General features: G+C 71.8%; 45 protein-coding genes (1 of these 45 cut by a window edge). 28 read left to right on the top strand and 17 right to left on the bottom strand.

The genetic code is table 11. The features are described from left to right. Together EFL26_RS24745 and EFL26_RS13935 are read left to right on the top strand one after the other, a co-directional pair. On the top strand, positions 1–279 hold a 279-nt coding region (locus EFL26_RS24745; protein WP_246000186.1), incomplete at its 5' end, for a helix-turn-helix domain-containing protein. Between the two features lie 109 nt (positions 280–388). Then, the gene (locus tag EFL26_RS13935; RefSeq protein WP_123223443.1) at positions 389–835 is read left to right on the top strand and encodes a hypothetical protein; all 447 of its coding nucleotides are present in this window, start codon (positions 389–391) and stop codon (positions 833–835) included. Between the two features lie 78 nt (positions 836–913). Here EFL26_RS13935 and EFL26_RS13930 read toward each other — a convergent pair whose 3' ends face one another. Next, a complete protein-coding gene (locus EFL26_RS13930) occupies positions 914–1,237 on the bottom strand; it encodes a hypothetical protein (RefSeq protein ID WP_123223442.1) in 324 nt (107 codons plus the stop codon). A 361-nt stretch (positions 1,238–1,598) separates the two neighbouring features. On the opposite strand from EFL26_RS13930, the gene EFL26_RS13925 reads away from it, so the two are divergent. Further along, a complete protein-coding gene (locus EFL26_RS13925) occupies positions 1,599–2,303 on the top strand; it encodes a GAF and ANTAR domain-containing protein (protein ID WP_123223441.1) in 705 nt (234 codons plus the stop codon). 342 nt (positions 2,304–2,645) lie between these two features. On the opposite strand, the gene EFL26_RS13920 is transcribed toward EFL26_RS13925, so the two are convergent. Further along, entirely contained in the window at positions 2,646–3,341 is a 696-nt protein-coding gene (locus EFL26_RS13920; protein WP_123223440.1) for a response regulator transcription factor, read from the bottom strand. Positions 3,342–3,486: 145 nt separating this feature from the next. Continuing rightward, a complete protein-coding gene (locus EFL26_RS13915) occupies positions 3,487–3,684 on the bottom strand; it encodes an ANTAR domain-containing protein (protein WP_123223439.1) in 198 nt (65 codons plus the stop codon). A 287-nt stretch (positions 3,685–3,971) separates the two neighbouring features. Between EFL26_RS13915 and EFL26_RS13910 the strand changes: the two genes are divergently transcribed. From EFL26_RS13910 to EFL26_RS13890, 5 genes are all read left to right on the top strand, one after another. Next, positions 3,972–4,250 (top strand): hypothetical protein, encoded by a 279-nt coding sequence (locus EFL26_RS13910; protein ID WP_123223438.1) that lies wholly within the window; start codon positions 3,972–3,974, stop codon positions 4,248–4,250. A gap of 343 nt (positions 4,251–4,593) precedes the next feature. Further along, on the top strand, positions 4,594–5,739 hold the full coding sequence (locus EFL26_RS13905; RefSeq protein WP_123223437.1) for an acyltransferase family protein: 1,146 nt from the start codon (positions 4,594–4,596) through the stop codon (positions 5,737–5,739). A 119-nt stretch (positions 5,740–5,858) separates the two neighbouring features. After that, positions 5,859–7,586 carry a DEAD/DEAH box helicase gene (locus tag EFL26_RS13900; protein ID WP_123223436.1) on the top strand — a complete coding sequence of 576 codons (1,728 nt, stop codon included), beginning with the start codon at positions 5,859–5,861 and terminating at the stop codon, positions 7,584–7,586. Positions 7,587–7,756: 170 nt separating this feature from the next. Next, a complete protein-coding gene (locus EFL26_RS13895) occupies positions 7,757–8,290 on the top strand; it encodes a maltokinase N-terminal cap-like domain-containing protein (RefSeq protein ID WP_123223435.1) in 534 nt (177 codons plus the stop codon). Between the two features lie 231 nt (positions 8,291–8,521). Beyond that, entirely contained in the window at positions 8,522–10,096 is a 1,575-nt protein-coding gene (locus tag EFL26_RS13890; protein WP_123223434.1) for a Na+/H+ antiporter, read from the top strand. A gap of 25 nt (positions 10,097–10,121) precedes the next feature. On the opposite strand, the gene EFL26_RS13885 is transcribed toward EFL26_RS13890, so the two are convergent. Then, on the bottom strand, positions 10,122–11,732 hold the full coding sequence (locus EFL26_RS13885; RefSeq protein ID WP_221176952.1) for an amidohydrolase: 1,611 nt from the start codon (positions 11,730–11,732) through the stop codon (positions 10,122–10,124). A gap of 194 nt (positions 11,733–11,926) precedes the next feature. Here EFL26_RS13885 and EFL26_RS13880 point away from each other — a divergent pair, with 194 nt between their 5' ends. Continuing rightward, entirely contained in the window at positions 11,927–13,603 is a 1,677-nt protein-coding gene (locus tag EFL26_RS13880; RefSeq protein WP_123223432.1) for an APC family permease, read from the top strand. A gap of 70 nt (positions 13,604–13,673) precedes the next feature. After that, entirely contained in the window at positions 13,674–15,272 is a 1,599-nt protein-coding gene (locus EFL26_RS13875) for an AMP-binding protein (protein WP_123223431.1), read from the top strand. Positions 15,273–15,287: 15 nt separating this feature from the next. Here EFL26_RS13875 and EFL26_RS13870 read toward each other — a convergent pair whose 3' ends face one another. After that, on the bottom strand, positions 15,288–16,463 hold the full coding sequence (locus tag EFL26_RS13870; protein WP_221176951.1) for an endonuclease/exonuclease/phosphatase family protein: 1,176 nt from the start codon (positions 16,461–16,463) through the stop codon (positions 15,288–15,290). Between the two features lie 100 nt (positions 16,464–16,563). Here EFL26_RS13870 and EFL26_RS13865 point away from each other — a divergent pair, with 100 nt between their 5' ends. Continuing rightward, complete coding sequence (locus EFL26_RS13865) at positions 16,564–16,779, top strand: hypothetical protein (RefSeq protein ID WP_123223429.1); 216 nt, start codon at positions 16,564–16,566, stop codon at positions 16,777–16,779. A gap of 10 nt (positions 16,780–16,789) precedes the next feature. On the opposite strand, the gene EFL26_RS13860 is transcribed toward EFL26_RS13865, so the two are convergent. Continuing rightward, on the bottom strand, positions 16,790–17,809 hold the full coding sequence (locus EFL26_RS13860; protein WP_246000185.1) for a patatin-like phospholipase family protein: 1,020 nt from the start codon (positions 17,807–17,809) through the stop codon (positions 16,790–16,792). 130 nt (positions 17,810–17,939) lie between these two features. Here EFL26_RS13860 and EFL26_RS13855 point away from each other — a divergent pair, with 130 nt between their 5' ends. The 9 genes from EFL26_RS13855 (at position 17,940) to EFL26_RS13815 (ending at position 30,861) form a co-directional block, all read left to right on the top strand. Then, the gene (locus EFL26_RS13855) at positions 17,940–19,448 is read left to right on the top strand and encodes a sensor histidine kinase (protein WP_123223428.1); all 1,509 of its coding nucleotides are present in this window, start codon (positions 17,940–17,942) and stop codon (positions 19,446–19,448) included. Between the two features lie 283 nt (positions 19,449–19,731). Next, positions 19,732–21,873, top strand: coding sequence for an ATP-binding protein (locus tag EFL26_RS13850; protein ID WP_123223427.1), 2,142 nt, complete (start codon positions 19,732–19,734; stop codon positions 21,871–21,873). Beyond that, entirely contained in the window at positions 21,860–23,893 is a 2,034-nt protein-coding gene (locus tag EFL26_RS13845; protein WP_123223426.1) for an ATP-binding protein, read from the top strand. The genes EFL26_RS13850 and EFL26_RS13845 overlap by 14 nt, the downstream gene beginning before the upstream one ends. A 69-nt stretch (positions 23,894–23,962) precedes the next feature. Continuing rightward, a complete protein-coding gene (locus tag EFL26_RS13840) occupies positions 23,963–25,363 on the top strand; it encodes a pyridoxal phosphate-dependent decarboxylase family protein (RefSeq protein WP_123223425.1) in 1,401 nt (466 codons plus the stop codon). A gap of 9 nt (positions 25,364–25,372) precedes the next feature. Beyond that, on the top strand, positions 25,373–26,941 hold the full coding sequence (locus tag EFL26_RS13835; RefSeq protein ID WP_123223424.1) for a xylulokinase: 1,569 nt from the start codon (positions 25,373–25,375) through the stop codon (positions 26,939–26,941). Positions 26,942–27,257: 316 nt separating this feature from the next. Continuing rightward, complete coding sequence (locus EFL26_RS13830; protein WP_183408182.1) at positions 27,258–27,776, top strand: CAP domain-containing protein; 519 nt, start codon at positions 27,258–27,260, stop codon at positions 27,774–27,776. A gap of 74 nt (positions 27,777–27,850) precedes the next feature. Further along, the gene (locus EFL26_RS13825; RefSeq protein ID WP_123223422.1) at positions 27,851–28,699 is read left to right on the top strand and encodes an LLM class F420-dependent oxidoreductase; all 849 of its coding nucleotides are present in this window, start codon (positions 27,851–27,853) and stop codon (positions 28,697–28,699) included. A 9-nt stretch (positions 28,700–28,708) separates the two neighbouring features. Next, complete coding sequence (locus EFL26_RS13820) at positions 28,709–29,320, top strand: TetR/AcrR family transcriptional regulator (RefSeq protein ID WP_123223421.1); 612 nt, start codon at positions 28,709–28,711, stop codon at positions 29,318–29,320. A 29-nt stretch (positions 29,321–29,349) separates the two neighbouring features. Beyond that, entirely contained in the window at positions 29,350–30,861 is a 1,512-nt protein-coding gene (locus tag EFL26_RS13815) for an FAD-dependent oxidoreductase (protein WP_123223420.1), read from the top strand. 17 nt (positions 30,862–30,878) lie between these two features. On the opposite strand, the gene EFL26_RS13810 is transcribed toward EFL26_RS13815, so the two are convergent. The 5 genes from EFL26_RS13810 to EFL26_RS13790 form a co-directional block, all read right to left on the bottom strand. Further along, the gene (locus EFL26_RS13810) at positions 30,879–31,613 is read right to left on the bottom strand and encodes a hypothetical protein (protein WP_123223419.1); all 735 of its coding nucleotides are present in this window, start codon (positions 31,611–31,613) and stop codon (positions 30,879–30,881) included. After that, a complete protein-coding gene (locus EFL26_RS13805) occupies positions 31,610–32,242 on the bottom strand; it encodes a SatD family protein (protein ID WP_123223418.1) in 633 nt (210 codons plus the stop codon). The genes EFL26_RS13810 and EFL26_RS13805 overlap by 4 nt, the downstream gene beginning before the upstream one ends. A 63-nt stretch (positions 32,243–32,305) precedes the next feature. Next, positions 32,306–35,299 carry a bifunctional [glutamine synthetase] adenylyltransferase/[glutamine synthetase]-adenylyl-L-tyrosine phosphorylase gene (locus tag EFL26_RS13800; protein ID WP_123223417.1) on the bottom strand — a complete coding sequence of 998 codons (2,994 nt, stop codon included), beginning with the start codon at positions 35,297–35,299 and terminating at the stop codon, positions 32,306–32,308. Between the two features lie 21 nt (positions 35,300–35,320). Further along, the gene (locus tag EFL26_RS13795; protein WP_123223416.1) at positions 35,321–36,658 is read right to left on the bottom strand and encodes a glutamine synthetase family protein; all 1,338 of its coding nucleotides are present in this window, start codon (positions 36,656–36,658) and stop codon (positions 35,321–35,323) included. Positions 36,659–36,770: 112 nt separating this feature from the next. Next, on the bottom strand, positions 36,771–38,201 hold the full coding sequence (locus EFL26_RS13790) for an FAD-binding oxidoreductase (RefSeq protein WP_123223415.1): 1,431 nt from the start codon (positions 38,199–38,201) through the stop codon (positions 36,771–36,773). A gap of 163 nt (positions 38,202–38,364) precedes the next feature. Between EFL26_RS13790 and EFL26_RS13785 the strand changes: the two genes are divergently transcribed. After that, positions 38,365–39,504 carry a helix-turn-helix transcriptional regulator gene (locus EFL26_RS13785; protein WP_123223414.1) on the top strand — a complete coding sequence of 380 codons (1,140 nt, stop codon included), beginning with the start codon at positions 38,365–38,367 and terminating at the stop codon, positions 39,502–39,504. A 21-nt stretch (positions 39,505–39,525) separates the two neighbouring features. Here EFL26_RS13785 and EFL26_RS13780 read toward each other — a convergent pair whose 3' ends face one another. The 3 genes from EFL26_RS13780 to EFL26_RS13770 all read right to left on the bottom strand — a co-directional run bounded on the left by EFL26_RS13780 (position 39,526) and on the right by EFL26_RS13770 (position 44,297). Then, positions 39,526–40,245 (bottom strand): type 1 glutamine amidotransferase, encoded by a 720-nt coding sequence (locus EFL26_RS13780; protein WP_148046712.1) that lies wholly within the window; start codon positions 40,243–40,245, stop codon positions 39,526–39,528. Continuing rightward, a complete protein-coding gene (locus tag EFL26_RS13775) occupies positions 40,235–42,283 on the bottom strand; it encodes an NAD(+) synthase (protein ID WP_123223821.1) in 2,049 nt (682 codons plus the stop codon). Before EFL26_RS13775 ends, EFL26_RS13780 begins: the two co-directional genes overlap by 11 nt. A 94-nt stretch (positions 42,284–42,377) precedes the next feature. After that, positions 42,378–44,297 carry a carboxypeptidase regulatory-like domain-containing protein gene (locus EFL26_RS13770; RefSeq protein WP_123223412.1) on the bottom strand — a complete coding sequence of 640 codons (1,920 nt, stop codon included), beginning with the start codon at positions 44,295–44,297 and terminating at the stop codon, positions 42,378–42,380. Between the two features lie 160 nt (positions 44,298–44,457). Between EFL26_RS13770 and EFL26_RS13765 the strand changes: the two genes are divergently transcribed. The 4 genes from EFL26_RS13765 to EFL26_RS13750 all read left to right on the top strand — a co-directional run bounded on the left by EFL26_RS13765 (position 44,458) and on the right by EFL26_RS13750 (position 47,721). Beyond that, positions 44,458–44,829, top strand: a complete 372-nt coding sequence (locus EFL26_RS13765; protein ID WP_123223411.1) for an antibiotic biosynthesis monooxygenase family protein — start codon at positions 44,458–44,460, stop codon at positions 44,827–44,829. An 85-nt stretch (positions 44,830–44,914) separates the two neighbouring features. Further along, complete coding sequence (panB, locus tag EFL26_RS13760) at positions 44,915–45,772, top strand: 3-methyl-2-oxobutanoate hydroxymethyltransferase (protein ID WP_123223410.1); 858 nt, start codon at positions 44,915–44,917, stop codon at positions 45,770–45,772. Then, positions 45,772–46,449, top strand: coding sequence for a class I SAM-dependent methyltransferase (locus EFL26_RS13755; protein WP_123223409.1), 678 nt, complete (start codon positions 45,772–45,774; stop codon positions 46,447–46,449). Before panB ends, EFL26_RS13755 begins: the two co-directional genes overlap by 1 nt. Before the next feature lie 72 nt (positions 46,450–46,521). Further along, entirely contained in the window at positions 46,522–47,721 is a 1,200-nt protein-coding gene (locus EFL26_RS13750) for a PQQ-dependent sugar dehydrogenase (protein ID WP_123223408.1), read from the top strand. Positions 47,722–47,741: 20 nt separating this feature from the next. On the opposite strand, the gene EFL26_RS13745 is transcribed toward EFL26_RS13750, so the two are convergent. After that, entirely contained in the window at positions 47,742–48,014 is a 273-nt protein-coding gene (locus tag EFL26_RS13745) for a hypothetical protein (protein ID WP_123223407.1), read from the bottom strand. 13 nt (positions 48,015–48,027) lie between these two features. Then, the gene (locus tag EFL26_RS24250; RefSeq protein ID WP_183408181.1) at positions 48,028–48,201 is read right to left on the bottom strand and encodes a hypothetical protein; all 174 of its coding nucleotides are present in this window, start codon (positions 48,199–48,201) and stop codon (positions 48,028–48,030) included. A gap of 50 nt (positions 48,202–48,251) precedes the next feature. On the opposite strand from EFL26_RS24250, the gene map reads away from it, so the two are divergent. From map to EFL26_RS13730, 3 genes are read left to right on the top strand one after another with little or no spacing between them, the layout of a single operon-like run. After that, positions 48,252–49,100 carry a type I methionyl aminopeptidase gene (gene map, locus EFL26_RS13740; RefSeq protein ID WP_123223406.1) on the top strand — a complete coding sequence of 283 codons (849 nt, stop codon included), beginning with the start codon at positions 48,252–48,254 and terminating at the stop codon, positions 49,098–49,100. Positions 49,101–49,107: 7 nt separating this feature from the next. Beyond that, positions 49,108–50,088 carry a hypothetical protein gene (locus tag EFL26_RS13735; RefSeq protein ID WP_123223405.1) on the top strand — a complete coding sequence of 327 codons (981 nt, stop codon included), beginning with the start codon at positions 49,108–49,110 and terminating at the stop codon, positions 50,086–50,088. Positions 50,089–50,128: 40 nt separating this feature from the next. Further along, a complete protein-coding gene (locus EFL26_RS13730) occupies positions 50,129–50,599 on the top strand; it encodes a pyridoxamine 5'-phosphate oxidase family protein (RefSeq protein WP_123223404.1) in 471 nt (156 codons plus the stop codon). A 4-nt stretch (positions 50,600–50,603) separates the two neighbouring features. Here EFL26_RS13730 and EFL26_RS13725 read toward each other — a convergent pair whose 3' ends face one another. Further along, positions 50,604–50,825 carry the 3' portion of a tetratricopeptide repeat protein gene (locus EFL26_RS13725; protein ID WP_246000184.1) on the bottom strand. Its footprint extends 189 nt past the window's final position, so the window shows 222 of its 411 coding nt (coding positions 190–411); its start codon lies off the right edge, out of view — the gene reads right to left on this strand; it ends in the stop codon at positions 50,604–50,606.

Genomic DNA, 50,825 nt, shown 5'->3' with positions numbered 1-50,825 from the left:
CCGGCAGTCGCTCAGCGAGTCCTCGACTTCTTCGCCCACGGCGCTGCGCGGAGCGCGGAGACCTTCCCGCAGCTCAGCGACCGCGAACGCGAGGTCCTCGACCTCCTGGCTCACGGCGACTCCAACAGCAGGATCGCGACACGGCTGACGATCTCGGAGAAGACCGTCCGCAACCACGTCTCGAACATCTTCGCGAAACTGGCCGTCGCCGACCGGTCGCAGGCCATCGTCCGTGCGCGCGAGGCCGGGCTCGGCGTGCATCCGCCGTACGAGCGGTAGCTCTGGATCTCGGAACGATGTGTCCTGTTATTCGAACGTCAAGGCGCGTCTTTCCGCCGCCTTCGCGCGCTCCGCGGCATACCACAGCGACTCAGGTGAGAATGTGTGCATGCGCGACCACCGAGGCAACTGGGCCACATGGACGTTCATTTGGGATCAGGCAGTCCAACGACAGGCTGACCGCATCTTCGGCGCCGAGTTCGAAGATGCGCAAGTCGACGTGATGCTGTTCGCCGATGCACTGCGCAACGTCTTGCGGGGTGCCGAGCGCGTGCTCGGCAAAGGCAACACGGCGGTTCAGGTGTTTAAGGCGGACGTGCCCGACATCGAGCACGTCCGAAACATCTACGAGCACTTCGATGCCTACGTCGAGGGCATAGGCAATCGCCAACAGGATGGATCGATGGGACCGGATGACTGGAGGCCAGTCCACTCCAAAGTCGGTGATGACTTCTACATCGTGAACTTCGGCGCGTATCGCCTAGATGTCGGTCCGGCGAGAGATGCCTCCGCACGTCTCGTCGTTGCGACACTCGACGCGGCAGGCGAGCACTAGCCCGTTACGAGCGTCACTCCGCCGCGTTTCGGTGCGCTGCGTGTCAGCACGGATCGGCGAACTGGATCCGTGGCGCATTCAACGGTTGGCCTGCTCAGCTAGCACCGTGCGCATGAGCTTCTCCAAGCCTTCCTCCGCGCGCTGCAGGCTCCGCCCGTCCGGATCGACGTAGGTCACGGTCACCGTGACCGTTGGATCAGCGGGCCCGCGAGACGGCCCGACGTGCACTCTCGTACGGCCACCGAGGACACGCCCCGCTTGGTGAGCGGCCCACTGGAGGTCGACGAAGTGCTGCGCCGGCGAAGGATCGATTTCGGCGACGTACTGACCGTCGATCCACAATTTCGCGGCGATCTCGATAACCCGATCCCACTGAGGATCTGTCGATGTCGCTGACGTCATAGGCACCCCCGAGAATGGGTCATCCCTCAAGGACAGAGTCCCCGAAAACGGAATGCCCGAAACGTATACCGAGAGTCGAGGCCGGCGTACGTGCGCTGCGCGAGGAGGCATGACCGAGGACAGGACCCACTGCACGGCTGAGGTGACGGTCGTGGCTCGGGCACCGCCTGCGGGTACCGAGGGCGACAGATGAGACACGTACCTGCGTCATAGCCGCGGGTGGCGCGCGCCCGCTTATAGCCGTTGAGCGAACACTCCGTTCGACAGGCGTTCAGTCTCATTGGGATCCAGCGAATCGGCCAAAGATTCGTGGCACGGCGCGTATCGTGACCGGGGAGAGGGTCATACCTGAGAGGCCGCGATGTATGACCGCGAGCTCTTCCTCCAAACGCTGGCGAGTTCAACGTTGCAGCAGCTCGTCACGCCGTTCGACGCGCAGACGTCGCTCGACGAACTGGCCCTTCGGGTCACTGACGTGCTCGGGCTCAGCGGCAGCGCAGTGAGCCTTGTTCACGGCGACAGGCTGGTCCTTCAGACCGCGCACGACAGCGGGATCGCCTCGGTGGGGCGCGCTCAAGAGCAGAGCCAGTCAGGCCCCTGCGTCATGGCTTGGCGCAGCGGCGACGTGGTCACCGTCGCGGAGTTGGCTGAGGAGCGGAGCCGTTGGCCGGTCTACTGCGAGACGGCCGCCAAGGTAGGTATCACAGCCGTGGCGTCGGTCCCGATGAAGCTGGGTGCGGAGGCCATTGGGGTCCTCGGCCTGTACTCACGAGAGTCGCGGGACTGGCCCGATGAGGACCTGGCCGCCGCCTCGATGATGGCCGAGCTGACCACTGCTTTCCTGGTCCACGACGCGCACGTCCGCGAGCAGGTCGAACACATCGAGCAGCTTCAGCGGGCCTTGACCAGCCGAGTCTCCATCGAGCAGGGCAAGGGCTTTCTAGCAGGCAGCCGCGGTATCAGCATCGACGAGGCCTTCGAAACGTTGCGGCGCTATGCCCGGAGTCACCACACGACGCTCGCAGAAACAGCCGAGGCGGTCGTCCGCGGCCTTCTCGAACCGTAGGCTGCGGCACAGGTCGACCAGAGGTCGGCCGAGCCGGCCCCGTGGCGACGTGTCAGGGCTGCCGGGGCGACGCTTGTGACGCCATGGACCTTGCTACGACGTTGCGTGCGCCGATATGGGTCGGCCCACCACCCACCTGCTGGAGTGGACCGGTCTCGATCCTCATCCGGCTGAAGTCCGCACGAACATCGTGTCGAGCCGTTGCCCGGACCGCGATCCGCTTGGTCTCGAAGGTGCGTCACTCCGCCGCCTGTAGACGCGCTCCCATGCAGAGTCCCGGCGCCCCTCACGCTGCGCCGGTCCATCATCACGACGTGCTGACCAGGTTGGCTGACGCGTTGCCTATGACCTAGGAGGCTGGGAAGCCTGCGCTGGCGACGGCCGCTTCAGGAGGGCAGGGTCGACGGTGCGCAGGGTGTCGGGCTTGAAGCCGTTCGTTACTGCCCACAACACTGCTTGTGGGCGTCGTGTGACCCCGATCTTGCGGTAGGCGGAGCGGATGTAGGACTTCACCGTGTTGATGGTGACGAAGGCACGATCAGCGATCTCTTGATTGCTCAATCCTTGGGTGATCAACGCCAGCACTTCCGCCTCACGCGGAGAGAGCCCCTGGGCACGGCCAGGCCAGTCGCCCACCCCACCGACGCTCGTCTCGTTGTCACCGGTGATGACGACGACCTCGCCGCGCATGACCCGCTCAAGGGCGGCGACGATCTCGGGTCCGGTGAGCACCTTTGAAAGGTAACCACTGGCACCACCGGCCAACGCTTGGCTGATCATCTCCGGCTCAAGATTCCAACTGTAGATGACCACCTTCGCGCCGCTGTCGCGGACGAAGTCCTCCAGATCGATGCCGACACCTTGCACCTGACCGAACGTGTCATAAAGGACGATGTCGACGTCTGAGATGACAGCCGTCATCGCCCCGGTCTCCACCACGTCGATCCGCTCGGCCGCCAGGAACGAGGCGACTCCTGCAACGACTAGGGGATAGTCATCGACGATGGCCAGCCGCAGCGGGTTATTCACCTCCGCCATGCTTAGACACTCTAGCCCGCGGCGTACGCCCGGGAACTTGGCCTGTGCCGCGCTGTGACGTTGCCGCTGCCTGCGCGGCACGGGCGTGACCGCTGGTCGGCCCACTCTGGCAACAACAGGGGAGGCTGGAAGGTTGAGCGGGGATCTACTGTCCGGTCGCCCCGGCAACGATGCGCCCAGCGGTCTCGCGCACCTTGGCATTGGCTTCGCCCGACGCTCGGACCAGCAGGTCGATGGCGGCGTCTTCAGTGATGCCGTGCCTTGCCATGAGGATGTCGACCGCCTCGGCGATGGCTCCGATGGGACCTACGGTTTCCAGGTTCTGATCGCTGATGGCGGACATGCGTGGCCTTGGACTCCGGGTTTGATGGCACGCTCGGGGCTCGGGGGAACTCCTCGCCACGGGGGATGAGCGAGGAGTTCTCCCGCCAGGTCTCGGGGCTCGCGCCTCCAGACCTAGAAGCAGGCTGCACTTCACCTGACGAGGAGCGCTACACCCCTGCGGGTGGGGCACGCGGTAAGCCCACGAATCCGCTCATGCTGCGATCCGCGCAACCTGAACGCGCGTCACTCCGCCGCGTACAGGCGCACTCATGTCGATGAGCGGTACTCCGGATCTACGCTGCTGCCGTGACCGAGACTCTCGCGGAAGAGATGCGCTTACACATGGCCGAGCCGTTCCCCGACTCCGTCGAGAAGGGTCTGGAGTACGGAGAAGTGGACGCCGTCATGATCGGTGCCGACCTCTACGGCTGGGCGACCAGGGTCGGCTCGCTCTCCGGCCTGGACAGGTCTCGCTTGTCACAGGCCGCAGACGAGCTCCGGCGCTCTATCGGAGCATTCCCACCAGACGCTCAGCCGTACTACGAGCGAATCCTGCGAATCGCCGACCTCGCACTCACGCGCTAACCAGGCGTCTGCTCACGCCGTGACCGAACGCGCGCCGCGCGCGCGTCTTACCGCCGCGGGTGGGACCCACGGAACGATCGATGAGCTGACGATTCAATGCGGGCCGCTACATACAGCGCACACACTCTCGTGCCGGCGCGTCGCTGGAAGACGTCGATGTCCTCAAGCTCGAGCCGACAACCGACGTGACTCAGCAGAGCCGACGCACGTCGGCGGCGTCACTCCGGTGAGCCGAGGTGCACGTCAGCTCGCCTGACAACGACTGAACCGGGACCTCGGAACGTACGTCGAGAGGAGTAGGGGCGAGGCGTGAACGCGTCGCCGGGCCGCCGGAGGTGCCGTGATGGGGACAGCCGACGTCCTCCCGCGCAACCGCGGTCACCACCCGGGACTGGACGGCATCCGCGGCACGGCGATCCTCCTGGTCCTCGGCCAGCACGCCCCGACGAGGCCGCTGATCGATGGCTACGTCGGCGTGACCGTGTTCTTCTGTCTCTCGGGGTATCTCGTCACGACGATGCTGGTGCGCGAGCTCCAGGCCGGCACCATCGAGGTGCGGGCGTTCTTTCGTCGACGCGCGGCGCGCCTCTTCCCGGGCCTGCTCGCCGTCGTCGCCGCGACGATCGTGGTGCTCCTGATCGGGCGACCGGACCTGGGCGTCGCACAAGTTCTGGCACCCGCCGCTGCCTCGGTCACCTACACCACGAGCCTCTTCGACTGGACCGACCAGGCCTTCGCCACCAAGGACTACTTCAACTACACGTGGTCGCTCTCGATCGAGGAGCAGTTCTACCTGCTGTGGCCGTTCGTCCTGCTGTGGGCCTACCGTCGCAGTCCTCGGGCATGTGCCGCGCTCGTCGCCTTGTTCATCGGCGTCACGCTCGCCCTCGACCTTTACCTCGGCCTGAGCCGAAGCGTGAAGTACGACCAGCACGAGTACTTCGGGAGCGACACCAACGCGCTGCCGGTCCTGGTCGGCTCCTTGCTCGGGATCGTGGTCCTCAACGGCTGGCTGTCGCGCACGGTACGGCGCCTTGCGCCCGGCGCCCTCCTGGCCGTCCCCCTGCTGCCCGTGCTGGCCCACCGCAACGACACCTACCACCCTTCCCTGGTCATCGTCGCCGGCACGGGACTGGCGCTGGTCACCTTGATCGGGGTGGTGACGCAACCGCGAGCGGCGGCCGGGTGGCTGTTGTCGACGGCCCCCATGCGGTGGCTGGGCGAACGGTCGTACTCGATCTACCTGTGGAACGTCCTGGCCCGGATCGCGGCGCTCCACCTTCTCGGCCACACGGTGGCCGGCGATGTCGTCTGGATCGCCATGTTCGTCGTCCTCGCTGAGATGAGCTTCCGCTTCGTCGAGCGCCCCCTCCGCGCGAAGCTGGCGCCGCGGTCGGACGTGTCCGCCCCGGCTCCCTGCCCGGCGCCGGACGAGCCAACACCCTCCGAGCTGGGCTCGCGCGTCGGGTCGGGAAGGGCGTCGCTCTAACCTTTCAGCACGCCAGCGTTCCCGGCACCCCGTGTCACATCGCTGCGACAGCTTCGCGTCGCCCGCGGACGTGGGCGAGCCGGGGCTCCTCGAGAGGCAGACCCCGATAGCGTCCGGGGATGCCGAGTCGTCGCCCACCCAGCGCTCGTCGGCGCCGCGCGTCGCCGCGCCGGAGCGGGACGCGACAGCGGCCGTTGCCGGCCGCGGGGCCGGGCGAGCGGCTGTGGGTGCTCGACGTCCCCTACGGGACGCAGGTCGACGGCGCCACCTGGCACGCGGCCGTCAAGGCCCACCTGTTCGTCGGGCGCGCTCTGCCCGCGCACCTCGCGCCCTACGCCCCGGGGCCGTACACGCTCGGTCGGTTCATCGAGAACGCCCTCAACCCCGGCAGTCCGACGCCCAGCCCCGAGCCGACCGACGCGCTCGAGCCCCGGCGGACCCAGTTCGAAGCGGCCGATGCGATCGCGGCGCGCGCCGCGGCGGGCGGACGGTTGTTCCTGCTGGCCGACGAGCCCGGCGTCGGCAAGACGATCGCCGCGGTCCTCGGGGCGACGGCGGTGGGCGACCTCCGCGGCGCGCGACGGGTGCTCGTCGTGGCCGACCGGCCCGCCGCGATCACGATCGGCCACTGGTGCCGCACGATCACGGCCCTGGGCGACGGGGGTCTGGAATGGGTCGTGATCACCTGGGACCGGCTGGAGAAGGTCAAGGGCCACACCTGGGACGTGATCATCGCGGACGAGGCCCACGCGCTGCGACGTACGACGACGAAGCGGTGGAAGCACTGGGAGCGGATCTCCGGGCACGGGCGGCCACACGACCAGGCACCGTTCGTGATCGCCACGACCGCCACGCCCGGACACACGCCCCTGGAGCTGGCGTACCTCGCTCCGGCGTACGCGCAAGTCCTCGACGAGCCGATGCAGGCGTGGACATCGGCGGCGCAACCAGCGGCCGCGTTCACCACCGCCCTGGCACGCCACGGCGTCGGGGTGGAGCAGGGGCGCTACGGCGCGACCTGGACCACCGACGCGGCGCGACGCACCGCGGACCTCAAGCTGGTACGCGGTTGGCTCGCCGACGAGCGTCCCCCGGCGATGCTGCACCGCGCCGCGCCCTGGGGGCCGGTGCCGATCTCCGGCATGCCCGTGGCACTCACGCCGGCGGAGCGGACCGCGTACGAGGCCGAGTGGGGCGAGTTCTGTCGTGAGATGGACATCGCGCGACGTGGCCGCAGCGTCGCGAAGGGTCGGGCCGCGCTGCTGCGTTTCCGGCAGAAGGCCGGGCTGATCCGGGTCGACTCGACGGTCGAGTGGATCGCCCAGCAGGTCCAGGCCGAGCGGCAGGTGGCGTGCTCGGTCGAGTTCGTCGCGACTGCCGCCGACCCGATCGCCGATCGACTGCGTGACAGCGGCATCGAGGTCGCCTCGATCTACGGCCGCGACCGGTTCGACCCCGAGGCCGAGCGGCTCCGGTTCCAGACCGGTCAGGCGAAGGTCTGCGTGTTCACCGCGGTCGCCTCGATCAGCCTGCACGCCGGCGAGACCCTCGCCGACGGCCGCCGGGCCAGCACCGAGCCGCGCGTCGGCGTCTTCCACCAGGCCCGCTTCTCCGGAATTGCCGGCCGGCAGGTGACCGGCCGCACCCACCGCGACCACCAGGTCTCGCCGTGGCACATCGCATACGCCGAGGGCACGGTCGAGGAGCAGGTCGGCAGGGTGATGGTGGAGCGGATCGCCGCAGCCTCCGACACGGTGGGAAGTGACACCACCGGCCTCGCCGACCTCGCCCAGCTCCTCGGAGCCGACTGGCTGCCGCCCACGACCCTGACCGAGGACGGCACCTGACCGGGCCGGCTCGCGCGAGGGACATCAACGGTGTGGAGACAACCTGCAGCGGGAGGCCCTTCTCTCCGCCGCCAGATGGTCACATCGGTGAACAGACCATCAGCCGATGAGCATCCGGCGGGAACGCGCCGGGACGTCGGGCGGTCCTCTCCCTCGGTATCGTCGGCAGCATGGCGATCGTGCATGCGGCGGCAACGATTCGTCCGACCAAGCGCGAGCTGCTCGAGGCGGTGCTCGGTGGGTCGGTCGAGGTGCTCGGGTCGTACCGGTTCGACGACCCCGCGGGCGAAGTGGGGGTCGAGGGCTTCGTCGCACGACGCGGAGAGCAGATCCAGCACGTCGTGTTCACCTATCGCGGCGCTCCACTCGAGAGTGACGAAGCACGCCTGATGAGCACCATGCAGCACTCCGAGCTGGGGCAACGTTGGCTGTACGACGGGACCACCGACCCCGTCGCGCTCGGCTGCTTCCGTCGCGCGCTCCTGGATGAGCAGCACCAGGCCGTCCTCGAGATGTGGGAAGAAGGTCGTCTGGTCGGGACCAGGGAATCGTCCGTGCAGCTGAACGCGACGCCAGGGGCATCGATCGAAGGCGAGGCCGTGCACATCGCCCGTGACCTGGCCCACGGCGGCGCAGCTCGTGGCCCTGCACTCGTGGCGACCTGGGCTGGTGGCGAGGCTGTCGTCGCCTCGCTCGGCGATTGACCCTCACCAGGGCGGGAGACTCTCAAACGAGCGTGTGAAGTCAGGTCAGATCAGCTGGCAGCTGAGCGGCTGGCTCCCAGGCACACGTGCGTCTTTCCGCCTAAGAGCGCTGGTGCCGCGGCGTCGAAAACAACGAGCTCGCGGCATCCAAGCACAGCTCGTCCGACCCTGACCGGTTCCACCTGCCGGTCCGCCCTGGTCCCCGGGCAACGGGCTGGTCAGGATGTGTGCGTGCTTGGACTCGAGATGGTGGTCGTGCTCGGCGTCGCCCTGGTCGCGTGCGGTGCGCTCGCGCGGCGCTACCCGATCGCGCCGGCGATCTCGCTCGTGGTGGTCGGGGTGCTGGTCGGGTTCGTGCCGCACCTGCGGCAGGCCCAGCTGCCGCCGGAGGCGGTGCTGCTGCTGTTCCTGCCGGCGCTGCTCTACTGGGAGAGCCTGACCACCTCGCTCCGGGAGATCCGCAACAACCTCCGCGTCGTGGTGCTGACCAGCACCGTGCTGGTGGTCGCGACCGCCGGCGCGGTCGCCGCCGCTGCGCACGGGCTCGGGCTCGCGTGGGGGCCCGCCTGGGTGCTCGGGGCGGCGCTGGCGCCCACCGACGCGACGGCGGTAGGCGTGCTGGCCCGCGACCTGCCGCGGCGTACGGTCACCGTGCTCCGCGCGGAGAGCCTGATCAACGACGGCACGGCGCTGGTCCTCTACGGGTTGGCCGTGGGCGTGACGGTCGGCGAGGAGCACCTCACCGGCTGGCACGTGACCTGGCTGTTGGTCCTCGCGTACGGCGGAGGCGTGCTGGCCGGAGCCCTGATCGGACTGATCAGCTGGCGAGTGCGCCGCCGGATGGACGACCCGATGCTCGAGAGCATCGCGATGGTGGTGACGCCGTTCGCCGCGTTCCTGCTGGCCGACCTCGCCCATGCCTCCGGCGTGCTGGCCGTCGTGGTCTGCGGGCTGTTCATCAGCCAGGTGACCCCGCGGATCACCAATGCGGTGACGCGGCAGATCGTGATCCCGTTCTGGGCGCTGTCCACCACGATCCTCAGCAGCGCGCTGTTCGTCCTGGTCGGGCTGTCGGCCCAGGCGGCGTACCGCGGGCTCGACAGCGCCTCGATCGCGCGCGCAGGCGTCGACGTCCTCGCGATCACGGGCGTGGTGGTCGCCGTGCGGTGGCTGTGGCTCTTCACCACGCCGTACCTCATCCGGCTCCTCGATCGCCGTCCGGCGCAGCGGTTGCGCCGGGTGCCGGCGCGGCAGCGCACGGTGAGCGCGATGGCCGGGTTCCGCGGCGCTGTCTCGCTGGCCGCCGTGCTGGCCGTCCCCCACACGCTGAACTCGGGCGCGCCGTTCCCGAACCGCGACCTGATCGTGCTGATCACGTGCGGCGTGATCGTGCTGACCCTCCTCCAGGCGCTGCTGCTGCCGTCGGTCGTGCGGTTCGCGCGGCTGCCGGTCGACACCTCCGTCGACGAGGAGTTCCGCTTCGCCGACCAGTACACCCTCGACGCGGCCATCGACGCTCTGGACACCACCGCCCAGGAGCTCGGCTCCGGTCCGAAGGTGGTCGACCGCGTGCGCCACGAGCTGGGCAAGCAGCGCATGCTGGTGACGGCCGAGGGCGACGGCGACCCCGTGGTCCAGCACGACGACCAGTACACGAGCCTGTCCCTCGCGCTCATCGGCCTTCGGCGCGAGGCGCTCCTCGAGCTCCGCGACGAGCAGCGCATCGACGACATCGTGCTGCGCCAGGTGCAGGCTCGCCTCGACATCGAGGAGGTGCGGCTGCTGCGGGCGAGCCCCCTCGAGTGAGGCGAGCTCTTGCGGGACCGCGCCCTCAGGCCTGGTGCACGACCTCGCCGTCGACCCACGTGCTGACGACCTGCGCTGCACCGATCGAGTCGGGGGCGAGGAAGGGGTCGCGGTCCAGCACCACCAGGTCGGCCACGGCGCCCGGAGCGATCGTGCCGGCGTCGTCGCGGTGGTTCACCCACGACGACCCGCTGGTGTAGGCGGCGAAGGCCGCCTCGATCGGGAGGGCCTGCTCGGGCAGGAACGGCTCCATGCCGCCCCGTGCGAGGCCGCCGTGGTCGACGCGGTGCACGGCGACGTGGATCGCCTCCAGCGGGTTGGGCGTGCTGACCGGCCAGTCGCTCCCCGCGACCAGCCGCGCGCCGCTGCGGAGGAGATCGGCGAAGGGATACTGCCGACCCGCCCGCTCGGCGCCGAGGAACGGGATCGTCAGCTCGGTCATCTGCTCGTCGAGGCAGGCCCAGAGCGCCTGCAGGTTGGCGGCGACCCCGAGGGCGTGGAACCGCGGGATGTCGTCGGGCTCGATCAGCTGGAGGTGCGCGATGTGGTGCCGCCGCGCCGGGTCGGTGCCCTCGAAGGCGTCCAGCGCCTCGTGCACCCCACGGTCGCCGATGCCGTGGACGTGCACCTGGAAGCCGAGCCGGTCCAGCGCCGCGATGTACGCCGGCAGCTGCGCGGGGTCGACGAACGAGATGCCGGCGTTGTCGGTGTGGTGGCCGCACCGGTCGAGGTACGGCTCGGCGAGGCCGGCGGTGCCGTTCTCGATGATCCCGTCCTGCATGATCTTGACCGCGGTGGCCGAGAACCGCCCGTGGGACAGGGCGGAACGGCGCTCCACGAGGTCGGCGACCTGCTCGGCGCCGCGGTCGCGGTCCCACCAGAGGGCGCCGACGACGGTCCCGGAGATCAGGCCCTCCTGCGCGGCCCGGAGGTAGGTCGGGCCGTTGTCCTGCATCCCGGCGTACGCGCCGACGATGGCGTCCTGCCACGCGGTGACGCCGAAGGAGTGCAGGTAGGACTGCCCCTCGAGGAAGCCGGCCAGCATCGCGTCGTCGTCGACCACGGGCAGCACCTCGTCGACCCACCGCATCGCGCCCTCGTGCAGCATCCCGGTGGGGTTGCCGGCCTCGTCGCGCTCGAACCGGCCGTCCGGCGGGTCGGGCGTGCCGGCGTGGATGCCGGCGACCTCCAGGGCGCGGGTGTTGACCCACATGCCGTGGTGGTCGCGGTTCACCAGGGCGACGGGTCGGTCGGGTACGACGGCGTCGAGCGCCCGTGCGCTCGGCACGCCCCCGGGAAACGCTGCCATCGCCCAGCCGCCGCCGCGGATCCACGCGGTGTCGGGGTGGCTCGCGGCGTAGGAGCCGACGTGCGCCAGGTACGCCGCCTCGTCCACCGGTACGCCGCTGAGGTCGCATGCGAGTCGCTCGAGGCCGCCCTGGATCGCGTGGACGTGCGCGTCGACGAACCCGGGCGCGAGCAACCCTCCCCCGACGTCGACGACGGTCGCGCCGCTCGGCGTACCGCTCGCGCCGACCGTGACGATCCGGCCACCCTCGACGACGACGTCACCGACGTCGCCGCGGTAGCGGTGGCCGTCGAAGACGTGCGCGTTCTGGAAGACGGTGACGCTCACGCCACTCCCCTCGCTCGATGACAGACAGGTCTCCTCCCGAGGCCCGCAGGACGATCATGGCCGACGGCTCCGGTCCGCGAGGTCGGGGGTCCGAACCGGTCGGCGCTGGCTCCAGGGGACGCGGATGTTCTCCGAAGTGCTGGGTAAGGGCTCCGGTTGGAGACCGCCCGCGTCTCGGGACAGCGAGGGTAGACATGGCCACCACGACCGCTCCGGAAGAAGCCGCCGAGTCGGCACCGGACCTGAGGCGACACGTCGGCATCGTCGGCCTCCTCTTCGCCAGCGTCGGATCGATCATCGGCTCGGGCTGGTTGTTCGGCGCACTCAACGCCGCGAAGGAGGCCGGGCCCGCCGCGATCATCTCGTGGGCGCTCGGCGGCGTGCTGATCCTGCTGATCGCGCTGACGTACGCCGAGCTGGGCACGATGTTCCCGCTCTCCGGCGGCGTGGTGCGCTTCCCGCACATGGCGTTCGGCCACCTCGCCAGCTTCACCGCGGGCTGGATCACCTGGGTGGCCGTCGCAACCACGGCGCCGATCGAGGTCGAGGCCGCGCTGCAGTACGGCACGAAGTACGCGCCGTTCACCAACGAGCACACCGTCAACGGCGAGACCGTGCACACGCTGACCGCCCTGGGTTACGCGTCCGCGGTCGTGCTGATGGCGGTGTTCGTGGCGGTCAACTACTACGGCGTGCGCTGGTTCGCCCGGATCAACAACGTGCTGGTCTGGTGGAAGCTGTTCATCATCCTGCTGGTCGTCGGGGCCTTCTTCGTCACCGCCTTCCACGGCAGCAACTTCAGCTCCCACGGCTTCGCACCCACCGGTGTGCACGGCATCTTCACCGCGGTCGCCACCAGCGGGATCGTGTTCTCCTACCTCGGCTTCCGGCAGGGCATCGAGCTCGCCGGCGAGACCGACAACCCCCGGCGCAACGTGCCGATCGCGGTGATCGGCTCGGTGCTGCTGACCGGGCTGATCTACGTGCTGCTCCAGGTCGCGTTCATCGGCTCGCTGAACCCCGCGACGCTCGCGCACTCGGGCAGCTGGGGCAAGCTCTCCTTCGCCAACGACTTCGGGCCTCTGGCCGCCCTGGCCACCGGGCTCGGCCTCGGCTGGCTCGCGGTGATGCTCTACATCGACGCGATCGTCTCCCCCGGCGACACCGGCCTGATCTACACGACGATCACCTCGCGGATCTCCTTCGCGATGGCCCGCAACGGCAACGCGCCGCGGGTGCTCGAGCGCACCACGGGCAACGGCGTGCCGATGGTCGGGCTGGGCCTGGCCTTCGTGATCGGGCTGGTGGCCTTCCTGCCGTTCCCCAGCTGGCAGCAGCTGGTCGGCTTCATCACCTCGGCGACAGTGCTGTCGTTCGCCTCCGGCCCCCTCGTGCACGCGTCGCTGCGGACCCAGGTGCCCCACCACGACCGGCCCTTCCGGCTGCCGGGCGGCCACACCATCCCGCTGCTCGCGTTCTGGGGCTCGAACCTGATCGTCTACTGGTCCGGCTGGACGACCGTGTGGAAGCTGATGGTCGCCGTGCTGCTCGGCTTCGTGCTGCTCGCCGCCTTCGCGATGTCGGGGCAGATGAAGGGCGAGCGGCTCGACGTACGTTCCGGCGCGTGGGTGTTCCCCTGGCTGATCGGGTTGACCGCGATCTCCTACCTCGGCAACTACCCGGAGCCGGCGGCCGGCAACCTGGAGAAGCTCAACTTCGGGCTCAGCGCGGGTCTCCTGCTGCTGCTCTCGCTCGGGGTGTACGCGATGTCCTACGCCTTCCGGCTCACGCCCGAGCAGGCGCAGGCCTACATCGACGACAGCGTCCACGAGGCGCGGGTCGAGGACGCGGAGCTCGCGGGCCACGGCTGAGTAGGCCGGCTGGGCCGGTCACGCCGCCTCGCTCTGGACGAGAACGTGTTCTAGTTGAGAGAGTGGCGCCGTGACCCAGCTCGCCGACACCCCGCAGAGTTCCTCGACCCGGCCGATCACGATCGCCGACATCGTCGAGGCGATGGCCGACGTCGTCCCCGACCGGCCGGCCGTGGTCACGATGGACCGCGAGTACACCTTCGCCGAGGTCGACGAGCGCTCGACGCGGCTGACCCACCACCTGCTCTCGCTCGGCGTCCGCCCGGGCGACCACGTCGCGGTGCACTCGGCGAACCGGATCGAGTGGGTCGACGCGTTCTACGGCTGCCTGAAGGCCAGGGCGGTGCCGATCAACATCAACTACAAGTACCTCCACGACGAGCTGGCCTACCTCTACGACAACGCCGACTGCGTGGCCGCGATCGTGGCTCCCGAGCACGTCGACGCCGTACGCGCGCTCGACCTGCCCACGCTCGAGCACGTGCTGGTCCTCGGCGAGGAGTACGACGCAGCGCTGGCCGCGGCGTCCACCGAACGGCTCGCCGGACGCTCCGCCGACGACCACTACGTGCTGTACACCGGGGGCACCACGGGCAACCCGAAGGGCGTCGTCTGGCGCAACGAGGACATCATCCGGGCTGCCCTCAACGCGAGCCGGTTCGGTGCGCCGTTCGACTCGGTCGAGCAGCTGGCTGCCGAGGCGGCCGCCAACCAGAACCCGATGGTCCTGCTCGCCTGCGGCCCGATGATGCACGGCGGCAGCCAGTGGATCCTCGGCAACGGGCACGTCGCCGGCTACACCGTGGCGCTCTACACCGAGCCGAGCTTCGACGCGACGAAGGTGCTCGACCTCGTGCAGAAGGCGGGGGTCCACTCGCTGACCTTCCTCGGTGACGCGATGGGGCGGCCCGTGGCCGAGGCGATCCTGGCCGAGCCGGACCGCTGGGACCTCTCGACCCTCGCGGCGGTCTCGAACGGCGCCGCTCCCCTGTCCGAGGGCGTGCGCGACGAGATCCGCAGGGCGCTGCCCGGCCGCTTCATCCTCGACTCGTACGGCTCCTCGGAGTCCGGCACCACCGGCTCCCGGATCGACGACGGCTCCGAGGGTCCCTCGGGCGCCCCGAAGTTCGGCGTCGGCGCCGACGTGGAGGTGTTCGACACCCAGATGCGGCCCTGCCCTCCGGGGGTCGACGGCATGCTCGGCCGCACCGGCGCGATCCCGCTGGGCTACTACAAGGACCCGGTCAAGACCGCCGCCACCTTCAAGGAGGTCGACGGGGTGCGCTGGTCGATCCCCGGCGACTTCGCACGGCGTGAGGAGGACGGCTCGGTGACCGTCCTCGGCCGCGGGTCGGTGTGCATCAACACCGGCGGCGAGAAGGTGCACCCCGAGGAGGTCGAGGCGGTGCTGCTGCGGCACGACGACGTCTTCGACGCGGTCGTCGTCGGCACCCCGCACGAGCGCTGGGGCCAGCAGGTGACGGCGCTGGTCCAGCTCCGCGCCGGGGCGACCACGAGCGAGGAGGACCTGCGCCAGCACGCGCGCTCGCTGATCTCCAATTACAAGGTGCCCAAGCAGGTGCTGTTCGTCTCGCAGGTGCCCCGCACCCCGGTCAGCAAGGTCGACTACCCGGCGAGCGCCGCGCTCGCGCAGCAGCTGCTCGCCTGAGCGACCGGACCCTGCTCAGAAGTCGGTGAGGTCGGCGTAGATCGCGGCGTGGTCGGACGCCTCCTGCTGCTTGGCGGTCAGCGTCGGGAAGATGTCCCACGGGTCCTTGGTGCGCGCCCCGCGCCACACGCCCTTGCGGAAGACGCCGCCGCCCACCACCCGGCCGAAGAGCGGACCCGACATCAGGATGTAGTCGATCTTCTCCTTCTCGTTGCCCGACCCGTAGGTGCCGCGACGGTGGTTCCAGTCGAACGCCGGGTGTGCACTGACGTCGCTCAGGCCCGGCACGTCCAGGAGCGGTGCGAGCGCGGAGCTGGACGGGTCGTCGTTGAGGTCGCCCATGATCGCCACGTGGTCGATCCCCTCGGCGCGCACGGACGCGTAGATCTCCGCGACGCGCGCAGCCTGCCGGTGCCGTCGCTTCGCGCCCACCGGGTCGCCGGGCGAGGCGTAGCCCTTGGACTTGAAGTGGTTCGCCATCACCACCAGGCGCGTGCCGAGCGGGGTGTCGACGTGGTACTCGCAGCAGTCGCGGGAGAACACCACCCCCTGAGCGTCCTGGTCGAAGATGTGGGTGCGGATCTGCACCAGCCGGTACGCCGTCCGCGCCAGGAACCCCACGTCGATGCCGCGGGTGTCGTTGCCCTCGACGAGCATCACCTGCTCGTACGGCGTGCCGCCCACCGCCGGCAGCATCGCGTCGTTGAACATCTGCAGGCCGGGCCGGTCGTCGGCCTCCACGACGGTCGCGACGTCGGCGTCCAGCTCGTTGAGCACGCGCGCAGTGTTCTCGGTCGCGACCTCGTCGACCGCGACGGTCTTGAGCTCGATCCAGCCCACCCAGTCCGCCCGGCCCTTCGCGACCAGGACCACCGGGCCGGTGCGCGGGCGGCGTACCAGCTGGCCCCGGACCTTGCGGAGCACGGCGTACGGGCCGTCGTCGGAGCGCAGCAGACCCAGCACGTCGAGCTGGGCGAGGATGTCGGCCTCGACGCCGGCATAGCTCGACCGCTCGAACAGCTCGGAGACGCGGGCGTGCGCAGCGAGCACCTGCCGCCGGGTCGCGGCGTCACCCTGGGTCTCGTCCATCGCCTTGGGGCGCGCGAACAGGTTCTCGACGTTGAACGACGCCAGCCGCACGGCCGCCTCCCCGGGCGGCCCGGGTCGGGCGCCGAGCCCGCCCGACGCCATCAAACCAGTGCGCCACGACCGACCACAACGGTTGCGCCGCCACAGATCGAGGCCCTTCGGCCCGGGTGCAAACCGCTGCCGATCGGCGAGGATGGCAGCGATGTCCACCGTCCGCCCTGACGAGCTGGTGCTGCAGATCGTGCGCGATCTGGAGACCGAGCACGAGTTCGTCCTGCGCGTGCCGGCGCGCCCGTTGCAAGGGGTGATCGACGTCAAGTGGGCGATCAAGACGGCCGCCCAGGTGCTCGGCCGGCCGGTGGAGGCGTTCGAGCGTCGGGCCGACGGGCACGTGATCCTGGTCGCGTCGCTCACCTGAGCCGGTCGGGTCAGGGCTGCGTGCCGCCCGGCTCCGGGTCGTCCTCGGGAGCCTCGCGGTCCAGCGCCTCCCGGGCCAGCGTGCGCCCGAGGTCGATCAGCTCGGCGGCACGGTGGAAGTCCAGGGTGCGGCAGGCGTCCTTGGGCACCGTGATCAGCAGGTCGGGAGGGTGGGCGGCCAGGGAGTAGCGGGTCAGCGCGCTCTGGGCTGCGTCGAGGGACAGGCTGACCACGTCGCGCATGCTGACGGACGGGAGCACGTCGGCCGCGCCGTCGGCGGTCGCTGGGTCGGCGGTCGCGACGAGCTCCGCCGCGACGTCCGCCTCGGGCACGTCCGGCGCGGTACGGCGTACCGGGAGGCGCTGGGCCACCGCCTCGACGGCGTCGGAGCTGAGGATGCCGGCTGCGTTGCTGCGGAACCGCTCCCACCACTCGGCGACGGGCCGGCGCTCGGCGCTCTCGCGCGTCGGGGCGTACGGCTGCCGGCCGCGCGGTCCCTGCAGCGAGACCGCCACGACGAGGTCGGCCCGCGCGGTCGCGGTGGCCGCCACGGGCACGGGGTTGAGCACTCCCCCGTCGACCAGGATCCGGCCGTTGACCGCGGTCGGCGCGATCACCCCGGGGATCCCGATCGAGGCACGGATCGCCCGGTCGAGCGGGCCTTCGTCGAGCCACACCTCCCGCCCGGCGAGCAGGTCGACGGCGACGGCCGTGTAGCGGATCGGCAGGCTCTCGATCCGCCGGTCGCCGACCAGCTCGGCCATGCTCCCGAGCACCCGGTCGGCGCGGATCACGCCGCCCGAGGCCAGGGCCGGGTCCATCTGCCGGAGCACCGAGCGCTGCGAGAGGCCCAGCACCCACTCGGTGTAGGAGGCCAGCTCCCCGGCCGCGAAGACACCGCCGACGAGCGCGCCCATCGACGAGCCGGCCACCGCGACGATCTCGTGCCCGCGCTCCTGGAGCTCGTTGATCACTCCGATGTGGGCGTAGCCGCGAGCTCCGCCGCTTCCGAGGGCGAGTGCGACGCGCAACGACATCTCCTTCACGGCGGCCTGCCCACGAGCCTACGGCGCGCCGCATCCTGGCGCGTCGTACGCCGGTGGCCGTCCCCGTCCACAGGCCGAGGACGCGAGCACAGGCGGCTGTGCCAAGATCGCTGCCGTGACCGAGGACGCGAGTCCTCCCGCCGTGCGCCCCGGCGGGAGCGCGACAGGCCGCGGACAGTGGGGCGAGTTCTGGAGCACGCCAGGCCCACTGCGCGCCTACCTGCTGGCCTGCGGCGTGGCCGCGCTCGTGCTCCCCTTCCTGCTCTCCGGAGTCGGTCCGGTCCGTCCCGCGCACACGGCGTGGTCGACCGTGCTCCTGCTCGTGCTCGTGTCGGCGCTGAACGTCGAGTTCGGGCGCGTGCTCGCCGGTGGGCTCGCGCGCAGCAACCAGCCCCACAAGGCCCTGTCGGCGTGGGCGTTCGCCGCCGCGCTGCTGGTGACCACCCCGTGGCTGCTCGTGGTCGTGCCGGCCACCTACCTGCACGCGCGCCTGCGCGGGCTCCGGGTGCCGCTGTGGAAGTGGGTCGGCTCCGGAGCGTTCCTGGCGCTGGCCGGCGTCGCCGCGGCCGTGGTGCGCCACCTGGTCAGCCCCCACGAGTCGAACTGGATGGCCGGCAACGGCGGCAGGGGCCTGCTCACCATGGTGGCCGCGGCGTTGACGTTCCTCGTCGTCGAGAGCCTGCTGTTCGTCGGTCCCGCCCTGCTCAACCACGCCGAGGACGAGTCGTGGCTGCGGAGCACGCTCGCGAGCACGTCGTACTACGCGACCGAGGGCGGCGTGCTGCTCATCGGTGGCCTGCTCTCCGCGGTGTGGACCGGCGGCGGATGGTTCGTCCTGCTGTTCGTGCCGATCTACGCGCTGGTCCAGCGCGCGGCGCTCCACGAGCCGCTGCGCGAGCGCGCCGAGGCGGCGGCCGAGCTGGCGTCGAAGAACGAGCAGCTCGAACGGGCCAACCAGTTCAAGGCCGACCTCATGGGCATGCTCGGCCACGAGATCGCGAACCCGCTGACCGCGATCGTCGGTCACGCCCAGATCGGGAGCGAGGTCCTGCAGGACGGCGGAGACCCCACCGTGGTCCGCTCCTCCCTCGAGGTGGTCGAGCGGAACGCGTCGCAGATCAAGACGGTGCTCCTCGAGGTGCTCGCGATGGTGAGCAGCGAGGGCGGCACCCTGACCGCGCGGCGCGAGCACTGCCCGATCGCGCCGCGCCTCGCGGAGGCGGCCGCGACCCAGCCGGCCGGCCACCGGCCGGTGGTCGACGTCGAGCCGGACCTGGTGGCGTGGGTCCAGCCCGGACACCTGGACCAGATCCTCGCGAACCTGCTCAGCAACGCGGAGAAGTACGCCGGAGGCGCCACCGAGCTCCGGGGATGGCGGGCACCGACCGGTGAGGTGCTCGTCTCGGTGACCGACGCCGGCGGCGGCATCGCCCCGGCCTTCCGCGACAGCCTGTTCCAGCGGTTCAGCCGTGACACCGTGACGGCCGGGACCGTGACCGGCACCGGACTCGGCCTGTTCATCAGCCGCGAGCTCGCCCGCGCCAACGGCGGCGACCTGCACCACGAGGACGTCCGGCCGCACGGATCGCGGTTCGTGCTGACCCTGGCACCTCCCGAGGCCTGATCCGCTTCGAGCCAATTGCCCGGTTGAGGACCAAGACCCCTATCGGACGCACGGGGGATGTGCGGCGAGCATTTCGGGCGTACCGTCACATTCGGGCCGCACGTAGGGGAAAACGCGCGGCTCGTCGCTCCGCACAGCGCCTCGGCGCTACCGCCCAGGGGGGTCGGGCGGAGCAACTGGTGAGGGAGGGCAGTCGGCATCGTGCGCCGCTCGTGCGGTCGAGCGCGCGGACGACGTCGCCGGCTCGACGGGGATCGCCGAGACGGCGGGCAGGGAGCGGATCATGGCCGACGAGCCGAGACGGACCGACCCGGACGCGGACCTGGAGGCAGCGCGGGTCGAGGAGGGCGGCCCGGCCGCGCGACGCACGCCCTCGAGCCGACTTCCGGCGATCGCGATCGCGCTCGCGACCTTCGCCGCCGGCGGAGCGCTCGGCCTGGTGGCGAGGAACGTCCTGGACCGTCAGGAGCACACGCTCCTCAAGGAGCGCACCAACGAGGTCAGCACGATCCTGAGCACCGCGATCAACGACGCGCGGACGAACCTGCGGGGAGCCGGGGCCGCCGGGGCGGCCGACGGCGCGTCTCCGCTGTTCACCACCCTGACCAATCTCTCGGTCGTCCAGGGATCGCAGGTCGTGGTCGCGCGTGACCAGAACGGCTCGTTCCTGACGGTGGCCGCCGCCGGGACCGGCGTACCGGCACTGGGCGCGCCGCTGCCCACGGACCTCGCCGAGGTCGCGCAACGGGCCCTGGGCGCGAAGGACATGATCTCCGGCATCGTCGGCAGCGGGAGCAACCGGCGCGTCGTGCTCGCCCTCACCACGCCGAACGACCCGCAGGCCGTGGCCTACATCAGCAGCAAGCTGCCCGGCCGGACCGCGGCTCCCACGACCGCGAGCTCGCCGTACCGCGAGCTCAACGTCGCCCTCTACACCGGCGCCCAGGCCAGCTCCGGCGCGCTCGTCCTCGCCTCCGGCGACGTCCCCCGCGCGGGCGGCGGCACGGTCACACGTCTGCTCGACGTGGGCGCCGAGAAGTGGCTGCTCGCCGTCTCCACCCGGGATCCCCTGGTGGGACCACTGGCCACCGCGTTCCCCTGGCTCGTCCTCGGCACCGGCGCCGCGCTCGCGGTCGTGCTCGGCCTGCTCACCGAGGTGCTGATCCGCCGCCGTGCCTACGCGCTGCGGCTGGTCGACGAGCGCACCAGGTCGCTGCAGGAGGCGAGGATCGCCGCGGAGAAGGCGAACCGCGCCAAGAGCGAGTTCCTCTCCCGGATGAGCCACGAGCTGAGGACGCCGCTGAACGCCGTGCTCGGGTTCGGGCAGCTGCTCGAGATGGACGGACTCACGCCAGACCAGGCCGAGAACGTCAGCCAGATCACCAAGGGCGGGGCGCACCTGCTCGACCTGATCAACGAGATCCTCGACATCAGCCAGATCGAGTCCGGGCACATGTCGCTCAGCCCGGAGGCGGTGCTGGTCGGCGACGTCGTGGGGGCCGCGGTGTCGCTGCTGCGACCGCTGGCCGAAGAGCGGGGGGTGCACCTCATCGGCGGCGTCGACCACGGCTGCGGGCACTTCATCTTCGCGGACCGCCAGCGGCTCAAGCAGATCCTGCTGAACCTGATCGGCAACGGCATCAAGTACAACCGCCAGGGCGGCTCGGTCTCGATCAGCTGCTTCCAGCCGGTGCGCGGCACGCTCCGGATCCAGGTCACCGACACCGGACCGGGCATCGCGGCGGACCAGTTCCACCTGCTGTTCGCGCCCTTCGAGCGGCTCGGCGCGGAGCAGACGTCCGTGCCCGGCACCGGTGTCGGGCTCGCACTCTCGCGCGGCCTCGCCGAAGCGATGGGCGGGAAGCTCGACGTCGAGAGCACCCCGGGACGCGGGAGCACCTTCTGGGCGGAGTTCCCGATCGTCGAGAGCCCGACGAAGATCTACGAGGAGGCGACCCAGCGTGCCGCACGGCCCGACGAGGGTGGACCGCTCACCGTGCTCCACATCGAGGACAACCTCGCCAACGTCGAGCTCGTCGAGCGCGTCCTCGCCCAGCGGCCCGACGTCACCGTCGTGCCGGCGATGCAGGGGCGGATGGGCGTCGACCTGGCGAAGCGGCACCACCCCGTCCTGATCCTGCTGGACCTCAACCTCGTGGACCTGCCCGGCGCGGAGGTCCTGCAGATCCTGCGCGACGACCCCGTGACCGCCGACATCCCGGTCGCGATCGTGAGCGCCGACGCGATGCCCCGCCAGGTGCAGCGGCTGCTCAGCAGCGGCGCGATCGCCTACCTGACCAAGCCGATCGACATCCACCGCCTGCTCGAGATCGTCGACGACGCCGTTGCCCAGGCCACGAGGCCCGGCGACTCCGTGGCCGCCCAGGGGCCCCTGACCGTTGTGGACCCCGATGCAGCTGGCTGACTCCGCGATGCTCGAGCCGTTCGCCTGGTCGCCCGTGCTCATCGTCGACGACGACCAGGCCAGTGCACTGCTCGCGCTCAAGCTGCTGCTCCGGTCGGGCCTGCGCTCCGTCGACACGATCAACGACGCTCGCCTGGTGGTCGACTGGGTCGAGGAGCACGACCCGGACCTGGTCCTCCTCGACCTGCACATGCCCTTCCTCGACGGGTACGCCGTGCTCGCCGCCCTGCGCGAGCGGGCCTCCTCCACCGAGCTGCCGGTGATCGTGCTCACCGCCGACGACACCATGGGGGCCTCCACGCGGGCGCTCGAGCTCGGCGCGAACGACTTCCTGCTCAAGCCGCTCCAGCCGGTCGAGCTCAACCACCGCGTCCGCAACCTCCTGGACATGCGGGCGGCCCACCGCAGCCTGCAACGTCGGCAGCGCTGGCTGGAGGAGGCCGAGCGGTTCTCCCGGGAGCTGTTCTCGGGCGAGGTCGAGCGGCCGGTGATGACGATGGCCACCCGGGCGATGGCGCTGGCCGACGCCGACCACGTGCTCGTGATGCAGCCGGCCGAGCAGGGCCACCAGGACGGCGTACCGACCCCGTTCCACTGCGTGGGTGCCTCGCAGAGCGGGCCGACCGAGGACCTGACCATCGACCTCGACGAGCGCCTGTGCGCGCAGCTCGCCGGCCACGCGACCCCAGTGCTGATCGAGGACGCGAAGGAGGACCCGGGCGTGTCGGTCAGCGCCGGGGAGTCCGTCGACATCGGCCCGATGATGCTGCTGCCGATCCGGATGGCCGACACGACGCGCGCGGCGGTGGCCCTGCTCCGGGAGCGCGGGCGCGAGCCCTACGGTCCCAGCGACCTGGAGACCGCGCACCAGTTCGTCACCCGGGCGGCGATCGCCCTGGAACTGGTGGACCGCAGGACCGAGCAGAAGCGCTACCTGGACTTCTTCGAGATCCTGGTCTCGCAGGTCGCCGAGTACGCCATCCTCCGGCTCGACGTCGACGGCACGATCGCCTCGTGGAACGTCGGAGCCGAGCGGGTGCTGGGCTACCGGGCCGAGGACGCGATCGGCCGGCACTTCTCGCTGCTGCACCCCGAGGAGGACCTGCGCGACGGCACCCTGGACCGGCTGCTCGACCGCGCGCGCGGCACGGGCCGCGCCCAGCACCAGGGCTGGGGGGTGCGCAGCGACGGCACCCGGTTCTGGGGCGAGGTGTCGGTCAACGCGCTGCGCGACCACCACGGCGCGCTGATCGGCTACGCCAAGCTGACCCGCGACCTGACCGAGTCCAAGCGGCTCGAGCTCGCGCGCGAGTCGTTCTTCGCCGCCCTCTCGCACGACCTGCGCACACCGCTGAACTCGATCCAGGGCTTCGTCGAGCTGATCCCGATCGTCGACGACGAGCGCCGCGGCGAGTACATCAACCGCGTGCACAGCAACGTCGGCCGGCTCACCGTCCTGATCGACAACCTCCTCGACCACGCTCGGGTGCGCGCCGGCGCCCTGCCGATCAACCCCCAGGTGCTCTACGCCCCGGGCGTCGCCGCCGCGTGCGTCCGGGACCTCGCTCCGCTGCTCAGCGGCCACGAGGTGATGGTCGGCCGCTCCGAGCTGACGGTGTACGCCGACCAGCAGATCCTCGGCCGGGTCCTGGCCAACCTGCTGGTCAACGCCACCCGCTACTCACCGGACGGGAGTCCCATCGAGATCAGGTTCGAGCAGTACGCCGACAGCGGCCGGATCATCGTCTCCGACCACGGCCGCGGGATCGCCCCCGAGGACCTCGAGACGATCTTCGACGAGTTCGAGCGCGGGACCCTGGCCGAGGCCGACGGCGGCACCGGACTGGGCCTCTCGAGCGTGCGCCAGCTGGTCGCCCTGCAGCGCGGCGACGTCTGGATCGACAGCGAGCTGGGCGTCGGAACCACGGTCACCGTCGAGCTGCCGCTGGGCCCGCCGAGCGACAAGGCGTCCGACGTACCTGCGTCCGAGGCGGTCCAGGAGGACGGGCCCCAGGCCTGACCGATGTCGGGGGCACCGGGGTCCTAAGACCCTGTGCCGGCCGGGCGCCCGTCTCGGAGATTGGGTGCCATGGCCACCTATCCGTACGCCGACCGCTTCCCCGTCCACCGGGCGCTGCCGGACGCCGGTCGCGCGCGCGGCGAGGTGCTCGCCGAGCTGCACACGATGGCCCGCGAGGAGGACGCCGTCTGGGAGAGCGGCAAGTGCTCCGGGACGATGTACTCCGGCGACCACGACCACTACCGGTTCCTCAACGAGGCCTTCGGGCTGTTCGCGCACACGAACGCGCTGCAGCGCGACATGTGCCCGAGCGCCACGAAGTTCGAGGGCGAGATCATCGCGATGGTCCTCGACCTGATGCACGCCGACGCGGTCGACGACGGGACCCCGGCGGGCATGGTCACCAGCGGCGGCACCGGGAGCATCCTCCACGCGATGCTCGGCTACCGCGACCACGCGGCGCAGCACCGGGGCATCACCCGGCCCAATCTCGTCCGGCCCGAGACCGCGCACGCCGCGTTCGACAAGGCCTGCCACCTCTTCGGGATCGAGATGCGCACCGTGCCCGTCGTCCCCGAGACGACCCTGGCCGACGTCGCCGCCACGGAGGCGCAGATCGACGAGAACACGATCGCGATCGTCGGCTCGGCCGGGAACTACGGCTACGGGACGATCGACCCGATCGCCGAGCTCGGCGAGGTGGCCCGGTCCCACGGCGTCGGCCTGCACGTCGACGCCTGCCTGGGCGGGTTCATCCTGCCGTTCGGCGAGGAGCTCGGCTACGACATCCCCCGCTTCGACTTCCGGGTGCCCGGGGTCACGAGCATCTCGGCCGACACGCACAAGTACGGCTACGCGTTCAAGGGCAGCTCGACCGTCGTCTTCCGCGACAAGGCCTTCCGCAACGCGCAGTACTTCCACCACGTCGGATGGAGCGGTGGCAAGTACATGTCCCCCGGCATGGAGGGCTCGCGCTCGGGCGGGCTGCTGGCGGCGACCTGGGCCGCGATGGTCGAGCTCGGCCGCGACGGCTACCGCGAGCACGCCCGGGCGATCTTCGCCACCGCCGACGCGATGAAGGCCGTGGTGCTCGAGCACCCGGAGCTCCGCCTCCTGGGGGCTCCGACCTTCTGCTTCAGCTTCACCTCCGACGAGTTCGACATCTACCACGTGGCCGACCACATGGCCGCGAGCGGCTGGCGGTTCAACGGGCAGCAGTACCCGAACGCGATCCACATGGCGGTCACGGGACCGCAGACCCAGCCGGGCGTGGTCGAGCAGTTCAGCGCGGACCTGGCCGCCGCCGTCGAGCACGCGCGCAAGCAGCAGGCGGCCGGCGAACCGGCGTACCTGAGCGCGATCTACGGCGGGGTCGCCGGCGGGCTCACGACCGACGTCGAGGACTTCGTGATCGCGATGATGAGCGAGATGCTCGACGCCCAGCAGTCGATCCCGCCCCCGGGCGGGTGACGCCTCGTGATGCGCCGGCTGGTGCTGGCCGTCGACCTCGGCACCGGTGGTCCGAAGGTCGGGCTGGTGACGCCGACCGGCTGCATCCTGTGGTCGGAGCACCTGCCCGTGCGGACCGTCCGTGGCCCGGGCGGCGCCGCGACCCAGGACGCCGACGAGTGGTGGCGACTCGTGGTCGAGGCGACCCGGCGGGCCGTCGGTGAGACCGGGTGCCGGCCCGAGGAGGTGGTCGCGGTCTGCGTGACCGGCCAGTGGGCCAGCACGGTGCCGGTCGACGCGAGCGGCCACCCGGTCGGCGAGTGCGTGATGTGGATGGACACCCGTGGCGGGCCGCACGCGCGTCGGGTGGTCGGCGGTCACGTCCAGGGGTTCCGGGGTCGCGCGCTCGCGACCTGGATCCGGCACACCGGCGGGGTGCCGTCGACGTCGGGCGACGACCCCCTCGGCCACATCCTCCACCTCGAGCGGGACCGGCCGGAGATCGCGATCCGGACCCGCTGGTACCTCGAGCCGGTCGACTACCTCTCGATGCGGTTCACCGGTGTGGCCGCGGCGTCCCACATGTCGATGACCGCCGCCTGGCTGACCGACAACCGCCGGCTCGACCTCCTCCAGTACGACGCGAAGCTGCTCGCGCTCGCCGGGCTGGACCCGACCCGGCTGCCGCCGCTGGTCCCGTCCGGGTCGGTGATCGGCCCGGTCCTCCCGGCCGTCGCGGCCGGGCTCGGCATCTCCCCGGCCGCGCAGGTGGTGACCGGCATGCCGGACCTGCACGGGGCCGCGATCGGCTCGGGCTGCGTGCTCCCCCACGAGACCCATGTGTCGATCGGCACGACGTCGTGGGTCAGCTGCCCGCTGCCGACGAAGAAGACCGACGTCGTCCGCCAGCTCGCGACCGTGCCCGGGCTCGGCGAGCCTGCCGGGGGCGGCTACCTGCTCGGCAACAACCAGGAGAGCGCGGGCCGCTGCCTGGAGTGGTTCCGCGACGTCGTCGCCGTCGGGCTCGAGGGCGAGCGGCCGTCGTACCCGGAGATCACGGCGCTGGCGGCGACCTCACCACCCGGAGCCGGCGGCGTCATCTTCACGCCCTGGATCGGGGGCGAGCGCAGCCCGGTCGACGACCGGTCGGCGCGCGGCGGCTTCCACAACGTCTCCGTGACGACCACCCACGCCGACCTCGCCCGCGCCGTGCTCGAGGGCGTCGGCCACAACCTGCGCTGGTTGCTCGAGGCGGCCGACCACTTCACCGGGCGCCGGCTCGGGCCCGTGCGGATGATCGGCGGCGGCGCCCAGTCCGACCTGTGGTGCCAGATCGTCGCCGACATCGCCGACCGGCCGGTCGAGCGCGTCGCCGATCCCCTGCTGGCCGGGCTGCGCGGTGCGGCGCTCAACGCGGGCCTCGCCCTCGGAGACGTCTCCCGGGGCGAGGTGCGCGGCCTGGTGCCGGTCGACCGGGTCTTCCCGCCCGACCCGGTCGTCCGCGGCGTCTACGACCGGGCGTTCCACGAGTTCCCCCGGCTCTACCGGGCCCAGCGCGGCATGTTCCGGCGGCTCAACCGCCCCGGAACCCCGGCCTGAGACCGACCGCCCCGTAACCCTTCGGACCGACCTGCCCAAATTGCGGTCTCCGGTACCAATTTCGTGCTGAATCGTTGAAGATGGGGTAACGGTCCGACATGACCGATATGAGGGATAATGCCCCTGTATCTGCCCAGCCGGACCAGCAACCCGACGAACAGCCCGACCAGCAGCCCGACCAGCAACCCGACCAGGACGCCGAACCGCCCGGGAGCGGCATCGACGGCCCCGTTCACTCGGACGAGCCAGCGGAAGGACCTGAATGAACTTCACCGAACCGGTTGCGAGCCGCCCAGGCGACCGCCACAGTGTGCGCGTGACGCGATGGCTGTGGTCGGCGAGCCTCCTCGGCCTCGTGGCGATCTTCCTGATCCCGGCCGCCCCCGTGCAGGCGAGCTCGGAGAACGGCGCCGCAGTCACGCGGTCCACGACCGGCGCCCTCACCGCGGAGTACTTCGCGAGCCGCCTGTTCGCGCGCACGAACTACCGCCGGGTCGCCCGCGGCTGCCGCCCCCTGCGGCTGGACCCCGCGCTGGTCCTGGCCGCCCAGCGGCACAGCGACCTGATGTCCTACACGGCCGACCTCTCGCACCGTCTGGCCGGCGAGGGCGACCTGGTCGCGCGCGACGTCGCCGCGGGCTACACCCACTGGCGGATCCTCGCCGAGAACCTCGCCTGGGGCCAGGCCACGCCGCGGGCGGTCTTCCATGACTGGGTGCAGAGCCCCGAGCACCGCGCCAACCTGGACAACTGCCGGCTGCGCGACGTGGGCTTCGGCGTGGCCTTCAGCGGTGGACGGCCCTGGGTCACCGCCGACTTCGGACGCCACCTCTGAGGGTCCTGCATTCTCATTGAGTGCACTATGATTCTGTCCTGACCGCCCGACCGGGCGGCGCGACAGGAGACCTCATGCGTCACGGCATCGTGCTGTTCACCAGCGACCGAGGGATCACCCCGGCCCGGGCGGCGAAGGCCGCCGAGGACGCCGGCTTCGACACGATCTACGTGCCCGAGCACACCCACATCCCGGTCAAGCGCGACGCCGCCCACCCCGGCACGGGTGACGAGACCCTGCCCGACGACCGCTACCTGCGCACGCTCGACCCGTGGGTCTCGCTCGCCACGGCGGCCGCGGTCACCGAGCGGATCCGGCTCTCCACCGCCGTCGCGCTGCCGGTCGAGTCCGACCCGATCACGCTGGCCAAGACGATCGCGACGCTCGACCACCTGTCAGGCGGCCGGGTGACGATCGGCGCCGGGTTCGGGTGGAACACCGACGAGCTCAGCGACCACGGGGTCCCGGCCGGCAAGCGGCGTACGGTCCTGCGCGAGTACGTCGAGGCGATGCGGACGCTGTGGACGCAGGATGAAGCCGCCTACGACGGGGAGTTCGTGAGCTTCGGCGCCTCCTGGGCCTGGCCGAAGCCGGTCCAGGCCCACATCCCGCTGCTCGTCGGCGCGGGAGCCGGCCCGAAGACCTTCGCCTGGATCGCGGCGAACGCCGACGGGTGGATGACCACGCCGATCGAGACCGACATCGCTGCCAAGGCGGCGGCGCTGCACGAGGCCTGGCAGGCGGCCGGCCGTGCCGGCGCCCCGGAGATCGCGGTGCTGGTCGCGATGCGGCCGTCGCCCGACGACCTCGCCGCCTGGGAGGCCGCGGGCGCGACCGAGGTGATCTGGGGCCTGCCGGACAAGAGCGCCGAGGAGGTCGAGGCGTTCATCGCCCGCCACGGTGCCCGCCTCGGGCTGAGCTGACCGACCGACATGACCCTGAGCGCCAAGGGCACCCGGCTCAACAAGCGGGGCCTGGAGACCCGGGAGCACCTGCTGCGCTCCGCGCTGCGCTCGCTGGCCGAGGGCGGCCCCGACGCGGTCAGCGCCAGCTCGGTCGCCCGTGAGGCCGGCGCGACCTGGGGCACCGTCCAGCACCAGTTCGGCGACGTCGACGGGCTCTGGGCGGCCGTGCTCGAGTACGTCCTCGCCGACCGTGACGCGATGACGCCCCGGCTGCCCGGCTCCCCCGACCTCGGCGCCCGCGTCGACGCGATCCTCGACCTGTTGTGGAGCGCGATGGACCGGCCCGCCTCCCGGGCGATCCACCACCTCCGGCTCGCCCTCCCCCGGCAGCGCGACGAGCTGGAGGCGGCGTACCCGCGCACCGCGGCCGCGATCGCGCACTGGGACGCGGCCTGGACCGAGACCGTCGAGCGCGCCTTCGACGGCCTCGACGTCGACCCGGTCAAGCTCGCGCGCGTCCGCAGCCTGCTGCCCGGCGCGATGCGCGGCCTGCACAGCGAGCAGTTCCTCAGCACCTACACCGACTCCGACGAGGCGCGTGCCGGCCTGGCCGGCGCCCTGGTCGCCTACCTCTCCTGACCTGCAGTCCTCACCCGAAGGGATCGTCCATGCCCGAAGCCCAGGTCTTCGACGTCGTCGTCGTCGGCTCCGGAGGCGGAGCGATGACCGCCGCGCACCTGGCCCAGAAGCGCGGGCTCCGCACCGTGGTGGTCGAGAAGACCGACAAGCTCGGCGGTACGTCGGCGTACTCCGGCGGCGCCTGCTGGCTGCCCGGCTCCGACGTGCAGCAGCGCGCCGGCATCGCCGACTCCACCGAGTCCGCCCGCACCTACCTCGGGGCGATCCTCGACCACCCCGACCGGGACAAGATCGAGGCGTTCCTCCTCCAGGCTCCTCGCGTGGTGGCCGCGCTCGAGGAGGACCCCGCGCTGGTCTTCGAGTGGCTGCCGTTCCCCGAGTACTTCGACGCGCCGGGCCGGGTCAGCTGGGGCCGCTCGATCCAGCCCACCAACGTGCGGCGCGACGAGCTGCCCGCCGAGGTGGCGGGGCTCGTGCGGCCTCCGGTCGAGCGCGACCGCGCGGGCGAGGGTGGCCGCAACACGCTCAGCGGCGGGCAGGCCCTGATCGCCCGCCTGCTCTGGGCCTTCGTGCGCGACGGTGGCACGGTCCTGACCTCGCACTGCGTGGACGGGCTGCTGCGGGAGGGCGAACGCGTGGTCGGCGTACGTGCCCGGACTGGCGACGGCGTGGTCGAGGTGCACGCCCTCCGCGGTGTGGTGATCGCCGCCGGCGGCTTCGAGCGCAACCAGGCCTGGCGGTCCGAGCACGGCGTACCGGGAGACGCGGCCTGGTCGATGGCTCCGGCCGGCACCAACGCCGGTGAGCCGATCGCGGCCGCCGTGGAGGCCGGCGCCGCGACCGACCTGCTCGACCAGGGCTGGTTCTGCCCGGGCCTCGAGCAGCCCGACGGCGGCGGCTCCTTCACCCTCGGCTTCCGCAGCGGGGTCATGGTCGACCACGAGGGGCGCCGGTACGCCAACGAGTGCCTGCCCTACGACCGGTTCGGGCGCGCGATGGCCGCCGCTCCGGGACGGATCCCGTCGTGGTTCGTCTTCGACTCCCGCGAGGGCGGTCGGCTGCCCGCGATCGCCATGCCGGAGGGCGACCCGGCCGAGCACCTCGCGGCCGGAACGTGGGTCCGGGGCGACTCCCTGCAGGAGCTGGCCGACCGGCTCGACCTCCCCGCCCTGCCCGAAACCGTCGAGCGCTTCAACGGCTTCGCCGAGAAGGGCCTGGACGAGGACTTCGGACGCGGGTCGGACGAGTACGACACCTTCTTCGCCGGCGGCGACGGGCCCGACAAGGCCCTGGTGCCCGTGGACCAACCGCCGTTCTACGCCGCCCGCTTCGTCCTCTCCGACCTCGGCACCAAGGGCGGGCTGGTCACCGACGCCCACGCGAGGGTGCTGCGGTCCGACGGGAGCGCGATCCCCGGGCTCTACGCGACCGGCAACTCCTCGGCGTCCGTGGTGGGCGCGGTCTACCCGGGGCCGGGCGTCCCCCTCGGCACGGCGATGGTCTTCGCCTCGCTCGCGGCCGAGGACCTCGCCGGGTCGTGACGGTCGGGCGGTCGCACCTACCGGGCCAGCAGGACCAGTGAGCCGAGCGGCACCAGCCAGCTGACGAAGCTGCCGACCAGGAAGTACTCGGTCAGGTGGTGGATGCGGACCTGGTCCTGCTTGGACTGCAGCTCGGGGAACCGCAGCAGGCCCTTGGCCGCGATCACGATGCTGGCCGCGGTCAGGTGGCCCGCGAGGCCGAGCCCGAGGATGAAGACCCGCTCCATCGGACCGAGGAGCCGACCGCCCTTGAGCCGGGTCTCGGGGTCGTCGATCCCGCCCAGCCGCGTGGGGTTCACCGTGCCGGTGGCGGCCAGCACCAGCCGGACCAGCACGTTGCCGGTCGACAGCTGCACCAGGAACGCACCGCACAGCAGCAGCGCGCGATCGGCGTCGAGCCCGCGCAGCACCGGGAGCGGGTCCTTCGAGAGCCAGTCCTGCAGGACTCCACCCGCCGGACTCGCTGCCGGCGCGACCAGCACGGCCAGCACGAAGGCCGCCCCGATCAGCAGCAGCGGCACGGACGCGCGGTTGCGACCGAAGCCCTGGCGCACGGTGTAGCCCCAGCCGAGCACGATCGCGGCGATCACCACGAGAGCCAGCACGTCACGCAGCCCGGTCAGCCCGCAGGTGACGCCGACCAGGACGGCCACCGCGGCACCGACGCACTCCGGCACGATCCGCACGGGGCGCACGGAGTGACCGAGGTCGGCCACGGCGATCCCGATCATGAGGACCGCGATCCAGCTCATGAGACTCTCCCGAGGTTGAGGTCGGCCGCGACCAGGGCCGACAGTCCGTCTGCACGCACCCGCTGCGAGACCGCCGACGGCGTGATCCCGAGGGTGTCGGCCAGCTCGCGCTGCGTGTGCCCCTCCAGCAGACCACGCAGGATCGACAACGAGCGCTCGCCGAGCGCGCCCACCGCCTCGTCGCGCAGGACCAGCGCGGCCTCGACCAGGTCCTGGTCGGGTCCGGCGGTGTCGGCAGCGATGCGGAAGACCGTACGCCGGTAGCGGCTGCCGGCGTGCTCCTGGGCGCGCTGCACCTCGTGGATCGCGTCGCGCGCCACCCACCAGCCCGGGCCGTCCTCGACCCGCGGATCCTCCTGCAGGACGCTCACCTCGCCCCACCCCAGGCCGTGACGCACGTCGTGCTCCGGCAGCAGACCGAGCCGGAGCCGCAGCGACGCCTGCAGCGCCTGGCCCACCGTCGCGAACGCGCCCTGGAACTCGTCGCCGACCGTGATCCGTAGCGGGGTGGTCGGCGAGCAGCGGTCGTTGATCGTGTCGAGCAGCCCGGTCAGCCGCTCATGGAGGGCGGGACGGTCACCGGCCCGCCGGGACGCCACGACGTCCCCGATCACCGTGGCCGTCAGCATGGGACTTCATCCCTCATGGAATGAAGCATACAGCGAAAGTTCTACTGATATGAAGCACATCGCTTATCTGTCGGCCCAGAACACCCGGTCGACGACGGCGCGTGCCCGCCGGGCCGTGCGCTGGTAGTCGTTGACCATCGCCGCGGTCTGGCCCGGCCCGTAGCCGAGGATGCGCGCCACCGCTGCCCGCTCCCGGGGGTCGGTGGGGAGCTGGTCGGAGGGACGTCCGCGCACCAGGACGGTGGCGTTCCGGGCCCGGCTGGCCAGCTTCCACGCCGCCTCGAGGGCCTCGGCGTCGGGTTCGTCGAGCAACCCGTGGGCGACGGCAGCAGTGAGCGCCTCGATCGTCTTGGTCGTGCGCAGGGCGGGCACCGCGCCGGCGTACTGGAGCTGGAGGACCTGCACGGTCCACTCGACGTCGGACAGACCACCGCGGCCGAGCTTGAAGTGGGTGGCGGGGTCGGCGCCGCGCGGCAGGCGCTCGTCGTCGACCCGGGCCTTGATCCGTCTGATCTCGACCAGGTCGTCGGCGCCCAGCCCGGCCTCGGGGAACCGCAGCGGGTCGATCAGCGCCGTGAACCGGGCGAGGAGCGCGCGGTCACCGGCCACGGGCTCGGCGCGCAGCAGCGCCTGGGCCTCCCAGACCGCCGACCACTTCGCGTAGTAGGCGGCGAACGAGTCCAGAGTGCGGGCCAGCGGCCCCTGCTTGCCCTCCGGCCGGAGGTCGGCGTCCACCTCGAGCGGCGGGTCGGTCGCCGGCAGCGCCAGCAGCCGGCGCAGCTCGAGCACCACGGCCTGGGCCGCGCTCGCCGCCGCCTGGGGCTCCGCACCGGCGTTCGGCTCGTGCACGAACATCACGTCGGCGTCGCTCCCGTAGCCCATCTCGTAGCCGCCGTACCGGCCCATCGCGATCACGCCGATGCGCGTGGGCAGCGCCACTCCGCGCTCGCGCTCGACCGCCTGGGTGGCGACCGCGAGGGCCGCCTCGAGCGTGGCATCGGTCAGGTCGGTCAGGGCGTAGCCGACCTCGGCGACCCCGAACGGCACGCACAGGTCGGCCGCGCTGATCCGCAGCAGCTCGCGCCGGCGGATCGCCCGGATGCTGTGGATCGCGGCGACCGCGTCGTCGCGCCGGGCCGCGTTGGCCAGCATCTCGGTCTGGATCGCGTAGCGCCCCAGCGGACGCAGGCCGCCGCCCTCGCCGCCGAGGATCTTCACGCCCTCCGGCTCCCGCTCGAGCAGGTCGGTGGCGTACCGGCTGGTGGCCAGCACCTGCGCCAGCCGCTGGGCGGTCTGGCCCTCGTCGCGGAGCAGCTTGAGGTACCACGGCGAGCTCCCGAGCGCGTCGGAGATCCTGCGGAAGCCGAACAGGCCGGCGTCGGGGTCCGGGGCGTCGGCGAACCACTCCAGCAGCACCGGCAGCAGCGTGCGCTGGATGGCCGCCGTCCGGGACACCCCGGACGTGAGCGCCTCGAGATGGCGCAGCGCGGCCACCGGGTCGGCGTACCCGAGCGCGGCCAGCCGCTGGGTCGCGGCCTCGGGCGTCAGCCGCGCCTCCTCGCCGGGGATGCGCGCGACCGCGGCCAGCAGGGGGCGGTAGAAGAGCTTCTCGTGCAGGCGGCGGGCCTCGCGGCGGTGGTGGTGCCACTCCTTCACGAGCTCGGCGACCGGTGACCGGCGGTGCCCCATCGAGCGACCGAGGCGGCGCAGGGCGGCCTCGTCCTCGGGCACGACGTGCGTGCGCCGGAGCTGGTGGAGCTGGATCCGGTGCTCGAAGGTGCGCAGGAACGTGTACGCGTCGTGCAGCGACCGGCCGTCCTCCCGGCCGACGTAGCCGCCCTCGGTCAGGCGCCACAGGGCGCTCAGGGTGGCCGGCGGACGCACGGCCTCGTCGGTGCGCCCGTGCACCAGCTGCATCAGCTGCACGGCGAACTCGACGTCGCGCAGCCCGCCGGAGCCGAGCTTGAGCTGCCGGTCGGCCTCGTGCGCGGGGATGTGCTCGAGCACGCGGCGTCGCATCGCCTGCACGTCCTCGACGAACCCCTCCCGCTCGGCGGCGTGCCAGACCATCGGGCCGATGGTCTCGGCGTACTGCCGACCCAGGGCGAGGTCGCCCGCCACGGGGCGGGCCTTCAGCAGGGCCTGGAACTCCCAGGTCTTCGCCCAGCGCTCGTAGTAGCCGCGGTGGCTGGCCAGCGTGCGCACCAGCGGTCCGGCCTTGCCCTCGGGGCGCAGCGCGGCGTCGACCGGCCAGATCGTGCCCTCCGCGGTCTGGTCCGAGCACACCTGCATGAGGGTCGAGGCGAGCTGCGTGCCGATGCGGAGGGCGGCCTGCTCGTCCTCGCCGGCCGCCGGCTCGGCCACGAAGATCACGTCGACGTCGCTGACGTAGTTCAACTCGTGGCCCCCGCACTTGCCCATCGCGATCACTGCGAGCCGGCAGCGGGACGCGTCCGGGCCGACTCGCGCACGGGCGACCGCCAGGGCGGCGTCCAGGGTGCCGGCCGCGAGGTCGGACAGCTCGGCGGCGACGTCCTCGACGGCGACGTGGTGGGCCAGGTCGCGGCTGGCCAGGCGCAGCAGCACTCGGCGGTACTCCACCCGGAGCGCGTCCACGGCCGCCTCGTGGGGCAGCGCCGCCACCGGCTCGGCAGCCCCCGGATCGGCGCCCACGGCGGCGACCAGGCCGGCGCGCACGGCGTACGCCGCCGGACGGGTGGAGCCGAGGGTCGGGTCGGTCAGCTCGCGCCAGTGCTCCGGATGCCGCTCCAGGTGCTCCCCGAGCGCGCTGCTGAGCCCGAGCACGCTGAGCAGCCGCATCGCGGTGCCCTCGTCCTCGACCAGGGCACCGATCAACGCGTCACCGTCGTCCGCCGACGCCCGCACCCGCAGCAGGGCGGCGAGCGCCAGGTCGGGGTCGGCCGTCCGCGCCAGCAGCGCGACCAGTGGTCCCGCCGCCGGCCCGAGGGAGCGGAGGTGCTCCGCGGCGCGGTCACCGTCCTGGAAGCCGGCGCGGAGCAGGTTGCCCGCCGACAGCAGCGACTCGTCACGGGCCATGCGTACGTCGACCCGGCCGGCCTAGATGACCGGCAGCATCTGGTCGCGCTCGAACGCCGAGACCTGGCCCCGGTAGTCCTCCCACTCCTGGCGCTTGTTGCGCAGGAAGAAGTCGTAGACGTGCTCGCCGAGGGTCTCGGCGAGGAGCTCGGAGCGCTCGGCGACGACGATCGCGTCGTGCAGGTTCTTCGGCAGCTGCTGCAGGCCGAGCGCCTGGCGCTCACCGTCGGTCAGCGACCAGACGTCGTCCTCGGCCTCGCGGGGCAGGTCGTACTGCTCGGCCAGGCCCTTCATGCCGGCCGCGAGCACGACCGCGAAGGCCAGGTAGGGGTTGCAGGCCGCGTCGACGGAGCGGAGCTCGATGCGCGTGGACTGCCCCTTGTTGGGCTTGTACATCGGCACGCGGACCATGGCCGAGCGGTTGTTGTGCCCCCAGCAGATGTACGACGGCGCCTCTCCCCCGCCGATCAGCCGCTTGTAGGAGTTCACCCACTGGTTGGTCACGCAGGTGATCTCGGCGGCGTGGTGCAGGATCCCGGCGATGAAGTGCCGCGCGGTCTTGGACAGCTGGTACTCCGCGCCCGCCTCGAAGAACGCGTTGCGGTCGCCCTCGAAGAGCGACACGTGCGTGTGCATGCCGGAGCCGGGCTGCTCGGTGAACGGCTTGGGCATGAAGCTGGCCCAGACGCCCTGACCCAGCGCCACCTCACGGACGACGGTGCGGAAGGTCATGATGTTGTCGGCGGTCGACAGCGCGTCGGCGTACCGGAGGTCGATCTCCTGCTGGCCCGGACCGCCCTCGTGGTGGCTGAACTCCACCGAGATGCCCATCGACTCGAGCATCGTGATGGCCTCGCGACGGAAGTCGGAGCCGGCGCTCTGCGCGGTGTGGTCGAAGTAGCCGCTCTGGTCGACCGGCACCGGCGGCTGGCCCGGCTCCGGCTGGCCCTTGAACAGGTAGAACTCGATCTCCGGGTGCGTGTAGAACGTGAAGCCCTGCTCGGCGGCCGACTGCAGCGTGCGCTTGAGCACGAACCGCGGGTCGGCGTACGACGGAGACCCGTCGGGCATCGCGATGTCGCAGAACATCCGCGCCGTGGCGGGCCCGTCGCCGCGCCACGGGAGGATCTGGAAGGTCGACGGGTCAGGGCGGGCGAGCATGTCGGCCTCGGTCACCCGGGCGAACCCCTCGATCGCCGAGCCGTCGAAGCCGATGCCCTCGGCGAAGGCACCCTCGAGCTCGGCCGGCGCGATCGCCACCGACTTCAGGTAGCCCAGCACGTCGGTGAACCACAGCCGCACGAAGCGGACGTCACGCTCCTCGAGTGCCCGGAGCACGAAGTCTTCCTGCTTTCCCATGGGGGCAACGATAGGGGCTCGGCATCGCGCGCGTGCCGCGTGTCCGGGCGGGTTGCCCACGGGGAGGGTCCCGCCCGGTCGGGCCCCTCCTCCGCGGACTCTCGACGGTCGCTCAGGCGTCGCCGCGGATCCGGTGGTTGCCCAGGAACAGCTCCCCGGGGTCGACCGAGCGCTTGACCGCCTGCAGCCGCTGCCATCCCTCGGCACCGAAGGCGGTGCGCGGGTCCACCGGACGCTCCGCCAGGTTGAGGAACGGCCGCTCCGAGCTCCACGGCTCCAGCCTCTCGAGCACCCGGTCGATCGCCTCGTCCCCGGCCGCGGCGATCTCCGGCGTCGGCGCCATCGCGATGAACAGCGCGAGGTGGCTGCCGGGGAGGCTGTTCAAGGCCCCTCCGTCGGCAGCCGGCCGACCCAGCGCTCCCCCGAGCTGGCGCAGCTCGGCGATGAAGACGGTCGTCGACGCGTCCGGACCGACGCTCGCCAGGAACGCCTCGACCGCCGCGTCGTCGAGGTGCTCGAGCACGATGCCGGCACCGACGGCGGGCGTCGGGTTCTCCGGGTCCATGTGCAGCCTGGTCAGGGAGGCCGCCGGCACCCGAGCGAAGGTGTCGAGCTCGGGGTCGAGGTCCCGGAACGGCGCCAGCACCTCGGCGGCGTCCTCGTCCGGCAGCAGCGCCACTCCGTCGAGGACGACCAGGCTGCGTCCGCGGAGGAAGTCCGGCAGCTCGGGGATCGGGGGGAACCGCATGATCCGGAAGGAGGTGGTGACCTCCTCCGGAGCCGTGCGGGACCACGCCGCGAACACGGGGAGGACCTCCGGGGCACGGCTGATGTCCCAGAGCATCATCCCGGCGTGCACGTCCTCGATCGGCAGCAGCCCGATCTCGATGGTCGTGACGATCCCGAAGTTGCCCCCGCCGCCGCGCAGCGCCCAGAACAGCTCCGGGTTGGTGCTCGCGTCGGCGCGCACGACCTCGCCGTCCGCCCCCACCAGCTCGATGCCGACCACCCCGTTCGTGGCCAGGCCGTGCTTGCGGGCGTACCAGCCGAGGCCGCCGCCCAGGGTGTAGCCGACCACGCCCACGTCGGGGGCCGACCCGTGCAGCGCGGTCAGGCCGTGGGGCGCCGCGACGTCGATCACGTCCTCCCAGCTGGCCCCGGCCTCGACACGCGCGACCTGGTTGTAGGGGTCGACGTAGACCCCGCGCAGGTGTCCCGTGCGGACGAGCACGACGTCGTCGAGACGGTGGGCGGCGAGGATCCCGGCCGCGTGTCCGGTGCTCTGCGCGGTCACCCGCAGCCCCAGGGCAGCGGCGACGCGGACGAGCAGGCTGATCTCCTCGACGGTGGTCGGCTCGGCGACGGCGGCGGGGAGCTGGGAGACGGCGACGTTCCACGGCCGGCGGCCGGCGTCGTACGCCTCGTCCCCCGGCAGGTGCACGAAGTCTCCGCAGAGCCCCCGCAGCCGCTCGGCCCGTACGTCGGCTTGCTGGCTGGCGTGCGGCCCGGCCGGCGTCGTGCGCCGTGCTGCGATCTCGGTCATGGTGTTCCTCCAGTCGGTCTCAGGTGTGGCACCAGCCTGTGAGCGCGGCGCGGCACGGACCATCCCCCGGAGTCGGGGACTTCCCGACACACCCACGTGGGCCAGGAAAGACCCCACAAATGTGGGATGTCCCCGGGAGTCCCAGTGACCCCAGACTCCTCTCATGGCCCTTGACCTGACGGCGAAGCGTGTCCAGCGCGACGTGGACGTCGTCGCCCGCGCCGGACTCGACCTCGACGAGTTCGTGTCCGAGGCGCTCGACTCGATCGCGCGCGCCGTGCCGCACGTCGCGTCCTGCTTCGCGACCGTGGACCCGAGCACGTTGCTGCTCACGGGGACCCTGAAGGGCGGCGCCCTCTACCGCGACGACACCCACGACCACGAGTGGGGACTCCTGGAGTACGGCAACGTCGAGACCACCGCCTTCATGGAGCTCGCCCACCGCGCCGTGCCCGCCGTGGCGACCGTGGCCGCCTCCCCGGGGTCGCCGCGGCTCAACGAGTTCATGCGCCCCAACTTCGGCTTCGGCGACGAGCTCCGGCTGGTGCTGCGCGACCGTGGCCAGTGCTGGGGCGGGCTGGCGATCTTCCGCGAGGAGGGCGAGGCGCGCTTCGACGAGCACGACGTGGAGCTGCTCGCGTCGCTCTCGGAGTCGATGTCGGTCGGCGTGCGCAGCGGCATCCTCAGCCGGCTGCGCTCCACCGCTCCGTCGCTGCCGCCCGTCGGGCCGGCCGTGGTCATCATCGGCGCCGACGACCGCGTGCTGCAGGTGAGTGCCGGCGCCGAGCAGCGCCTCAACGAGCTGCTCACCGACATGAACGACGGTGACCCCGGCGGCATCATCGCCAGCCTGGTCGGCGCTGCCCGGCGCTTCGCGAGCGGCGCCGCCGTGCGGCCGCCCCGCTCCCGGGTCCGGGCGCGCAGCGGAATGTGGCTGGTGCTGCACGCGACACCGCTGAGCCCGCGTGACGGGCGCGGCGGCGACGTGGTGGTCACGATCGACGAGGCGCGGCCGCCGGAGATCGTGCCGCTCGTGGTGGCCGCCTTCGACCTCACCCAGCGCGAGCGGGACGTCACCGAGCGCGTGCTCCAGGGCATGGACACCAAGGAGATCGCCGCGTCGATGCACCTCTCGGCGTACACCGTGCAGGACCACCTGAAGTCGGTGTTCGCCAAGACCGACGTGCGGAGCCGGCGCGAGCTGGTCGCCCGGATCTACTTCGACCAGTACGTCCCCCGCATGGGCACCGACGTCGGGCCGTCGGGCTGGTTCGTGGCCGGATCGGCCGAGCCTCCCGCCTGAGCCCCGACCACGGGCCCGGGCCTACGCCTGCGAGGTGACCCGGACCCGCTGGGCGAAGGCCGTGGCGACCGGCTGCCACGCACGCGCAAGCTCGGGCACGGCCGACCGCATGTCGGCCAGAGCCGCGTCGAGGACGGCGGGCCCGATCTCCTCGCGCTCGTCGGCCGCCCACCGCGCGACCACGGCGTCGTCGACCTCGGGGTGCGGTTGGACTCCCCAGACCGCGGGCGCGAGCCGCGCCGCCTGCACGGTGCCGTCGGGGGCGAGCGCGAGGGTCGTCGCACCCGTCGGCAGGTCGGCGACGACGTCGTTGTTCCAGTGGATCACCCGACCGGGACGGGCAGCCAGGACGGGGTCGTCCGACGCGGCGTCGGTCCAGCCCATCGGGAGCACGCCGAGCTGCCGGCCGTGCGGGTTGACCTCGACCGCGCCACCGAGCGCGACCGCGGCCAGCTGGTGTCCCAGGCAGACCCCGAGGGTGGGGACGCCCCGGTCGGCGGCGATCCGGACGAGCTCCTTGGCCGCGGTCAGCCAGGGGTGCGCGGTGTCGTCGTACGCGCCCATCGAGCCGCCGAGCACCAGGAGCGCGTCGTGCTCGTCGAGCCCGGACGGGAGCGGCTCACCGGCGTACGGGTGGCGTACGTCGAGCGCGCACCCGGCGGCGTCGAGCCAGAGACCGAGGAGGGCAGGGGGGCAGTCGGCCTGGTGCTGGACGACCAGCACCCGTGGGTCAGTGGCCACCCGGGACCCGCTCGAGGTCGGCCAGCCAGGCTGCGGCGCTCGCGTCGGAGGGCATCCGCCAGTCTCCGCGCGGGGACAACGACCCACCCGCGGAGACCTTCGGGCCGTTCGGGATCGCCGACCGCTTGAACTGGTTGGCGAAGAACCGGGTCACGAACACCTCGAGCCAGTGCCTGATCGCCGGCAGGTCGTAGGAGACCCGGCGCTGCTCGGGGAAGCCGGGCGGCCACTCCCCCGCGTCCGGGTCGGCCCAGGCGTGGTGCGCGAGGAAGGCGACCTTGCTCGGCCGGAAGCCGAACCGCAGCACCTGGTAGAGCGTGAAGTCGTGCAGCGAGTAGGGGCCGATGGTGTCCTCGGTGCTCTGCGGCTTGTCGTCCTTGGACGGCACCAGCTCGGGGCTGATCTCCTGCTCGACGATCTCGGTGAGCACGTGGTCGACGTCCGCGTCGAACTCGTCGGTGCTCACCACCCAGCGGATCAGGTGCTGGATCAGGGTCTTGGGCACACCGGAGTTCACCGTGTAGTGCGACATCTGGTCGCCGACGCCGTACGTGCACCAGCCGAGCGCCAGCTCGCTGAGGTCGCCGGTGCCGAGCACGATGCCGCCGCGCTGGTTGGCCAGCCGGAAGAGGTAGTCGGTGCGCAAGCCGGCCTGGACGTTCTCGAACGTGACGTCGTAGACCTCCTCCCCGCGTGCGAACGGGTGACCCATCTCCTCGAGCATCTGCCGGGCGGCCGGGCGGATGTCCAGCTCCTCGAAGGTGACGCCGAGCGACTTCGCCAGCCGGTGGGCGTTGCCCTTGGTGTAGTCGCTGGTCGCGAAGCCCGGCATGGTGAAGCCGAGGATGTCGCTGCGCGGCCGGCCCAGGCGGTCCATGGCCTTCGCCGCGACGATCAGGGCGTGCGTCGAGTCGAGCCCGCCGGACACGCCGATCACGACCTTGGGCTGATGACCCGAGCGGCCGATCGCGCGCAGCCGCTGCTCCAGGCCGGACACCTGGATGTTGTAGGCCTCGTAGCAGTCGAGGGCCAGCCGCTCGGGGTCGTCGGGCACGAACGGGAACCGGTCGACCTTGCGCCGCAGCCCGATGTCGTCGTTCGGCGGAGCGAGCACGAAGGGAACAGCGCGTAGGCCACCCTCCGCTCCCGTGGCGCGCGCGTTGTCGTCGAAGGTGCCCTGGCGCAGCCGCTCCTGGCGGATCCGGTCCAGGTCGACGTCGACCGTCGTCCGCCTCGGGCCGGCCGGGAAGCGCTCGGTCTCGCCGAGCAGGTCGCCGCACTCGTAGACCATCGTCTGGCCGTCCCAGGAGAGGTCGGTGCTCGACTCACCCTCGCCCGCGGCCGCGTAGACGTACGCCGCGAGGCACCGCGCGCTCGCCGAGCGGACCAGCAGCCGGCGGTCCTCGGCGCGCGCGACCGTGATCGGGCTGCCGGAGAGGTTCGCCAGCACCGTGGCGCCGGCCAGGGCCGCGTTCGCGCTGGGTGGGACCGGCACCCACATGTCCTCGCAGACCTCGACGTGCAGCGCCAGCCCCGGCAGGTCGCTCGCCGTGAAGAGCAGGTCGTTGCCAAACGGCACGTCCTCGCCGAGGAGGGTGATCTCGCCGGCGTACCGGTCGGCGCCGGCGGCGAACCATCGGGCCTCGTAGAACTCCCGGTAGGTCGGCAGGTAGGACTTCGGGGCGACGCCGAGCACGGCACCGCCGTGGATCACCACGGCGCAGTTGAAGACCCGGTTGCCGTTGCGCAGCGGAGCACCGACGACGAGCACCGGTCGCAGGTCCGCGCTCGCCTCGACGATGGTCGCGATCGCCTCGTGGACGGCGTCGAGCAGCACGTCCTGGAGGAACAGGTCGTCGGCCGAGTAGCCGCTCAGGCAGAGCTCCGGGAAGACCGCGACCGCGACCCCGTCGTCGTGGCAGGCCCGGGCCTCGGCGAGGACGGCGGCAGCGTTGGCGGGCGGGTCGGCGAGGGCGACCGGGACGGTGCAGGCGGCCACCCGTGCGAATCCGTGGGCGTAGATCGAGGCGAAGTCCACCTCGCCAGTCTGGCCGATGCGTCCCACAGGTGTCGAAGGCGCGGGCCCGGGGAGGAGCTCCCCGGGCCCGCGCGACGACCTGCTGCAGTCCGGGCTAGCGGACCTTGCCGCCCCGCTTCGCGACCGAGACGGTCGGCGCGTAACCCGGCCGGACCTCGGTGATGCGCACGCTGATGTGCTTGCCCCGGTCGGCCCGGACCAGCTTGTAGCGCGCCCGCTTCGCGGCGAGCCCCTTGATCGGCACGCCGTTGCGCAGCCACTGGAACCGCACCGACGTGGCCGTCGGCGACGCGGGGGCCGGCAGCGCGCTGAGCACCTTGCCGACCTTGAGGACGCCGAGCATCCGCGGCACGTCGGTCAGCGTGAGCACCCCGGCCGCGACCGGGTTGGACGGGTCGCTGGTGCGCTGCGCCGGCGGGTAGCCGTCCTTGGTGGCGGTGACCCGCAGCGAGATCCGGGCCCCGAGGTCCACCGGGGCGAGCACGTACGTCGCACCGGTCGCACCGGCGACGGGCACCCCGTTGCGCAGCCACTGCAGGGACGTCGTCGGCGCGCCGGTCGGGGTGTACCAGCTGCCGGCGTACGCCGAGAGCTGCTCGCCGACGCGGGCGAGACCGGTGATCCCCGGCGGCGCGGTGTTCGCGATCGCCGTGCTCTGGCTGGTCCCGGTCACGGGAGCGGTCAGGTTCGAGGTCGCCGTCGCCGAGCCGTACCCGGGCTTCGTCGCGGTGACCGTGACCGAGAGCCGCTTGCCGACGTCGCCCGCGACCGGGACGTAGGACGCGTGGGTGGCGCCGGCGATGTCGGCGCCGCCCGCCTTCCACTGGTAGGCCAGCGTGGCGTCCGCGGGGTTCCAGGTGCCCGGGTTCGCCGTGACCTGGGTGCCGACGACCGGAGCCGTGGTCGGGACGGTCGGTGCCGCGGTGTTCGCGATGTCCGGCGTGCCGTAGACCAGCGGGTTCGGCAGAGCGACGTCGGTCCCAGGAGCGGTCGAGAGCGCGACGATGCCCGTGCCCGACTCGGACAGGTCGCCGTCCGCGCGGGTGTAGTACTCCGTCGTGGCGCACGCGTTGCCGGTGCCGTACGGGTCGCCCACGAGGACGCCGTACTTGCCGGTCGTGAGGCCCCCGACGACGAATTTGCCGCTTGCGTCGGTGGTGGCGGAGCGGGAGGCCCAGTGGTCCACCGTGTTGAACGCCGCGACCTCGCAGTCCGCGATCGGGTCGCCGTTGCCGTCGACCAGCGTGCCGCTGATCGTGCCGCCCGTGTGCAGGGTGGCGTCGATGCCGGTGGCGTGCTCCGCGGCCGCGAGCGTCACCAGGTTCGCCGAGCCGGCGCCGGCGGACTCGGGGTGGCCGTCGTAGTACTGCGCCTCGACGGTCGCGGTGTAGTCCTCGTGGGCGAACTCGACTCGGTAGTCACCTGCCGGCAGGCCGGTGACGGTGTAGGTGTAGGCGTGGCTGCCCGGTGCGGTCTCGTCGGCCGGGTCGAGCACGGTCCAGCCCGCGAAGTCGCCCGTCGCGGGGTCGATCACGTCGACGTCCGCGTCGTCGGTGTTCAGGTCCGCGGTCGCCGGCAGCGTGACGGTGCCGCTGATCGACCCGGCGTCCGCGAGCTGCGCGTCGATCGCCGACGTCACGTGGGAGGAGGTCACGGTCACCGGCGTCGCGTCGGCCAGGTGCTGCACGTGGTCCCAGTACTGCGTGACGTGGTCGCCGGACGGGTCGTCGAAGACCACGGTGTAGTCGGCCGGGTCCAGCGGGTAGACGTAGTGGCCCGTGCCGTCGGTCGCGGTCGCACCGGACGGCGAGATCCCACCTCCGCTGGTGTTGCGCAGGAAGTAGACGTAGACGCCCGACAGCGGGTTGCCGCCTGAGTCGGTCACCGTGCCGGTGACGCTGCCCTGGACGACAACGGCCGACGCGGGGAGGGAGGGGGCCAGGACGAGGGGCACGGCGACCAGGAGCGCCGCGAGGAGAGGAAGGAGGCGTCGCGGGACGGCGAGCAGTGTCATCGACCGACTTTCGTGGTGGCGGAGAGCGCCGAGTGCGACGAACGGGACCGGTCACCCGGCCCCGTTCACTCTCCGTGTCGAACCCCGTAACGAACGGCTGTCGATCTCGGTCACGGTGGTCTGGACAGGTGGGCGGGACCGGCGGCACTAACCTCGTGACGTGGACGCCTTCGCGACGCCGCCCGAGCCGCCGTACACGGCGGTGATCTTCACCAGCACGCGCACCGACGGCGACCACGGGTACGCCGCGATGGCCGCCCGGATGGAGGAGCTGGCCCGGGAGCAGCCGGGCTACCTCGGCTTCGAGTCGGTGCGCGAGGGTGCCTCCGGCATCACGGTCTCCTACTGGGTCGACGACGCCGCCGCGGCCGCGTGGAAGCAGGTGCACGAGCACCTCGTCGCGCAGGAGCGCGGACGCACGACCTGGTACGCCGACTACCGGGTCCAGGTCGCCACGGTCACCCGCAGCTACGGGCCCGCGCCGCGGAGCGTGACCAGCGACACAGGTGAATTGCCCCCGGCCGACGATTAGCGTTGAGGTCGGTCCGGGGACTCCGTCAGGGAGCCCTTGGGCAGGCTCAGGAACCACCTCGAGAGCGAACCCAAGGAGCTCGACGATGAGCGAAGAGACTGCCCCCTACGGCAGCGGTCCGGCGAAGGCGGAGGCGGGGACCCCGCCGGTCAAGCGGATCCGCACCCACCACCTCCGCGAGATGAAGGAGCGCGGCGAGAAGTTCGCCATGCTCACGGCGTACGACATGTACACCGCCGCGACCTTCGACGAGGCCGGCATCGAGGTGCTGCTCGTCGGCGACAGCGCCTCGAACAACGTGCTGGGCAACGAGACGTCGCTGCCGGTCACCGTCGACGAGCTGCTGCCGCTGACCCGTGCCGTGACCCGGTCGACCCGGCGAGCGCTGGTCGTCGGCGACCTGCCCTTCGGGTCCTACCAGCGCTCCCCCGAGCAGGCCTACGACACGGCCGTGCGGTTCATGAAGGAGGCCGGCGCACACTGCGTGAAGCTCGAGGGCGGCCGGGAGATGGCCGGGCAGATCGAGCTGCTGACCCGCGGCGGCGTGCCGGTGATGGCACACATCGGGTTCACCCCGCAGAGCGAGCACGCGCTCGGCGGCTACCGGGTGCAGGGGCGCGGCGACACGGCACAGCGGATCCTCGACGACGCCAAGGCGGTCGAGGCGGCCGGAGCGTTCGCCGTGGTGATGGAGATGGTCCCCGGCGACGTGGCCGGCCAGGTGACCCGCGAGCTGTCCATCCCGACCATCGGGATCGGGGCCGGCAACCAGTGCGACGGTCAGGTCCTCGTCTGGCAGGACGCCTTCGGCCTGCGCACCGGGCGGATGGCGCGGTTCGTCAAGCAGTACGCCGACGTGCACGGGGTGCTCCTCGACGCCGCCCGCGCCTACGCCGACGACGTCAGGGCCGGCACCTTCCCGGGACCCGAGCACACGTTCTGATGGGCAGCGAGCACGACCACCACCACGACCACGACAGCCTCAGCGAGCAGGACGTCGCGGACCTGTTCAGCCAGCAGACCTGGGACGCCCGGTACGCCGAGTCCGACCGGATCTGGAGCGGACGACCCAACCCACGCCTGGTCGAGCACGTGACCGGCGTGCCGCCCGGGACGGCGCTGGACGTCGGAGCCGGCGAGGGCGCCGACGCGGTCTGGCTCGCCCAGCAGGGTTGGCAGGTCACCGCGCTCGACGTCTCCGAGGTCGCGCTCGAGCGCACGGCGACCCACGCCCGGGAGGCCGGCGTCGGCGACCGGGTGCGGGTGCTGCACCACGACGTGCTCGGCGACGAGCCGCTGCCCGGCGGCTTCGACCTGGTGTCCGCGCAGTTCCTGCACCCTCCGGTCGACCGGCGGGCGCAGGTGATCGGCCGCCTCGGCGCCGCCGTCCGTCCCGGCGGTCTCCTGCTCGTCGTCGGGCACCATCCCGACGACGTGGCCAGCGGGCTGCGTCGCGGCCACGGCCACGCGGAGCTGCTGTTCACCCCCGATCAGGTCGTCGCGGCGCTGCCGGAGACCGAGTGGGACGTCCGTGTCGCCGGCGCCCCCACCCGGACCGCCGACGGACCCGAGGGTCCGGTCACGGCGACGGACTCGGTCGTGCTGGCGGCCCGACGCTGACTCACGCCCCTCCGACCCGGGCCTTCTCCCCGGGCCTTCTCCCCGGGGCGGGCCCGTCGTAGCGTGAGGCCCATGTGGCGCTTCTCGGTGGTCCTCCTGCTCAGCTCGGCGCTGGCGATGCCCGCGACCGCGACGGCCCAGCCGTCACCGGACGCGGCCGGATCTTCCTCCGCACTCAGCCACAGGTGGTTGAGCCTGCCGAAACCATCCCCGGCTCGATCGAGCGCCTTCCCCGACCTCTCCGTTCGGCGCCAGGTGAGCGGCCTGGAGACACCGTGGGACGTCCAGCAGCTCCCGCACGGACGCCTGCTCATCACCGAGCGCGACACCGGCCGGCTGATCCTGTGGCGGCACGGCCGCAAGCGGGTCCTGCACTTCCCGTCCAGCCGGGTCTGGGCGAGCAGCGAGACCGGGCTGATGTCGCTCGCCGTCGACCCGGCGTTCCGCAGCAACCGCCGCGTCTACACCTGCCAGGGTGCGTTCACGCCGACCGGCCACGACGTGAGGATCGAGGCCTGGCGGATGAACCGGCACTGGACCGGCGTACGCCGGATCAAGGTGCTGCTGCGCGGCCTCCCGGCCACCAGCGGACGGCACGGCGGCTGCCGGCTGCTGATCGCTCGCAACGGCGCCCTGGTCGTCGGCACCGGTGACGCCGCCACCGGCACCAACCCGGAGAACCTCGGCTCGCTCGGCGGCAAGGTGCTGCGGCTGAACCGGTTCACCGGCAAGGCGTGGGCCGACAACCCCTTCGCCCACGCCTCCTCGGTCCCCAGGCGCTACGTGCTGAACTACGGCCACCGCAACGTGCAGGGCCTCGCCCAGCGCGCCGACGGCACGATCTGGTCGGTCGAGCACGGGCCCGACCGTGACGACGAGATCAACGTGGTGGTGCGTGGCGGTGACTACGGCTGGAACCCCGTCCCCGGCTACAACGAGTCGGTGCCGATGACCGACGACGCGCTGCCCGGCACGCAGATCCACGCCGCCTGGAGCTCCGGCTTCCCGACGCTGGCGACCTCGGGCGCCGCCTGGGTCAGCGGCTCGCAGTGGGGCGAGTACGACGGCACCCTGGCGGTGGCCGCGCTCAAGGCCAGCCGGCTGATGTTCTTCCGCTTCGACGCCGCGGGACACTTCGTCTCGATGCAGACACCGGACGTCCTCACCCACTTCGGGCGGCTGCGCTCGGTGACGCGAGCCCGCAACGGCGACCTCCTCGTCACGACCTCGAACGGCACCGGCGACTCGGTCCTGCGCGTCTCCCCACGCTGACCGGTCGGACGCAGCAGCGCTCAGCGGGCCAGCAGCACGACCACGAGCCACGCGGCCAGCGACAGCAGGCCGACCACGACGACGCGACGCGGGCGCGGCATGAACCAGCGACAGCCGAGCCCGAAGAGCACCAGCCACACCAGCACGAGGACGACGGTTCCCCACGCGCCGTACAGCGACGCCCCGGCGAAGATCAGGAACGGCGCGCAGACGAGCAGCACCATGCCGACGAACGCAGGCCGGTAGACGCGGATGTCCTTGATCCGACCGCCCTGCTCGGGGGGGTCTGTCACGCCGCTCCCACGCTCAGTCGTCGTTCCAGTTCGGGTCGTTGTCCCATTCCTGGTTGCGCTCCTCGACCTTCTCCAGCGCCCGCGCGGCCTCGGCCTCGGTCGGGTAGGGCCCGAGCCGGTCGGCGTAGTCGCATCCCTCGGGGCCTTCCACCGCGTGGTGGTTGAGGCAGTACCAGAAGGTGCTCATGCTCCCCACTCCCTTCGGTTCCTCCCTTCGCCCGAAACTACACTCACCGGGTGACCCCCGTCGTTCCCGGCACGATCTCTCCCCGTCGTCCCGTCCCCGACCACATCCCGCGGCCCGAGTACGTCGGCCGACCCGCGCCCGAGCGCTTCACCGGCTCGGAGGTGAAGGACGCCGACACGATCGAGCGGATGCGGATCGCCGGACGCATCGCAGCCCAGGCGCTGCAGGAGGTCGGCAAGCACGTGGCGCCCGGGGTGACCCACGACGAGCTCGACCGGATCGGCCACGAGTTCCTGCTCGACCACGACGCCTACCCCTCGACGCTCGGCTACCGCGGCTTCCCGAAGTCGCTGTGCACCAGTGCGAACGAGGTGATCTGCCACGGCATCCCGGACAGCCGGGTCGTCGAGGACGGCGACATCGTGAACATCGACATCACGGCGTTCATCGGGGGCGTGCACGGCGACACCAACGCGACCTTCATGACCCCCGGGGTCAGCGAGGAGGTGCGCGACCTCGTCGAGCGCACCGAGGAGGCCCTCCGTCGGGCGATCAACGCGGTCCGGCCGGGCCGGCAGATCAACGTGATCGGCCGGGTCATCGAGGCGTACGCGCGACGGTTCGGGTACGGCGTCGTCCGCGAGTTCACCGGCCACGGCATCGGCACGTCGTTCCACTCGGGCCTGATCATCGCGCACTTCGACGACCCGGCGTACGACACCGTGATGGAGCCGGGGATGACCTTCACCATCGAGCCGATGCTCAACCTGGGCACCCACGAGTGGGAGATGTGGGACGACGACTGGACGGTCGTCACCCGCGACCGGCGGGCGTCGGCCCAGTTCGAGCACACGCTGCTCGTCACGGACAGCGGCGCGGAGATCCTGACGCTGCCATGATCGGTGCATGATCCGCTCTGCCGCGCTCCTGACCGCCCTCGCCGTCGCCGTGGGTGGCCCGGCCGTCGCCCTCGCCGCGCCGCACCCGGCGGCGTCCGGCCCTGCTGGTCCTACGGCTGACCGTGCGGCGTCGGTGGCCCCGATCGCGGGCACGACCTGCCGGCCCTTCCCGGCCGACAACTACTGGAACACCGACATCCGCTCTTTGCCGGTCGACCCGCGCAGTGCCGCGTGGCTCGCGCACATGTCGACCGGGCGGAACCTGCACCCCGACTTCGGGCCGTCGTACGGCGACGGACCCAACTACGGGATCCCGATCACCGTGGTCGGCCGGCTCCACCCCAAGGTGCGCGTCCGGTTCGACTACTCCTCGGAGAGCGATCACGTCCGCTACCCGTTCGGCCGGGACACCCGGATCGAGGGCGGCCGCAACTCCGCGGGCGACAAGCACGCGATCGTGGTGCGGAAGGGCCGCTGCCGGCTGTACGAGACCTGGAACACCCGGGTCCGCAACGGTCACTGGCGCGCCGGCTCGGGAGCGACCTGGTCCCTCGGCAGCAACGCGCTGCGCCCCGACGGCTGGACCTCGGCCGACGCGGCGGGCCTCCCGATCCTGCCCGGGCTGCTGCGCTGGAGCGAGGTGAAGGCGGGCTGGGTCGGGCACGCCATCCGGTTCACGACCGACGTCACCAGCCGGCACCACCTCTGGCCGGCCCGTCACGACGCCGGGTCGACCGACAGCTGGGCCTACCCGCCGATGGGCGCGCGGTTCCGGATGAAGGGGTCCTTCGACGCCAGCGGGTTCAGCGCCCGCGCCCGGACGGTCATCACGGCGATGAAGGACTACGGGCTCGTCCTGGCCGACAACGGCTCGCCCTGGTTCTTCCAGGGAGAGCAGAACAAGTACTGGCCGCCGGCACTCGTCGAGGAGCTCAAGCGGATCCCGGCGTCCGCGTTCGAGGCTGTCGACACCTCCTCGATGGGCTGAGAGCGCGAGCCGGCCCCGGCGCAACGGGCACACTGGCGCCATGACCGACCACGACCTGAAGGCGCTGGCGCGTGAGGTGCTCGCCGGCAACCAGTTCATGGTGCTCGGCACGGTCGACCCCTCGGGCCGGCCCCGCGTCTCGCCGGTGTGGTTCACGCTGGTCGACCACCACGCCTACTGGCTCTCCTCGCCGGACGCGCACCACTCCCGCAACCTCGAGCAGCGCCCGGACGTGAGCATGGTCGTGTTCGACCCGTGCGCGGGCCCGGGCACCGGGTGGGCGGTGTACCTCGAGGCGACCGCCGCCCGGGTGCCCGTCGACGAGCTCGAGGAGGCCTGCGCGACGGCGTTCCGCGACGTCGAGGAACCGCTGGCGTGGACGCCGGAGCGGCTCGCGAGCGAACCCTTCGTGCTCTACCGCGCTCGGGTCACCCGCACCGAGGTGCACGTGCGCGGAAGCGACTTCGGCGACGGCACCGGGTCGGACCAGCGGGTGCCGGTCGACCTCTGACGCCTCAGAGGCCGGCGTGCAGCCGCTCGACGCGCAGGACGGCCAGCTCGTGCTCCGGGTCGCCGGACATCGCGGCCGCCAGGCGCAGGTGCGGCAGCGCCTCGGCGTACCGGGACTGGCGCTCGAGGCTCCGGCCCAGCGCGAAGCGCACCCAGTCGTCGTCGGGGCGCTCCTCGACCAGGCGGGTCAGCTCGGACTCGGCCCGCTCGAGCTGCACGCGGATCAG

Origin of the sequence: Nocardioides pocheonensis (assembly GCF_003725535.1) — a bacterium.
In the GTDB taxonomy this organism is placed as follows: Bacteria; Actinomycetota; Actinomycetes; order Propionibacteriales; family Nocardioidaceae; genus Marmoricola; species Marmoricola pocheonensis.
Note: the sequence above shows the minus strand (reverse complement) of the source record. Positions and strands in the feature narration are given on the sequence as shown.

What these genes read in the sequence shown, in the direction of transcription:
- EFL26_RS13750 (WP_123223408.1), top strand. Translation starts at nt 46,522, where the DNA reads ATGTGGCGCTTCTCGGTGGTCCTCCTGCTCAGCTCGGCGCTGGCGATG.
- EFL26_RS13870 (WP_221176951.1), bottom strand. Translation starts at nt 16,463, where the DNA reads ATGGCGTCGGGCGGGCTCGGCGCCCGACCCGGGCCGCCCGGGGAGGCG.
- EFL26_RS13815 (WP_123223420.1), top strand. Translation starts at nt 29,350, where the DNA reads ATGCCCGAAGCCCAGGTCTTCGACGTCGTCGTCGTCGGCTCCGGAGGC.
- EFL26_RS13810 (WP_123223419.1), bottom strand. Translation starts at nt 31,613, where the DNA reads ATGAGCTGGATCGCGGTCCTCATGATCGGGATCGCCGTGGCCGACCTC.
- EFL26_RS13785 (WP_123223414.1), top strand. Translation starts at nt 38,365, where the DNA reads ATGGCCCTTGACCTGACGGCGAAGCGTGTCCAGCGCGACGTGGACGTC.
- EFL26_RS13925 (WP_123223441.1), top strand. Translation starts at nt 1,599, where the DNA reads ATGTATGACCGCGAGCTCTTCCTCCAAACGCTGGCGAGTTCAACGTTG.
- EFL26_RS13935 (WP_123223443.1), top strand. Translation starts at nt 389, where the DNA reads ATGCGCGACCACCGAGGCAACTGGGCCACATGGACGTTCATTTGGGAT.
- EFL26_RS13755 (WP_123223409.1), top strand. Translation starts at nt 45,772, where the DNA reads ATGGGCAGCGAGCACGACCACCACCACGACCACGACAGCCTCAGCGAG.
- EFL26_RS24250 (WP_183408181.1), bottom strand. Translation starts at nt 48,201, where the DNA reads ATGAGCACCTTCTGGTACTGCCTCAACCACCACGCGGTGGAAGGCCCC.
- EFL26_RS13900 (WP_123223436.1), top strand. Translation starts at nt 5,859, where the DNA reads ATGCCGAGTCGTCGCCCACCCAGCGCTCGTCGGCGCCGCGCGTCGCCG.
- EFL26_RS13790 (WP_123223415.1), bottom strand. Translation starts at nt 38,201, where the DNA reads ATGACCGAGATCGCAGCACGGCGCACGACGCCGGCCGGGCCGCACGCC.
- EFL26_RS13905 (WP_123223437.1), top strand. Translation starts at nt 4,594, where the DNA reads ATGGGGACAGCCGACGTCCTCCCGCGCAACCGCGGTCACCACCCGGGA.
- EFL26_RS13845 (WP_123223426.1), top strand. Translation starts at nt 21,860, where the DNA reads ATGCAGCTGGCTGACTCCGCGATGCTCGAGCCGTTCGCCTGGTCGCCC.
- panB (WP_123223410.1), top strand. Translation starts at nt 44,915, where the DNA reads ATGAGCGAAGAGACTGCCCCCTACGGCAGCGGTCCGGCGAAGGCGGAG.
- EFL26_RS13895 (WP_123223435.1), top strand. Translation starts at nt 7,757, where the DNA reads ATGGCGATCGTGCATGCGGCGGCAACGATTCGTCCGACCAAGCGCGAG.
- EFL26_RS13820 (WP_123223421.1), top strand. Translation starts at nt 28,709, where the DNA reads ATGACCCTGAGCGCCAAGGGCACCCGGCTCAACAAGCGGGGCCTGGAG.
- EFL26_RS13850 (WP_123223427.1), top strand. Translation starts at nt 19,732, where the DNA reads ATGGCCGACGAGCCGAGACGGACCGACCCGGACGCGGACCTGGAGGCA.
- EFL26_RS13835 (WP_123223424.1), top strand. Translation starts at nt 25,373, where the DNA reads ATGCGCCGGCTGGTGCTGGCCGTCGACCTCGGCACCGGTGGTCCGAAG.
- EFL26_RS13795 (WP_123223416.1), bottom strand. Translation starts at nt 36,658, where the DNA reads ATGGGAAAGCAGGAAGACTTCGTGCTCCGGGCACTCGAGGAGCGTGAC.
- EFL26_RS13825 (WP_123223422.1), top strand. Translation starts at nt 27,851, where the DNA reads ATGCGTCACGGCATCGTGCTGTTCACCAGCGACCGAGGGATCACCCCG.
- EFL26_RS13920 (WP_123223440.1), bottom strand. Translation starts at nt 3,341, where the DNA reads ATGGCGGAGGTGAATAACCCGCTGCGGCTGGCCATCGTCGATGACTAT.
- EFL26_RS13880 (WP_123223432.1), top strand. Translation starts at nt 11,927, where the DNA reads ATGGCCACCACGACCGCTCCGGAAGAAGCCGCCGAGTCGGCACCGGAC.
- EFL26_RS13865 (WP_123223429.1), top strand. Translation starts at nt 16,564, where the DNA reads ATGTCCACCGTCCGCCCTGACGAGCTGGTGCTGCAGATCGTGCGCGAT.
- EFL26_RS13770 (WP_123223412.1), bottom strand. Translation starts at nt 44,297, where the DNA reads ATGACACTGCTCGCCGTCCCGCGACGCCTCCTTCCTCTCCTCGCGGCG.
- EFL26_RS13805 (WP_123223418.1), bottom strand. Translation starts at nt 32,242, where the DNA reads ATGCTGACGGCCACGGTGATCGGGGACGTCGTGGCGTCCCGGCGGGCC.
- EFL26_RS13730 (WP_123223404.1), top strand. Translation starts at nt 50,129, where the DNA reads ATGACCGACCACGACCTGAAGGCGCTGGCGCGTGAGGTGCTCGCCGGC.
- EFL26_RS13930 (WP_123223442.1), bottom strand. Translation starts at nt 1,237, where the DNA reads ATGACGTCAGCGACATCGACAGATCCTCAGTGGGATCGGGTTATCGAG.
- EFL26_RS13735 (WP_123223405.1), top strand. Translation starts at nt 49,108, where the DNA reads ATGATCCGCTCTGCCGCGCTCCTGACCGCCCTCGCCGTCGCCGTGGGT.
- EFL26_RS13840 (WP_123223425.1), top strand. Translation starts at nt 23,963, where the DNA reads ATGGCCACCTATCCGTACGCCGACCGCTTCCCCGTCCACCGGGCGCTG.
- EFL26_RS13915 (WP_123223439.1), bottom strand. Translation starts at nt 3,684, where the DNA reads ATGTCCGCCATCAGCGATCAGAACCTGGAAACCGTAGGTCCCATCGGA.
- EFL26_RS13800 (WP_123223417.1), bottom strand. Translation starts at nt 35,299, where the DNA reads ATGGCCCGTGACGAGTCGCTGCTGTCGGCGGGCAACCTGCTCCGCGCC.